Consider the following 56,130-nt stretch of genomic DNA (forward strand, 5'->3'; position numbering starts at 1 on the left):
GATCAATTCCATAGAGCTCTGAGCTATTTTGAATAGTCCAAGAGAGAGATTGATTAGTAATTTTCACAGCCATTTATGCGATAACAAAGTTGCCAAGTTTTGATCATTCACGATTAATACAATTAAATCTAAGAACAGTTTTATTAAGTGTCATGTTTTACTTGCCAAGAGGGCAGTTTTAGGAAGACTATGGCTTCATATTATTAAATATCGCAATGACTTTGGAAAGAACCTTTGTTGCTATCAAGCCAGATGGTGTGCAAAGAGGTTTAATCGCTGAAATACTTGGACGATTTGAAACTAAAGGATTCAAATTAGTTGGCTTAAAGCAACTAACACCAAGCAAAGAACTTGCTGAAAAACACTATGGTGTGCACAAAGATCGTCCTTTCTTTTCAGGTTTAGTTGATTTCATCACTAGTGGACCTGTTATAGCGATGGTTTGGGAAGGTGAAGGTGTTATTGCAAGTGCTAGAAAATTGATTGGCGCAACAAAGCCTCTTGAGGCAGAACCTGGAACTATTAGAGGTGATTTGGCTGTGAATATTGGTCGTAATGTCATTCATGGTTCTGATGGTTCTGATACGGCAGTTTTTGAAATTAACTTATGGTTCCAAGAAAATGAGCTTGTTGATTGGAATCCATCTGATCAAGCATGGAGAGTTGAATAATTTATTCAACTTCAAAACTTTTGGTGATCGGTTTTTAAAATCTGTCCCATCTGAAATGGGACAACAAACTATCTTCCTCATTACTTAATGGGGTTGAGCAAATTGATTTTCCAATTAATTCTGAAGTTATCGCTGACAATAGAACTCCATTGCGATGATGCCCAGTAGCAAGCCAGAGTCCATTAATTGATGACATTCCCAGTAAGGGGCCTTCGTCGGGTGTGCATGGACGAAAACCCCACCATCTCTCCATATGAGGTAGTTGATTAAGTTCAGGAATAAGAGATTGAATTCCTTTTTGAAGCTCGCTTTGCCCATTTGGAGTGAGTCCTGTCTGGAAGCCTGCCTCAGGTTCACTAGTTGCCCCTACGATTATTAGACCGTCATCTCTTGGCACTAAGTAAATGCCAGGTCCAAAAACAATTCTTTTAAGAATCTGTTTTGGACCCTGAATAGATAACATCTGGCCTTTAACAGGAAAAATAGGCAATGTTTTAAAAATTTGTTTGCTCCAGGCTCCGCAGCAGAGAACTGCTTCTTCACTTTTTAAATGATTGATATTTCCATTAATGTCTTTGATTTTGACCCCATTAAATTTGTTTAGATCTTTCATTATTTCAACCACTTCAACTCCTTCTTGAAAGTGAACACCTAATTCAAAGCAAGCTTTTTCAAGTGCTCTCATTAAAAGTCTTCGATTATCGATTTGGCCGTCTTGCTTAAAAAGTAAACCTAGTTTCCATTTTTCTGAGAGTCCAGGAACTTCTTGAAGGAGCTCATTTCTGTTTAGCTTTTTACCAAATTTATATGTTGGATAGGATTCACAGTCTTTGTGGCTTTCAAATGGGACAACAATCCCGCAAGTTTTGAGACCACATGACATTTTGCTATTTGTCTCAATGTTTTCTATCCATGTTGAGTGCCTTTGAAGACTACTTTGACCAAGATTTAGAAGATTGCCTTGAAGCCCTTCTGCGTGAGGGGCGAGCATTCCAGCAGCAACAAAGCCTGCTGCTTCACGTCTGCTTCTACTTAAAACTTCTACTTGTTTGCCTCTTTTAGCAAGTTCATGGGCTATCGCAAGACCCATTAATCCTCCTCCGAGGATTAACAATGGTTTTTCATTTACGACACCCATTGCTTAGATTTGGAAAATGTTATTTTCAATGTTTTAGATTACGCTAGCTTCCATGACTGAGCTTTTCTTGCATAAGATTCATATATCTAGGTCAAATTAATGTCAGAATCAAATGTTTCTTGGGAAGTTGTAATTGGATTAGAGACGCATGTGCAGTTGGGGACTAAGAGCAAAATATTTACTAGTGCATCAACAACCTTTGGTGACGATCCAAATACTCATATTGACCCAGTGGTTTGCGGATTGCCAGGCACCTTGCCAGTTCTAAATAAAAAGGTTCTGGAATATGCAGTAAAAGCAGCGATGGCTTTGAATTTAAATATTGCCTCTCACAGTAAATTTGATAGAAAGCAATATTTTTATCCCGACTTACCAAAAAATTATCAAATCTCTCAGTTTGATGAACCTATTGCAGAAGATGGTTGGATAGAAGTAGAAGTAGCTGAAAAAGGCAAAGAAACTTATGTCAAAAAAATAGGTATTGAAAGACTACATATGGAGGAGGATGCAGGAAAACTGGTGCACGCAGGTAGTGATCAATTGTCAGGTTCTACTCATTCTTTGGTTGATTACAACAGAGCAGGCGTAGCACTTGCAGAAATAGTAAGCAAACCTGATTTAAGAACAGGTAGAGAGGCTGCGGAGTATGCAGCTGAAGTTAGAAGAATTATGCGTTATTTGGGAGTATCTGATGGGAATATGCAGGAAGGTTCCTTGCGATGTGATGTGAATATTTCAGTCAGACCAACTATCAATGATCCATTTGGCACAAAAGTAGAAATAAAAAATATGAATTCATTTTCAGCTATTCAGAAAGCTTGTGAATATGAAATTAAGCGGCAAATTAAAGCTTATGAATCTGGAGAAGAAGTAAAACAAGAAACAAGGTTATGGGATGAAGGTAAGCAACTGACTAAAAGTATGAGATCCAAAGAAGGCAGTAGCGATTATCGTTATTTTCCCGATCCTGATCTAGGTCCGATAGAAGTAAGTAATGAGTTAAAAGAAAAATGGCGTTCAGAATTACCAGAATTGCCAGCTGCAAAAAGAAATAGATATTCAACAGAACTTGGCCTTTCTATTTATGATGCAAGAGTTTTGACTGATGAATCTTCAATGGCGACATATTTTGAAAAAGTTGTTAACGAAGGTGGAGCAGCTAAATCTTCAGCAAATTGGATAACTGGAGATCTAGCAGCCTATATTAAGTCAAATAGATTAACATTTGACCAATTACATTTTCAGCCGAGTGAATTAGCAGAAATGTTAAAAATGATTGATACTGGAGAAATAAGCGGCAAAATTGCCAAGGAAATTTTACCTGAACTATTAAGTAAAGGTGGTTCTCCAAAGCAATTAGTTCAAGAACGTGGTTTAGGTATGATTGGTGATCCTAAAGTTATTGAAGAAATTATCGATCAATTGATCCTTAAGCATCCAAATGAGGTTGAATCTTTTAGATCTGGGAAGAAGAAATTGTTAGGGTTTTTTGTTGGTCAATTAATGAAGGAAACAAAAGGAAAAGCAGATCCAAAACTCGCTAATCAAATATTAAATAAAAAATTACAAGCTTAGAATTTATATAATTTTTTTAATTGTAATTTCCATGTCTCATCATCATTAGAGTTATTAATGATGTGATCTGCAAATTGTTTTTTCAAAGAGTTTGCCCATTGAGCATCAATTCTTTGATTTGCTTCTTTAATACTTAAATTATCTCTTGACTGAAGTCGCTTTAATTGCATGCTTCTAGGGCAATCTATGTAACAAATTTCACTACATAACCCTGTATAATTTTTTTCAAATAGGAGTGGAATAATCAAAATTACAATTGAATTTGATTTCGATTTTTCTAATTCTTCTTCAATTCTTTTGTTGACGAATGGATGTATTATTCCCTCTAGCCATTTTTTTTCAAGTTCATTTTGAAAAACTATTTTGGCCAATGCTTTGCGATTAATAATTTGATCATTTTTACTTGAATTTTTAATTATTTTACTTCCATATCTCAACCAGACTTTTTTGACTATTTCACTTTCAGCACTTAATGCTTCATGAGCGTATAAGTCAGCGTCTAAAATAGGCCATTGCTTGGCTTGAAATAGAAAATCTCCAATGATTGTTTTTCCACTGGCGATACCCCCAGTGATTCCTATTCTTCTCTGCTTGCCTTTCCATCTAAGACAAAGATTGTTTGTTTGTTTTTGGTCAATCATTAATAATGATAGTAAGTGAAAAATGCTCTTCTGAATTTGAGTCTTTTGACATCTTCTGTATGGTCTCCAATATCTGGTGGTATTACTGCCCCTGATGGTTTTTTAGCAGCTGGCATTTCCGCAGGATTGAAGCCTTCTGGGAAGAAGGATCTTGCTTTGCTATATGCACCTGATGGTGCGTGTTGCAGTGGGACATTTACTCAATCAGTGACTCGTGCTTATTGCGTGGATCTTTGTATTGATCGAATCAAGGCATCTGAGGGAAAAATACGTGCTGTAGTTATCAACTCTGGACATGCAAATGCTTGTACAGGCAGTCGAGGCAAAATTGATAGTGAAATGATCACACATAAGCTTGCTCAACTCTTGAGACTATCTAGTGAAGAAGTTTTAATATGTTCTACCGGTGTAATTGGAGAAGCAATACCTGTTGAAAAGGTTAATAGTCATTTGGATCAACTTATAAATAGTTTAGATAAAGAGGCATATCTAGATGCAGCAAATGCAATTTTGACAACTGATCTTCAGGTAAAGCAAATTGCATATCAAGCAGTTTTAGGAGGAAGACGAATATCAATTGGAGGAATGGCTAAAGGTTCAGGTATGATTCATCCTTCAATGGCAACAATGTTGAGTTATCTCACCTGTGATGTAGGCGTAGATCATGTTTTGTGGTCAGATATGATAAAGCGTGTTGCAGAATCCTCTTTTAATTCCATTACAGTTGATGGAGATACGAGTACTAATGACACTTTTTTAGCTTTTGCTTCTGGAGCAGAATTAGATCCAAGATATTTATCAATTCTCGAAGAGGGACTTCATTTAACAGCTCAACACTTGGCTAAATCTATTGCAAGGGATGGAGAAGGGGCTAATTGTTTGCTTGAGATAAAGGTTGAAGGTGCTTCAAGTGATTTAGATGCTCGTGCAATAGCCCGTACAATTGCTTCATCTTCTCTGGTTAAAACTGCAGTCCATGGGTCCGATCCTAATTGGGGAAGAATTATTGCTGCACTTGGTCGTGCAGGCACTTCTTTTAATTTGAATGATGTTAAATTATGGATTGGACCTTATGAAATATTTTCTAATGGCACACCTTTGGACTTTGACAGACAAATAGTTAGTAACTTTATGAAAGCAAGATTAACAGGTAAATATTTGATCGATGATCTTATCAGTATCAGATTGAGGATAGGGATAGGAACAGGCTCGGCTACTGCTTGGGGATGTGATTTGTCTGATCAATATGTTCGTATAAATGCCGATTATACAACGTAACCTGAGATCAATTGCTATAAAAAGGATTTAGGGCTGCTTGATTTAGACGCTACCGCAATGCTACCACTTAATACGCACATAGATGGATCTATTTAGGGAGATAGATCTGCTTTCTCTCGAGATAGCTAAATTCAAGCGGCGTATGGGGGAAATGAGCGATGGTTCTATGACTAATGAGAGTGAAGAAATTTATGTTGGATATCTAAGTGGTTAACCAAAACCAGTCAGCTCAGTAAAGAGCGCTTTGTTCTCTGCTGATTCTGCAAACCCTAGGAGCGCTTCATAGCGCGTTTCAATTCCACTACTAAGGTTACCTACCCAGTAGTTAAGTCCTTCAGCATCAGCGTCTCTTCCAAGCACATTCTTATAGAGATTATTGACGTACGTCTCATCACTGACGTTGCTTCCATATTTTTCAGTGAACTCTGCAGAACCTAAAAATGATTGAGCAACTACACGTCTAGTATTTTTCCCCGAACTAAATTGATCAATCCAGTACTTCAATCCATCAGCGTCAGGGAAGCGTGCGAAGGCAGCGTTATAGAGACGGAACATCTCACCTGAGTCGGTGTTTAAACCTGTGACTTGATTGAATGTACCAATAACATCTTTATTGATATCGATCGACGTATCTGAAAACTTAACTGTGGAAAGACCAGTTAAAGAGTCTATTGTTGAAGACGAATCTAACTTGATTCCATATTTATTATTGCCTTGATTAATAAAAGTGTATTCATGAAAAGCCCCGCTATAGTCTTTCGTCGTTAATATGTCTGGTTGATAGCCTGAAAGACCTTGATTATTAATTTGAAACATCGATTCTAGTTTTTCACTAGATGGTTTTGTTAATACTTTACTTATGTAATCTTCATATAATTGATGGCCTAGAGGATTATCTTTTTTGATTGATTCAGGAGTTAAATGGGAGTCAGACCATTCAGGGTCCATACTCCCAGAGTATTTTGGATTAAATCCCCATTCTGCGAAAGTAAGTGCATATTGATATTCAACTGTGACCATTTTCCAGTAATCGAAACTATTTTTACCTACATGTTCATAATCAGTTGCATCAAATACACCTGTTTTAATAGCTTCTTGAGCAGCCTCATAAAGTAAACCACTCCATTGAAATTCATTATCTTCCTCATCAAAATTTTGATACGCAGTTCTATCTTCAATAAATATAAATTGATCAGGGTAAGCACCCGGTAAAGCAAATCTAACTAGTGTATGAAGAAGATGTTCTAGGACTTCGGTGATTTGTTCATTAGATGTTTTGATTGCATCCCCTGGAAGATTGTGTTGCCAGATAAAATCAGTCGCATTGTGTTTATCATTAGTACTATCCCAACCTGAGTAGTTTTTATTAATTAAAGGTGGACTATAAGAATCCATTTCTTCTACACCAATTCTTTGGAGAGTATTAATCTTTTTTAAATGCTCAATTGCTTGTTGCTGTTTTGTTGAATTTACATTGGCTCCATTAGGGTCTAGAAGCAGCTTGGTTGTTTGGGCTACTTTACGTATGAATTCATCTCCTACCGCAGCATTTCCCCCTGCTTCTTTTAGACCAGCAATTTTTATACCATAGACTTCTACAGATTTAGTAAATGGACCTAGTGCTGTGGTTGTAGTAAGTGCCCCACTGGAATATATAGCTTCAGTCAAAATATCACCAGAATATTTGTTATCCTAATAAATTTATTTTGTAAGTGCTGTAGTTTAAATTTTAGTAATGATTTGGCTTTTTAATTAAAACCAGTCAGCTCAGTAAAGAGCGCTTTGTTCTCTGCTGATTCTGCAAACCCTAGGAGCGCTTCATAGCGCGTTTCAATTCCACTACTAAGGTTACCTACCCAGTAGTTAAGTCCTTCAGCATCAGCGTCTCTTCCAAGCACATTCTTATAGAGATTATTGACGTACGTCTCATCACTGACGTTGCTTCCATATTTTTCAGTGAACTCTGCAGAACCTAAAAATGATTGAGCAACTACACGTCTAGTATTTTTCCCCGAACTAAATTGATCAATCCAGTACTTCAATCCATCAGCGTCAGGGAAGCGTGCGAAGGCAGCGTTATAGAGACGGAACATCTCACCTGAGTCGGTGTTTAAACCTGTGACTTGATTGAATGTACCAATAACATCTTTATTGATATCGATCGACGTATCTGAAAACTTAACTGTGGAAAGACCAGTTAAAGAGTCTATTGTTGAAGACGAATCTAACTTGATTCCATATTTATTATTGCCTTGATTGACAAAAGTATATTCATTAAAAGCCCCACTGTAAGATTTTGAATTATTAGATATCGGATATTTCAGGGAGGTTCTAGTATTTTCAAAGAAGTCCCAAATTATATTATTAGTATCTTTCCCTGAAATATTTAAATTAAACCAATTATGACCTCCATTAATAATTTTGTAATTTGCTACTGTCAAGATTTGATTGTCAGTGGTGTAACTAGAAATTATGACGTCTTCACTATTAGATGTCTCTGAAATTATGATCGGACTACTTTTGATAGCATTTATTTCTTTCCAATATGAAAGAGCTTCGTCTACGGCGAGTAGTGATCCATCTATTCCCTCATAAGGTCTAATTGAGTCACTAGTGCCGGTCATGTTTAATACAGACGTCGAATGAGAAGGTTGGTCTCCTGTGCTCATTAGTTCATACATTGAGCCAGAGACTGCTGCTATTGCGGAAATCTTTGAACTTAGATAAGTAGCTAATCCATATGCCATATCTGCTCCATTGGAATATCCAACCGCATAAACTTTTTGAGAATTAATATTTAGATTATTAGAAATCAGATCTATTAAATCATTTATAAAATTTATATCATCTGAATTACTTTTGTTTGTAGGGTCTTTTTTTAATGGGTTCCAATGTGGCTCTCCTGATGCTAATTCTGCTCCTTCAGGGTATACAAGTATAAATTCTTTATCTTCAGATAATTGCCTGAAATCTGATATTCCAAGTTGATATTCAGCACTTGTACCAAATGGGTGAAAGTTAAGAAGTAACGGAACCTCTTTTTTACCTTCATATGATTTTGGTATGTAGATTAAATATTTTCTGCTCAACTCTTTATGGACAAATGAATTAGTAGATAATTCCCCTATCTTGAATCCTTCCATATCTTTAGAAGAAAGTGATTAGAATACAATAATCTATCTAGGTTTCTACAAACCTTGAAAGATTCAAAGAATCCCAGAGACAACCAGCATCTGCCTAATAACTACGCCAACAACACAGAAAAAGATTACTCGGCTTAAGACGTAGAAAGGGAGGTTATTCATCTAATTTCTCAACAGATCAATCAATCACCAAAACGATAATGCTTACGGACTGCCTTATGAACATCCCATCTACAGTCTATTCCTGCGGGGAAGACAACTAAGTCACCTGCTCCAAACTTCACAGATTCTCCTCCATTAGGAGTAACTGTGACTTCACCCTCAAGCAATAAGCAAGTCTCCTTGTCGTCATATGTCCAATCAAAAGAGCTGGCATCACACGTCCAGATTGGCCAGTTTTTAATTCCTAATTCATCAAAGGTACTCTCAGGACAAGGAGAGGTGACTGATATAGACAAGAGATAAAAACATAGTGGACTTCAGTTTTAGCTCCTTATAGAAACAGTTGTCTAATAACTACTCAAATTTTTAAGGCATAGCCCTTACACATGAGAGATGATAAGTTTTTTTAATCTAAACTTGTAGTCCAATGACTTATTCGTTTTATTAGCATAGAACAATACATTAGTTAATGGATTCAGCTAATCAAATCCAAGCCCTCGTTGACGAAGTAGAAAAGAACCCAGAATACAAAATTAGCGAACAAGAAGCTAAGGGCTTCCTGTCAGAGATTAAGCGACTCACAAAAGAAGATAAAACTAATATGCCTCCCTTGGTTGTGATAATAATGGCTTATATCAACATGCTTTTTCCAGAACTAGATGAAGTGAAGGTCTGAGGAAAAAGTTAAAAAGTATTCGAGAACAATCTTCACCAGATTGCAGTTCAAGTTTTCAGGAATGGACTAAAAAAATTGAAGATGCAGATATATGCCAGTCTTGATAATTGGGTTGAAAATTTACGACAGACTACCAGAGGACGAGCAAAAAGAGTTTGCATTAGTAGAGCGATATAGAACTGATTATTTTTATGAGTGCTATGAGTATGAAAATGCGAAGGGAAACAAAAATTATGAGTGGAGTGATAGATGTTTTAAAAATCAGGAGGAATTATTGGAGTTCTTCGGTTATGAAATGATCGAAGACTTAAATTTAGATGCCGTGTATGCAAGAAGAGTCGAAATGTTTACTGATGAGGATGAAAAAGAGTTGATGAAATTCTGTGATGATGGTAATCAAATAAAAGTAATGGGCGCAAACTAATCACGCTTTCAAATTGTGCCAGTATTAATACGCATTGAAATTAAATAGATAAGTAAAGAAGTCTAGCCATATTTTTTAGAGGTAGTTTTAATATATAGAGTTATAGATTTTAAATGTCCCTTGGAATCACTGAGCTTGAGTTAACCGATGCTAGTACAATTTCAATTCCTACAGATGCAATATTGATACTTTTTCTATTAATTGTTTTTGCATTAATAGGTTATTACTTTCACAACATCCTCGACAATCAAACAAATCAATTTGTTGAAAAAGTAGACGATAGTTTACATCTTGAATTAGTCAAAGAAAAGCTAGAAGATCAATTAACTCTTGAGTCAGCAACAGTGAATCACGAAAAAACAGAAAAGCCAAATATTAAAAAACTAAATTTCATACCACCTTCAAAATTTTGGGGGATTGGTAGTTTGGCTGTTGTAGCCATAGGAGGATCAAGTCTTTTAAGGATCCAATCTATCCAAAATTCATATAAAGGAGTGAACACTAGTCAGGTCAATATCAAGACAGAGAATCAATCGACAAAATCTTTATTATCAATGGCTCAAATAAAATCATCAAATCAATCTCAAACTAAAATAAAAAAAATTAGTTATGTTGATCCTTTATTATCAACTAACAATAGTTCCAAAAATAATAATTTTTTACAGGTTCAGCGAAGACGCACAGAGGATTTTTTCTCTTTCTAAAACGTATAAGCCAGCACTATATTTACCCCTCATATCCCTGAGCAAGTGGGTACACAGGACCAAAGGATATGTCTTTTAGTACTGTTACCTTAGTGTTACCCTTCGTTTCAGCTTTCCGCAAATCCTTTCCTGTATTAGCATTTCTAGGCTACGTCGTATAATCAGCATTTATATTAACCTTTGGGTATGTTAGGAGTCTGCACTCTTAAGATTGACTGCTATAACTAGACTCTTGAAGAATAGGCAATATCACACAATTCTCACACTTTCATAGAGGGGATGAAAACATTTTCACCCCCTAATACAACACCAAAAATGCGTAATCAAATCACACTATTCTCACAGTTTTAAATTCTTATTACGCATATAAGAGATAATTCAGTCATGCCAATGGATCTGAATTATCACACTTTCAAGTTGTGTAATCGGCATTTATTCACTACATCCCCTGTTTTGATTCACTACATATGTCTACTACTTGGATTAGAAAGAAAAAAATAATCACATAATAATCACACTCACTCACAAAATAATCACACTCCTACTCTTAAAGTCTCAAAAACCATCTCTGAGGTGGTATCCCTAGCGACACCACCTACTCAATAAAAGATACCAATTAACTGCCACTCTAACTAGCAATACTAAGATTAAGGTTATTGCATATTTTTAATTCTAAAACTATTTGCAAGACTTTATTCATTATTAATATAATCCAGTCATTTCAGAGAAAAGACCTTTGTTTTCAGCAGATTCTGAGAATCCCAAAAGTGCTTCATGCCTCTCTTCTATTCCATTCGTAAGATTACCGACCCAGTAGTTTAAACCAGCAGTATCTGCTTCTCTACCAAGGACATTTTTATAGAGATTATTCACATAGTTCGCATGAGAAACATCTTCGCCATACAACTCTATAAATTCTGCAGATCCCAAAAATGATTGAGCAACAACTCTTTCACTATTAGCTCCAGAACTCCTTTGACGAATCCAATATTCAAGACCACTTGCATCAGGAAATCGAGCAAAAGCAGCATTGTAGAGACGAAATGTTTTACCAGTTACATCATCTTTCCCTGTGACTTGATCAAAGGTACCTTTCAGGTCATCTAAAACACTCAAATCCTTATCAGCAAAACTCAAACTAGAAACACCTGTTAACTCATCAATACCAGTTGCTGTTTTTATTCCATAGCGATCATCGCCTAAATCATAAAATGTGTAATCAGAAGATTTAAAGGCATAACTCTTATTCGTTGTAGGGACCTCAACAACATAGAAAAGTTTGTTATCAGCACTAACATCATTCCACTGACCAGCAGAACCATATTTCCCTGGATTTGAACGCGACCAATCTTCTAATCCCAATGCCAATCGATGTTGAAACCCCTGACTATCATCAGGCTCTGTACCACCCCAACCTGTTCCCCACTCTTCTCTACTTTTACTGATTTCAACATTTGAATTAGACCACTTCCAATTCCATTCACTTGAAGTTTGAGTAGATGTTGTATCTCCATCACTACCTCCTAACCAAATATATGCAGCACCACCTCCATCAGATCCACTCGTATTGGCAAACTCTGCTGTCGTAATTTGTCCACTGACCTTGCTAAATAATTGATCATTTTCTGCTTTTGTTTCTACCTCAACTAATTTTCCTCCTAATGATTCTGCTGCTGTCTGTGCCTCAGACCATGTTTTACTTGTTTTAAAAAGGTGATAACGACTACTTCCAAAATTCCATGTTAAATCAGCACCTATTGTTGGATTATTAATTATGCTTTTGGAAATAGGATTCAAATACCAATTGTCTTCATAGTATGTTGATACTCGGTATTGATTAAAATCTTCCATCTTATGAGTGGAAATTTCTGAATAAACTCCATTAGTAGTTTTTACATTGGCTACCAAATGCTCAATTGATCCTCCTGGATTCCCAATTAAACTTTGTGCAGTGAACCATCCTATCTCTGTGCCTGCATTCTCAATACTAATGGCGTTGTTTGAAAGATATCCATACATATCCTCTGATTCTTTAACTAATCCAGTTTGCTGATAAGTGGTTTTCTCCCAATCCCATGCTGACTTTGAAGATATTTTACCACTGTTAAAAAGACCATTTTGATCATATCCAAAAGTACCTAAAAATATTTGACGATTAGCATCCTGAATTGACTCATCACTAGAGATATACTCTGTATTCTGACTTTGTATAATTGAATTATTGCTAAGTTCGAACTTCACATCCGCAACTGTGTAAACCTTATCTGTATCCGAGGATTCAAAAACCTTATTACTTTGTGGAGTTCCTAATCCATAAACAATATCTTCCTCAAAAACAAGTCCGTCTATAATCCAAGATTTAACCACTTTTTGCACAATAAGACTATTGAATATCATAGTGCTAGTAAGTATAGAATGTCTAAGTTAATTCAATTATTAGTTTATTTATATCTTTTACCAAAATCACTAAATGAGGGAGTGTACTTTAGTAAACCCCTATTGTCGCCAAGGTTTCAATCAAACATTTTAGGTACGCTAACTAATATCAATAGTAAGAGTATTCCGTCTTGTATAAGAATCACATAATAGTCAAATATGCTAAAATAGTGAATAAATACATGATCAAATCAGTTGCAATAATTGAGTTTTTGGGGATCACACAATCTTTGTGGTATAGTCGATATTGATAAGTACATAAGGCTTAAAACCTGGTGATAGCAGTTGATTATAAGGATTAAGTTAGTGGTATTTTAGTGGTATATAACTAACTCATGTAGATAATATAAAAAATAAAATTTTACTTATTTTCATTTACTTTAAATAAATTTCGGTGCAAAAGGGTATATATCAATTTTATATAGATAATTTTCACCAATATATTAAAGAAATGAAAATGGTGATTAACTATTAAAAGTACTTATATTGTAGCGACTATCACTTGTCATGATATTCAAGAAAATTCATTATTAATATTATTAATTATTAGGCTTAAACAAATGTCTGATTCCTCTAGTGAAATGACTCCGCAGGAAAAAATTATTCAAGATAGAGTTAATCAATCTAGAAGTTTCCTCAGATTAAATGGTTTCAATCAATCATTAGGAGACCTTTGGAAAAAGATAAAGGAGGATTCAAAATATGATTTATTATAAAAATTTTTAGAAGTCTACTAAGATTTAAAATTATAGCCATAAAAATAAATGAACTCTATCGCACAAAAATAAAATTTTTATTGTTAATTTGCATACATTATTAATCATGCACTTTTGTAACTATTCTAACTGAAACAATCAAGATTTAATCGTATTAGTTAATTACCTATCTAATGAATATCTCTCGTTAGATATAGCTCTATTTACGTTATTAAATTTGTTTCTATGTCATTTCCTGAATCAACTCAATTATTATTAAAAGCAAAAAAAGAAAAAGGATTAACCTTTGCAGATATTGGAATTCTATTAGGACTAGATGAAGTCTGGGTTGCTAGTCTTTTTTATGGACAATCAACTGCCAGTGATGAAGAGGCTGATAAATTATTAACTACTTTAGGACTTGGTGCGGAACTTAAAGAGATATTGACAACTCCACCAGTAAAAGGATCACTAGATCCAGTAATTCCCACCGATCCATTGATATATCGTTTTTATGAAATCATGCAAGTTTATGGCATGCCAATGAAAGACGTGATTCAAGAAAAGTTTGGTGATGGGATCATGAGTGCAATAGATTTTACAATCAATGTAGATAAAGTCGAAGATCCGAAAGGTGACAGAGTGAAGGTTGCAATGTGTGGGAAGTTTTTACCCTACAAGAAATGGTAGAGATTAATTCTTTTCTTTATGTTCAAGTGGTATAAAAGTGGTATATTTGAAAAAGTAATTCTTCAAATTCGTTCCAGTGGAATAGATCTCAGGTTAAGTGGTATAGTCGGCATTGATACATATATAAACCCTAAAACCCAGTAATAGCAATCGTTCTAAGGATTTAGGTTGGTGGTATATTTGCAGTTTTTGATCTAAGAACCCAGTCATAACACTCTTGATTGGGTGGAGGAGCAACTAATGGAAGTAGAAACCATTTGATATGGGAATAGCAATCAAGCACTAACCTAAACCAAACTAAAAATAAAATATCTAGTCTTTAATATATTAGAAAATCGATTTTTTTATAGAGACAAAAGTCTATGCAAACATAGATTTCAGGAAAGGATCTCAAGAATATTTAGGAAGAAATGCTTCTGGAATGAGAATAGTGGGATTTTAGCACTTATCTGTCTAGCTAAAATAGCTTAACTAGTCTTCGATACTGTATATTAACGATTTCATATTGAATAGATGTCTAATTCGAGTATTGATTTTTTATTAAATAACTCTAATCAGAGAGATTATATAAAGACAATCATAGAAAATAAATTAATCAATTATTCTCTTTCCGCAAATCATAGTAATATTGAGTCTAATTGGTTTCAAAAAACTTTTAAACACATTACCAATCTTTCAGGCATAGAGTTTATATTAACAGATCAAACTTCATCAGATATTCATTATACTTTAGAGATAGTAAGTGAAAATGAATGGGACAAAACTGATGATTTATCAAAGAGAATTATTGGAACTGATAACAAGAAGTTCAACTACCAAACGACGCATAAAACTGATTCGTATGGCGGAGTTCGTGCTCAATGTGAAGTTACAAGAGTAATACTTAAATCTCTAGGTTTGTCATTTCCAAATGGTGATTCTTTGGATGAAAATTATACTTTTAATGATTCGATTATGTCAGGTAATTTAGTTGGTCAACTAAAAGCTGGAAGAGTGATTTCAACAACAGTTAATGATCAATTAGCTATTCAATCCATACTAGGTACAAATAAGGCAAGATTAGAAACTGAAAAATATCATAATACAAAATTAAATGAGGATTTATTAATAGGAGAAAATGGGAGAAAGGATTATTTTATTCTAAATAGAAAAGGTTGCTATACAGGAGCAGATGCGGCTCATACATTTGAGGAAAGTTCTGATGGGCAAGGAACTATTTTTAAGAATTTTGATTATTTAAATGCATCGGTTGCGAATTTTAATCCAGAGGAAGGAGATAAAATATTTTTGTCTAGAAAATTATTTAGCCCATATGGAGATGGGTACCCTACAAATGAAGAAATAGCTTTAACAAGTGCATGGGTAAACAATGATGGTAAAGATGTAGTGATCGATCTCATACAAGCGTCGGAGGATTTAGGTCCATTCGAGACTGAAGATGAATTGCATATGAATTCATCTTCTAATTTAATTTTCAATGAGGCAGGTAAACTTATATTGAATGTGAACGGTACAGAACAGTATGTTGGACCATGGGGAGGTGCTGTCCCTTCATACGTGAATGGACACCTTGCAGCATTTATAGATATTCAAGATACTCATTATAAAAAGCTACCACTTAATTGCTTTGAGATAGTTGATTACGATTGGAAAGCTATATCTAATAGTTATGATAATAATTTTTACAAGTTAGCTGATAATCGTTTTGGATTTGGTCCAACAAAAGATACTGTCGATGAAATCACTGGATTGAGCACGATTCAGTTTAATGACAAGAGTTTGCATGTAACTAATGATATCAAAGGAACCTTTGATCAAGTCACCGGATTAAACACTGACTCCGGTGAAATGTTCCGTCTCTACAACGCTGCATTCGCTCGCTTTCCTGATGCTGACGGACTTAAGTATTGGATAGATCAGTTTAGTTCTGGACGTAACACTAGACGAGTCGTTGCTCAATCATTCTTAGGATCTGCAGAATTCACTGAGAAGTATGGAAGCAATGTTAGTGATGAGACGTATGTCAATAATCTCTATAAGAATGTGCTTGGTAGAGACGCTGATGCTGAAGGACTTAACTACTGGGTTGGTAATCTCAGCAGTGGACTTGAAACGCGCTATGAAGCGCTCCTAGGGTTTGCAGAATCAGCTGAGAACAAAACCCTCTTTTCTGAAATGACCGGACTTGTTTAACCACTTAGATATCCATTACAAATTTCTTCACTCTCATTATTCATATAACCACCACTCATTTCCCCTCATACGCCGCTTTTATATAGCTATTAAAAGAGAAGAAACAAAACCCTACTACCAAAAAGAAATCAAGTCACAACACTCTTGATTGGGTAGAGAAAAAACTTAGTGCTTAGAAAGTTTTTCTTTTTTGAACTCTTGTTTTCCTAATAACTCTTTGCGGAGTCACTCATTTTAATTATCTGGCTATTGTGACAACCAGTATGCTCTTGCAATAGTTTTCATCAATTTGTGTCATTTTTCATGGACACCTCCTTTTGAGTTGCGAAGATGTATGTATGAAAAGCATTTCTAAACTTATAGCAATCATTATCGTTGCAATTTTCATCATTTCTGCTTTTGCAGGATTGTTTGGAACACTTTTATCGAGCTAATCAATGGTTTATGATTTATAAAATCATCAGGCAGGATAAAGAATCCGATGATATTACTGTTCAATCATTTAGTTGCTATGACGAGGCATACGATTTATTAGAAGAGATATACTCTGATGTTTGTTGTTCTGATGCTGATTATGGGGACCGTCCCTATTATGAAATTATTGAAGTAGAAGAATGAAACTTATAGAGAGTCAAAATCTGCGAATTACTAGGTATCTAAATAAGCTGGATTCTAGTTATTGTAGATTTCTTTGGCTTGTCTTTTGTAAAGTGCTCTTAGCTCAGCTGATACTTGCAAGACTAATTGAGTACTAAATGTATAAGCAACAGGCTCTGTTGGAATATTTAAGCTCACCTGAGGGAATTAATAAAATTATTGTTGGAATTATTTTAGTCGGGGCTATTAATGCAATTTTTATAACCTATAGCGTTAGGAGAACTTATGGGGCTGCCAAAAAAGAGAGAGAACAACAAAAAATTCAACAAGCTAAAATCGATAAATTATCCCCTAAAAAGGAATAGAAAATATGCTTATTTTTAAACTATGGACTAAGGCATCGAGGTGTATACCTTTTAATATAAAACGTCCCATTGTATTCCCAATAATCGTTTATGCATATTATATTTTGATGTTAAGCGCTTTGCCTTGGTTTATGGTTAGATATGTATTGAGTCGTCGTTTAACTGGACAGGGGGTCGGAGACTTTGGTGATGAATCAATTACATTAATAGGGTCGGCTTAGTGAAGTTCATTTTTTTGATAGTGATTGTTTGTGGTCTTACTTTCCCTAGTTTTCGTATAACTCTTGCAGCTTTATTAGAAGCTTCATCTGATTATCTTTATGAGTCAGCTAGGCGTGAGAAAAGTTTCATTCCTTATTGGTTAATGAAAGTTAGAAATGACTAATTATTTGTTCCATACTGACAATATTTTAATGTAAGGATTGGGAGCTTTAGCTCATTTGGTCCAATAATTATAGTTTTAAAGAGCGCAATTAAAGTTTTTATAAAGATAATGAATAACGCTAAGAAAACTCAAATAAGTATATTTTTGATAGATTGTTTCTTAGATTAAATCCATTTGTTTGTTGCTCTGGTTAGTTAATTTTCTTTTGTGGGAGATTGTGTTCCTAATAGCTTTTATTACCTAAAAGCTATTAGGATTATCGCTCTTGACGCACTTGTTATGAGTAATCAATCCAAGAGCATATCGAATTGAGAGGAATAAAATAACAGCCAAATGCTCTTGCTAAGCGTGTTCATATCAACTTGTGAATGCATTGATTTTCAAAACTCAGGTTAAAATAGTTAAATATTTCTCTGACTATAAGTGAGCAATATCTCGGATATTGAAGAATTAATAGCTGATTCCATGACAGGTCTCATGATCAGAGCTGAAAGACTCAATGAATTTGATCAATTAGCTATTAGTGAAGAATTTAGAGAGTGGTTAAACGAGGGCGTAAGGGTTGAGGATGTCTTGAAATTAGTGACTATCAAAGAATGACCATAAATTTTGAGGAGAAATTTATGCCGCAATCTTGTCAATATCTAATAATCTAGCGATATCAATATCCACATCATCTCCTTCTTCTTTACGTTTTAAGAACTTATCGAAGTCAATTACGTTATAACTGCTTCGCTTGAGTTCAGCACTTTTATTTAGGTAATCTAGCGAGACTAGAAATACAGGAATAACGCAGAATGGAATAACTAGGATGTAAAACTCTACAAGCATTTTAATTAATTCTGACAAACTCAGCTTTACTTAGGTAGTCAATGATTGCAATAGGGATGGTAGAAATTTGCTGCTTTCCTTATACGATATTAGCTGTAAGATATTAGATGATTTATGTAGATATTCATCTTTAGGTCAGTTTTTAAAATAGAAATCATACTGAGTGCTTAGTTGGTGATTGATTATATAGCCTTCTATGCAGCTTTATCTTCCAATCGACCATATCGGTATCTCATTATGTCTATTACTTGATCCTTTGTACTCCAGCTTTTAATTCTATCTTTAATGGTAAGTAGCTGTGATTCAGTGAGTTCAATACGTGAGCTATCAAGATTTTTCATTTAGTTAAATACTTGTGGCAGTGATGATAATGATTTGCAAGCAGAGCAGACAGAAAAGGGTAATCATGGAGCCTCAAGCATATGGTTGGATGAATAGATATTCACATGTCTCTAGAGCTTGTCAATTCCTTTCATGTACTTAATAACAACGCTCACGGAAGTAATAGATGATCCAAAACATGATCACTTCTCGCTCTGATTCTTAAGAGTAAATGTAATAGTTGGTTTGAATTTTTTCTTTAAAGCAAACTATATTATGCAACTTTAGAATCTTCTTTTTCATTTAACTCTCTCTTGATCTTGGAATATTTTCTGCCAATTTTATATTGCCTATGGAATAAATCTAGCTGGTTAGTATCATCATTTGTAGATTTAGTTTCTATCTCTGCTATTGGTTTAGTCATTTGACTCCATACAAAAAGCATCGCAATTGCAGACACAAGCAATGGAAGATACGCTTTAATCAAACTAACGACTACTAGAGTAGTTATAAAACAAAGAGAAAAAAGAGTCCATTTATGAATTCTAGTTTTTTCTAGTTTTTTATTTTTTATTTTTGAACTAGGAATAATTGGCAGATCAGGAGTCATTCGTAATTGAGTTGTAGGTGTATTGGATTAGAGGATGTAGTAATTGTTTTATCTGCTGTAATAATATCTGTTTTGAAATTAGCTTTATCTTATAAATACTTTTTTGTTCAACTTATATAGCTTAAAATCTTTGTACTGTTGAGATATCGGAGATACGGTTTTGGATAATGACACAGAAATTCTATTTTAACTAGATAATTTTTAACAAATTCAATCAAGCTTGTAAATGTTTCTGAATGAATCGCCATAGATTTGAGTCGTTTGCTTGTTTTACTTCACGCTTCATGAACTGCACTCTTTGTTTTTATCTATTCGTTGCGGAAAATGCCTTTGCTAGTTTTAATAAGCAATTTCTCATCTAAAGCACTAGATATTCTCATAAGGAAAATATTGTTTTGCCTAGGGTTAAGTTCGTTAATCAAATAAATTAAATTTTGTGCGTCAAGCTCGCATGATTTAGCAAGATTTTTAATGTCTACATGAAATGTAATCTCTGTGAAAAGATCTGAGTTAGCGTTATTGTTTATAGGATAATTGTAAAGATCAGACTATGATCTGATTTTTTAATTTTATGGTTGGATTAGGAGCAAGATAAATGATTAGTATATTCAATTGATTATTTAATTTCACATTTTAGTTCTGCTAGGGCTTCATTAGGTAGGCCAAGAAATATATCTAAGATCTTATTACCAGTTTTAGGGATGATGGAAATACCTACGAGCTTTATTGCTCCATTACCTTGAAGAACATGACCTTCTCCTTCATGAAATTTACCTTTTACTTTTCCTGATGTGAGCAAGGTCTTAACTATTAATTTAGGAAACATAAGAATAGTTCCAATGCTAAAAAGAAATTTGGATTCAAATTTCAATACCGTTTCTCCAGAATTCTTATCAATAGTTCCTTCTAGCTGTTCCATATACATTTCGATCTTGAAACCTGGAGGTAATGGAAGAGATAAAAATTTGGTTGTTTTTGAAGTAAGAGGAGGAATTGAAAATGTTTTAGATGAAAAGCTGATATGAAGGAGATTACTTTTTTTATTTGGAAGTAATATCGCTTCGCCTCCGCCCCCATAAGCGTTATAGCGAAATGATGGATATTTACCTATTGCTAATCGACATCCATCTAAACTCTTTAGTTGCATAGAGTAATCAAACACTCGTTTTTCATATCCTATTAGAAATCAATTATTTCAACAAATTTGTCGATAGCTAGTCTTATTTATGTCCTGTATTGCAATAAAAGCGAGATTTATTTGTAATTGATTTTTCTTATTAATATTCACTTTATAGACGCTGTAAACCTCTGCTTGGACTCATTAAGCTAAAATATTAATTAGATCATTATGTTCATTTGGTCATTCCTCTTATTATTATGCACTTCATAAATTACAATAAAGTATTATGAAGTGGTATTAGTGACTGACAGCTTAACCCCAGATTGGTCTTCAGAATTTGAACACTACAAGAAACTTTCAAGAGATGTAGTTACCAATGAGGATATAATTAATTTTTTTAATAAACATCAGAAAGCTTTTTATCTTGATAACTTCTCTTCAAGTTGGGCTAAAATGATGGAGGCATATGAAGTTGAAGAGAGTTTAAGTTCAGATCAATTAAATAAACTTGAAGAAATGCAATGGCAGGAAATGCCCGACTCATTGAAACTATTTGCTTATAATTTCTGTATAAAGAATGGATTTTGTTTTACTGGTACATCTAATTAATTTTATTAATTCATAGCTATAAAAATACCATCTATTATAAATACTTTATAAAATACTTATAGCATTATTTAGACTTAATTTATATTTAGAATAACTTTAGCTTAGTGATCAATATATTCTTTTCTTTTATCTTTTAATCGCTCTCGCTTAGAAAGCCAGGATTTAAAGTTTTTATCCTCTACTTTTTCTCTCCACTCTTGAGATGATATCGGTAGCTTTGTTTTTTTCTTTTGTCTTTTTTTATTAAACGTTAAATATAAATTCAGATAAGCAGCTATGACTAAAAGCAAAAGAAAAACTGTATTGATATTCATTTGTCTAGAGTTTTTCTTTTATTTTAGTGAAGAATAATCAACTTGATCTAATAAGCGTATAAATTAATAAGGTTTGGTGATTTTCATAGAAACAAAAGAGGTGTTCCTTTATTCATACTAAACCATTTATTTTAGAAAAAAGCTCTTTATTCTAAGATGATTCAGAGAAACCTAAAAGAACTTCATATCGTGTTTCTGATCCAGTGTTGAGTTGACATAGCCAATAGATCAAACTAGGTTCATCAGGGCCTCTACCTAAAACATTGATATAAAGAGTATTTACATAGCTTTCGTTGGAGACGTCTTCTCCATAACGCTCCTTGAATTCTGCAGAGGCTAAAAATGATGAGGCCACTGCTCTTTCATCATCTTTGCCAGAACTAAAATTACTGATCCAATATCGTAATCTATCTGGATCAGGTAGACGTTTAAATGATGCGTTGTATATCTTGGTTAGATAATGCATTATTTCCGTAAAGCTGAAACCAAGAATAGTAGAAGTCTTATGTGAACATGCTGACCCTAAATATCGATCACTATTCCATGTTACTGCACCATTCGATTCACTAAAATAAGCATTAATTATATTAATAACCTTAAAAGGTGGCGATTTATATGATTACCCCACAAAACGAATAGCTTGTTGATTTAAATTATTTGCATTCACGTTTTATATATAATATAATTGTAAGAAATCATTATTAATTAGCGATTAATGATTAGTAAATAATTTTTTAATTGCTAATCTTTGACTCTATAAAAGTAATTTGTAATTTTTTTATGAAAAAAATTCAAAAAGAACATTTTATAGTAATTATTTTAGGATTCTTAGTAATATTTCTCTTGCAGACACCTATTTTACAAGCATTGGAATTTGATTTAACAGCAGCACAAAATGCAGTTGGAAAGAGATTTGCAAGCAAGTTCTGCGAAGCAAAGGAAAAAGGATTTTCATCAGAATCTTCTAGTGAGTTTGCATTAAATAATACTTATTTAAAATTTGTAGCGTTTCCTGAAGACGAAAGATTTATAGAAGATCTTTGGGAGTTTACAAGAGCAATAATCCGAACAGATTGTGGTCAATATGTTAATGAGGAGGAGGAGATTATTTTAAGAGACTTCTTTAAAGAAGAAGGAGAAATAGCAAGTAATCGTGATTTATATTTGCCAAATTAATGACTAATATTTATGACTATATAGTCATAGGGGCAGGAATATCTGCTTGTACGTTTGCATCAACTCTAAATAAAAAATCTTCTGATATTTCTATATTACTAGTTGAACATGGAAGGAGAATTGGTGGGAGAGCTACAACGAGAAAATCAAGAAAAAATAATATTCTTGAATTTGATCATGGTTTACCATCTATTAACTTTAGCAAACATATTTCAGAAGACATATTGGAATTAATTTCGCCATTAATAAATTCAAAAAAATTGTTAGATATATCAAATGATACTTTATTAATTAATGAATTTGGCGTATTAAGTCATGGATTTACTAATGATGTAATTTATAGAAGTACACCTTTTATGGCTAACTTTTGTGAGGAAATAATTAATCAGTCTATGAACCCTAAAAAAATTAATTTTTTATTTCAAACACTAACTAAATCAATTAAACGTATACAAGATTTATGGGAGATTGAAGTTAATCATGGAAGATTAATTAAATCTAAGAATCTGATTTTATCGAGTTCTTTAATAGCACATCCAAGATGCTTGAATATTCTGAAGATTAATTCTTTACCACTCAGGGATGCTTTTATTCCTGGCAAAGATAAATTGGTCGATGTTTTAATAAGGGAAACAAAAAAATTAACATATATAAATAGAAAAATTTATATCTTTCATGTTTCTAATTTGTCTTTATCTCGAAAATTTAATCATCAATATTTACAAATAGTCTTTTCAAATGTAATTAAAGAGTATTCAAATTTTGAAAGAATTATTTTTCAAAGACAATCTGATGGATCCATTATTATAGCCTTACACTGCATTTTTATAAATCATCTATACGAGCTTAATAATATCACCAAATCTTTAATATCACTTTTTGCAAATTATCAAATCTTCTTGGACTTATTTTGCGAGGCAAGCCTTATTGATAAAATGGATTGGAGAGCTTCTCAACCTCTTAATAACTTATTGTCCAAAGAATTTCAGTGGTCTGATAGTAGTAAGATTGGTTTTTGTGGAGATTGGTTTGATCTGAATGGTTGTGTAGGTGTTGAGGCGGCAATGAATAGTTCTTTTAGATTGGTCAAATTATTGAACCGGAATTGATTTGTAAATAATATTCTTAAATAATTTCATTCTCTAAATATTAGAGAAAACCCAACATTTTTTAGATTTATCAAAATTCCAAAGAATATATGTTTTGCGGCTTGCTTTATTTATGTGGAGTAGATATATATGATTTGTATTTCTTATTACTATGATTACGGTTGTTTTTCTACTTGCTTTAGGCTTGGCTGGTTGGACTGTCTCTACATTAATGAGTAAAGGCAAGCATCAAGATGACATTACTAAAGAGCTAGGAAATATTTTTGAGAGCTTAAAGTTGCTAACTTCTTCAATTACTGCACTTGTAAAACTCTTGATGAAAGATTCTATTGCGTCTGCAAAAGATGAGGATTTTCAACCAATCAGTTCGAATGTTATTGATCTATTAAAGGTAGAAAAGAAAGATGATAAGGAAGTAGCTTGATTGATCGTCCAAAAAATATTTATATTTTATGGATAATAGCTACTTTTTAATATCTTTAAATTTTAGCTTCTTCTAATCCATGAAGGTGCTCCAGAAAACCATTCTCCCAGATCATCATGATCGGGATTGTATGTTACGTGGGGTTCATCTGTACTCAGATCAAGTCCTTCAAGCAATTCATCTATTTGATTTGTAATTTTCGTTTGTCTTTGAATGCGTGAGGCTTTTCTAAGCCAACTAGATACATTTTGATTATTCCTTGCATATTTATTGATATAAATTCTTTCCTCAAGGGTTACTTTTTTTCCCATTGACAGTCTCGTTAATATTTCTTGTATTCGAAGACGAGAGGTTGTAGTTAGCATAGTTAATTATCTATTCTGCTCTTTCTAGCTTGAAATACATGAAGTGCAAGTTGTGTTGATTCAACTTGAGAATTAATTTTAATTTTTAGAAATATTTTTCCAAAGTTAGTGATTATGCTCTTCAGCTTTAGCTGGCCACTTTCACCTTATTATATGTTATTCATATTACCCTTATGCAATTAGTGCAATAACTTTTGGTAGATGAATTTGCTGCAATTATTCTTTCGTAAAAGTTACTTCTTATCGATTCTTTATCGATTATGTGAAAATTTCTTTAATACATCCATATCAATAAGTTTCAAAGTACTCTCATCTGTTGCTTCAAGATCAATTAAAGGAGCCATGCCATCTTCAAATGCTTCTTTCCATCTGGGAGCACAGAGACACCAGTGATCGCCTTTTTTTAAGCCAGGAAATCCTATTTGAGGTGTAGATAGATCATTTCCTTGAGCTTTGCTGTAAGAAAGAAATTGTTCAGTGATAACAGCACAAACAGTATGCATTCCTTGATCTGATATGTCTGTTCTACATGATCCGTCTCTATACCATCCAGTCATTGGACTGCAACTACAAGATTTAAGTTCAGTACCTAAGACGTTTTTTGGCGACATGACTTGTTTTCTCCTTATGGCTATAGTATGACTTTATATAATTATTAATCAAATATTAAAGGTTAAAAAATATGACCGCTCCATTAATACAAGGTGCCTCTGGTATCGAGGGAGAAAAATTAACCTATGCTTCTACCAATGAAAATAATAAGGAAATTTATACTTTTACTGCTAACGAGCCCGTTACTTGGTCTATAAGTGGGGGAGAGAAAGGCCTTTTTTCTATTGAGCAAGATACTGGAAAATTAAGTTTTCAAGATGTTCCTGATTATGAAACAATCAAGAATTTAAATGGAACAACTTTAGAATTTCATACTAACTTTTCAAGTCAAAATGTCGGTGCAAAATTTTTTGTAGAGGTTTACAATGATCAAAATCAAACTAATCAGACTACACCTATTACTACTAATAACTTCATTGAATATATAATTGATGGCTCATATAAAAATACTTTAATTCATAGATTAGTTCCTGATTTTGTTATTCAGGGTGGTGGATATACCTGGCCAACTCTAGCATCTAATGAAAGTGGTGGCTATCCATTAAGAGTCAAATCGAAAGGTGAAATAATTAATGAACCTTTCAATTCAAATTTGATGGGTACTATCGCAATGGCAAAAGTTTCTGGGCAGCCAGATAGTGCGACATCTGAGTGGTTTATAAATTTGTCCGATAATAAAAGTCTTGATTCTCAAAATGAGGGATTTAGTGTATTTGGTCATCTATTAGGAGATAGTATTGAGAATCCTCTTTTATTAAATAGTCAATCAAAGTATAATGTAAATTATAATGAGGTTGGTCTAAATATACCTGAGCTGCCTTTAAATAATGTTGAGGGCAATGTGATAAACAATACGAATTATTTTGCTATTCATTCAATCTCTACGATTAGCCAACGTCCTAGTGAAATTAAGAATGTATTTAATGTAATCGTTACTGCTAATGATACAAATGGAAATCAATCAAATCAATATGTAATAGTTAATGTTAAAGATATCCAAGGAGAGGTTCTTAATGGGATAGATGGACAAGATGCTCTCAATGGAGGCTTGGGAAATGATACTTTTCAAGGGAATGGTGGAAACGATACAATTGATGGAGGCAATGACTTTGATATAGCTATTTATACTGGTAATTTTTCTGATTATACTTTCACGATCGCTAATAAAATCTTGACCATTAGCGATAACCGTTCATTGATAAATGATGGGATAGATACATTGACTAACATTGAGAAACTTACTTTTGCTGACAAAAATGCTTTAATCACAAGTAAAGAAATTAAACCAATTGATGCCCTAGGATTTCAAGCAGAGAGAGTTTATTCAGGTAAAAGTGATTCTTACAAATTTTATGATTTGGGAAGTGATAATTATGGTGTTGGGACTTCTACTGGTATTGATGAATTGACTGGTGAATCTATTCTCAAATTTGATGATAAAAAGATGAATCTAAAGAATGATATCAAAGCAACATTTGATCAAGTGACCGGTTTAGATACAGATTCTGGAAAAATGTTCCGACTATACAACGCCTCATTTAAACGTCTACCTGATCCAGATGGATTACGATATTGGATCAGTAATTTTAGTTCTGGCAAAGATGATGAAAGAGCAGTGGCCTCATCATTTTTAGCCTCTGCAGAATTCAAGGAGCGTTATGGAGAAGACGTCTCCAACGAAAGCTATGTAAATACTCTTTATATCAATGTTTTAGGTAGAGATTATGACCAGAGTGGATATGATTACTGGTTAAGTAATTTGAATAATGGTGTTGAAACCAAGTATGAATTGCTATTAGGGTTTTCTGAATCATTGGAAAATAAAGGACTATTTTCTGAAATGACTGGATTCTATTAAATCTATGATTTATTAAACTTGAAGTTCCATTTGTTGCTTGAATTAAAGATATATCTTCTCATTCTCTGCTCTAGCATCCAAAAGATTGCGAAGAGGTAAAGGTATAGTACACTAGTATTAGTTTCATTGTTCACATTGGAAATTCTCTCTACTCTTTTTATTTTGCAAAGCATACTAATGATCTCTTCAAGTGTTATGTCCTCGCGGTTTTCGAATTAATTTCTTGGTAAATCTTTTTAGATTTTAAGGATAGATTCATTCGTTCGGTATTCCGCTCTCGGTAGGCTGATCTTCGTGATTAGTATGTTTTTATTTATTGTTATGAATTCCGGTGCTGAGCGTTTCAATGGTTTAATGGCCATGTTAGGAGTAGTTGCAGGTATAGGAGCTTATGCTACTACCGGTCAATTTATACCTGGCATTTTCTAAATTTTCATACTCTAAAAAAAATAGTTAATAGACATAAATGGTCCATTAACTATTTAGTATTCAAGTTAAGATCCAGATCAAGAATGAGAATCAATTTGGATCTGCTTTCTTTGAATTATCTAAAGCTGGGGCATTCATCCCATCATAGTCAGGTCCAACCATGACTCCTACAATTGCAAATAAAACAATAAAAGCAATGCCAACAATAGGGGCTGTAGGAGCTGGTGTAGATAATAATCCGCCTAGAATCAAATGACTCATAGTAATAAGTGATAAGGAGTATATTTTTAGCGAAAAAATTTATTCAGCGTGTGACAAATACCAGTTTCTACTTTTTTTATTTATTTTTGTTGTTATGACTCATGAATAACGCATAAATCATTGGAATTTTTCTTATTGAAAGACCACTGTCATTTTCAAATCTTTATTTTTTCCAAATTTGTAACCTAATGTACTGATTTAGATTATTTTTTAGCTATTGTTCAGATATGTTTATCTAAGGAGGTGATCCATTGTCGCATCTACCAATCGGTCAAGAGTCAATGGTAATAAAAAACCTTGTTTATTCTGTTACTCCTGCCTTGAAAGGTTTTATTATTAATAGATTTATATAGTTAGATTTATCTATTAACTATTAAGCCAGCTACTAATAGCTGGCTTTTTTATTGCTTTATACTTCTTCCCCACATTTGTATTGGTATGTTGATTGTGTAAACACATTATTTTGAGCAGTGGCTTGAAATATATTTTAAACAGGTTAGGCTTAAACCATATAAGTCATTATCTTATTTCAATGTCTAATGAAGAAAGAATTGAAGTTGCAGAACAAAGGATAATTGAGTTGAAAACTTTAATCAATCATTGGAAGACAAGTAATATTTCATCAAGAAGAGCTACTGTAGATTTCGTCGATGCAATTCTTTCTGATAGAGATGGGACTCAAGCAGCTTAAGCTTAAGTCATGAATGCTATTAATCTTAAAATTTATTCTGTCTATTGACGCACAATTTCAACCTTTATGTATTGCAAATTACTCAATAAATAATTGATAATAAAATTCATAGTAAAACAATATGACTTAACTATACTATGAAATATTTTTAAATGATCAAGAAAATGAACATTAGCCGTAATCTAAACTTGAAAGAATATATTTGGAATAGTATACATAAATTAACTAATAGCTTTAGCATTCTAACAGTTAATAATCTTGGGAATGGATATATAAAATGCATTTGGGAAATTAGTAGGATTGATAATTTGCGGATTGAATTGAGTAATAGCTGTTTTTGTGCTATTAGATTATTTGATATAAGTAATAATAGAAATAAAAACAATTCAACTTGTATTATGAAAGAGATTGAAATCAGTAAATTTCAATCTTCTATTACATTTCCTATCCCTATAAATAAAGGTGTATATTATGTTGAGTTTGGTTATCGTAAGAAAGATGGTGAGTGGAGAAAACTTGCATATCAAAAGTTAAACTTGGGCTATAGGATAAAAAAATTACTTCAAAATTTTGATAATGATAGTTGGTTTGATTCTAAAATAACAATAAGACGAAATGAAGTTAGTTTGCATGAAGAGGCCTATCAACTTTCATTAAACTCTTTAATAGGTGGCTCTGAGAATATTTCTTAGTAATGATAAAAACAAAATTATTAAATTATATCAAGTTAAATTTGCTTTAAAACTTTTATAATAATTTATTTTTTTAGCTTCATAGATTTAAAATATAAAGTATTTATATATGGTAAATATAAATCAGGAATTAGTTATTCTAAAACTTAGAAAAAGCAATATTTCAGTAATATTGATATTCATCAAATTATTAATTTCTTTGTAACTTTTGAATATCATATACAAAACCTAAATATATTGGTCAAATTCTTTAAAAAATGAAAGGCTAGTAAAATATTTGTTACGAGACAAATTAATATTAATGCTTCTAATGAACTTCTACATTATTGAGACCTAACATCAATATATTGACTGTAGTTAGTTTTGGCAATTACTTGTGATTAAGTCTTTTTGTTGTATGCAACTATATGGAGATTTAATGAGTAAAGCAAGAGTTACTTTTTTTCGGATCCAAATATTCTCTCAGGACCTTTTTCAGATCTATCTATGAGGATACAGAAGATTGTTGATACTTACTCTATTTAATAATTATTTTTAGGTTCAGATTCTTATTATGTATCAATTCGAATTATTTTTCTTAGTTTGATTTATTTGTTTTAGGCTTGTGGAAGCTAGATGTTTGTTTTGACTACTTATTTAATTACTGGATCCAACAGAGGTATAGGTTTAGAACTTGTTCGTCAATTGAAGGATAGAGGAGACGACGTTATAGCCACTTGTAGATCGGCTTCGCCAGAATTAAATTCTTTGTCAGTAAGAGTTGAGACAAATATTGATATCACTTCAGGGGACTCTGTTGTTAAGCTCAGAGATAATTTAAAAGATAATAGCGTAGATGTTTTGATTCAAAATGCTGGAATTGCTGAATTTAACTCTCTTTCTAACTTAGATCCGCAAAGTATCGTTCATCAATTTGAGGTAAATGCATTAAGTCCTTTGTGTTGTGTACATACTTTGCTTAGTAAACTCAGTAAATCTGCAAAAATAGCTTTAATAAGTAGTCGTATGGGTTCAATAGAGGATAATAATTCTGGCGGTTCCTATGGATATAGGATGTCAAAAGTTGCTTTATGTATGGCTGGCAAATCTTTATCAGTTGATTTAATGCCTAGAGGTATTTCGGTTGGAATTTTACATCCAGGTTTAGTCAGTACTCGAATGACAGGATTTACCTCCAATGGCATTCAACCTAAAGAATCAGTTAAAGGACTGATTCAAAGAATTGATGAACTTACACTTGAAAATACAGGTAACTTCTGGCATTCAAATGGTGAGATCTTGCCATGGTAAAAGATTCTTTCTATAATTTTGATGGAATTTTAAATTGAAACACTGAATAGATTACAAATTTATTTATCGCTTTAAGTTATATCCTTCCTAGTGTTTTTCTTAACTTTTTAACAAAGCTAATACCAACTCCTGGTATGGTTAAAAGTTCTTCATCAGAAGCAGAAATAATTGATTCAGGTGTCATATATCCTGCTTCATAAAAATTATTACAGTTTTTTGCTCCAATGCCAGGTATAGATGTGAGGTTTTCACACCTATCTGACAATTCTCCTTTTTGTTTATTAAAAATACTTAAAACATTGAAAAGATTTCTTTTTGTATTTAATAAGATTTTGTTAATCAACATTTTTTTTGAAATCATATTATTAATATGCATTAGAAAAAACTTCTTGCAAGTATAAATATTTTCCTTTGATGATTGAATTACCAATTATGATATAAAATTGTATTTAAAAATACAAAATTAGCTAACATACATAGATTTTTCTTATAGCTTTGTCTTATTATTATTAGTATTGCTTGGTTACCCAGTTAATTGCTACTTGACTTTTTAATTAGATCTTGCATGTTATTTTTAGATGTTAATCCCTTCCTTTGTTCATAACTGTATGTGGCCAGAAAGGTGGAGTAGCTAAAACTTGTACCTCAATTCATCTTGCAAGTGTATGGTCTTCTGAAGGGAAAAATGTGTGTTTAGTTGATGCTGATAGAAACCGATCTGCTCTTGCCTATGGTTTAAGAGGTAATCTTAAATTTAATATTGTCCCTGTAGAGGCAGCCGCTAAAGCAACAAGATTCTCAGAAATTGTTATTACTGATGGACAAGCAAGTACTGACGAAGAAGAATTGAAACATCTGGCAGCTGGATCTGACCTTGTCCTTTTGCCTACAGCGCCAAAAGCAAGATCGGTCGAATTAACTGTCGAATTAGCCTCTTTATTAAAACAGTTAAATATTCCTCATGCAGTTTTATTAGTTAAGGTTGACTTCCGCCAAAGGCGAATTGCAAATGAAGCAAGAGAAGCTTTAGAAAAATTTGACTTAACTGTATTAGAAGGTGATATCCCTTTACTATCTGCTTTTGATAAAGCAGAAAACCAAGGATCAGCTGTAATTGATGCAGTAGACGATAAAGGTCGATCCGATCCCAGGCGAATGTCAGGTTGGTCGGCCTATTGTTCCATTGCTCAACAAATTCAATGCCAGATTTCGAAGCACTTGTCAGACATCAACAAACGAGTCGAAGACCTGCCACTGAGCGCTTAAAAGTAGTTGAAAAACTTTCTATATCTACTCCAACGCCTACTACCGATGGGAAAAATCTAAGTACATTATTTTTTGGTTTGATCGGAGGCTTGTTTGGATCAATTATTGGAACAGCGATCATTATTTATCTATCAGCGAAAGAATTGATAGATTTTAAAATGCTTTTTTAAAGTTTGATTTTATTTAAACTTTTTTGATTTATAGATTAGATCCGTATGTTCTTTTTGCTATTTCTACCATATTAAAAAAAGTTTTAGATTGCTTTAGTAATTGTTGGTAATTTCCAAAGGAAACTATTTTTCCATCTTTAAATTCATATATACAATCTGATCTTTCGATTGTTGATAATCTGTGAGCAATCGTGACTATTGTGCAACGTCTACCTATTATTTCTATTGCATTCATTACCTCAGCTTCTGTTCGGTTATCTAAGGCACTAGTTGCTTCATCTAAAACTAATAATTTTGATTGCCTATAAAAAGCTCTTGCTATGGCAAGTCGCTGTCTTTGTCCACCAGATAATCTGATGCCATTATCACCCACTGAGGAATGTAAACCCATTGGCATTTCTGATACCAAATCCGCTAATTGAGCTGCTCTAAGCGCATCCCAGACTCTTCCATGATCAATTATGTTTTCATCTAAACCATATGCAATATTTTGAATAATATTGCTATTTAATAAGGTGATTGATTGGGGAACGTAAGAGCAACAATCTTGCCAAGCAGGCACTTCGGTATCAGTAACTGCAACTCCATCCAATAGTAAATGTCCGTCTGTTGGTCTAAGAAGACATAGTAATTGATTCGCGGTAGTGGTTTTACCACTTCCAGTTTCTCCTACAAAAGCTATTCTTGATCCGATAGGAATAGTAAGGTTGATACCCTTTAAGGTGTATTCGTTGCTGTTGGGATACTTATAACTCAATTTCTCAAGTTTTATGTTGTTTCTAGGCTCAATTCCTTCTTTTGTCGGAACGCCTACAGATCTTTTAGTTAGCCTAGTAGAAGGAAGTTCTATCAACTTTAGTATCTCCTCTAAATCAGGTATTGATGCTCGCATTGAAGTTAATGCTCTAAATGAATCTTGTAATGGCGGAGTTAGTTTTAATGCAGCTACTGCAATTGTTGCTAAGAATGGAACTATCTCAATAAGTATTGAATCGTTTTCCCCAGTGATGTACGGGAAAAGACCAATAGCAAAAATCAAAGTGATACCAAATGGCTCTATTAATGACCTAGGTAATTCAGGTAAAACCTCAGCTTTCCACATGAAAGGGAAAGAGCTTTTGCTTGCTAATTTATATCGTTTTTCAAAGTATGGTTCTGAGCTAGTAAGGTGAACATCTATAATGGTGCGCATTGATTCTGTGAGTATATTATTTGTTTCTTTTTCTAATTTGATTCTTTTACGAGAAGAATATCTTATAAAAGGGGTTACAAATGATGAAATAAATATATAAAATATTAAGAGACTTATTATTAAATAAAGAGCTATCGATTTAGCTATAAAAAGAACAGCAATACATATAAAAGTAATCACACATAACCCACTAGAAATCTGAAGGATTGGTTTGACGAGGAATTCTGAGACTCTAGAAATGTTGATTAAAACTTTTGATGATAAATCAGATTTTTTTTTGTTTAAGAAGAATTCATATGATTGAGATAATAATTTTTTCTGAGCTAGTTCTGATAAGTCCTTCCAAACTGCTACTCGAAGTCTTTCTTGTGCTGCTTTAAGAAATAATTTCGAAAATGATGCTAGCCAATTCATGGCTATGTATATGACGACTAGACTGATAACTTTTGTTTTTGGGTCTTCAGGTATGAAATGTTGAAATGGCAAGGGAGGTTGATTTGGTTGACCTATAAAAACAGTAAATAATCTAGAAACAATTCCAACTACAATCACATCGACTAAACCAGTGAAGGCTGCTAAAGGTATTAATTTCAACAGAGAACTTCTTCTTCTAACTGGGAGTGCCTTCAACAGGCGCATTAATAGATGATATGTTTTGCTAGTGCCGATCATGTTATAAAATTACTTACTTTTGAGAAATTATTTATGCTTACTCAGCCAGTTTCTTGGGTGTTTGGTTATGAGTTGTTTACGCCAATGCTATAAAAGTCATAAAGAAAATTATGAAACAGTATTCTTCAGAGATTATTAAATTTATTTTAATTTGAATATTATTTAAGCTTGATTGATATTGAAATGTGGATTAATATCTTTTTGTTGATAGAAAATATCCTAATAAGATTAATATAATTAATGGCATTAAATAAATAATAATCATAAAACCAGACAAAAAGATAAATAGAGTTAAAAAGATAAAAAATCCTATTAATATAATTCTCAGAAGTCTTTTGATTCGATTGAGCCAAAAGATGCCCTTAAGTTTTTCTAGTTTGATTTCTAACTCTCTACGCCTAAAATATAACTCTTTAAGTTGTTTTTGGTGCCAATTAATTGAGTCCTCTACTTTTGTTTTGTATACATTCTTCCCAATTTGTTCTAAAAAATTATTCGACTTTGAGAATGTAGAACGTAATTTTACAATCTGTGCTTGAACTAGACTTTTGCTAATTTCTAATATTTTTTGATCTATCTCTATAATGTTTGTTTTGATTTGATCTTGTATGGAAAAATTTTTATTTGAATTATATTGCACAATTTCATGATTACTATTTTTTTTATATTTAAAAAATTTAAAAAAGTTGGCTCTCAACATTTGACTGACTATTATCTAAGATAGATTTCTATGCGAATATTATAACCATGACTTCTATAGTTTTTAATGGGAGCTACATAACAAAAAAAAATACAGGTGTTGGAGTTGTTTCTAAGGATTTACTATATTCTTTATCAGCCAACAAAATAACTACACTTATCCCAAAAGATCTAGATATAAAAGGTGATATTTATATTCCTAATAACTTATCTCCAGGTACAGGCTTGAAAAGCCATTTCAGACGATTGTATTGGCTACAAAATTCTGTGCCAAAATTAATGAATAATTTAAATGCTGAATATTTTCTATCACCATTATTGGAAGCGCCATTATTTTCTAATATTAAATCGATTGTCTTGGCGCATGATTTAATACCAATCAGGTATCCTTCGGTATCATTTTTAACCTTATATTATTTAATATATATTCCTTTAATTTTAAAACAATCAAAATTAATTTTATGTAATTCTGTTTCTACTGCTAATGATTTGCATAGGTTTTACAAGGTTCCTATGCATAAATTATTTCCAATAAAGTTAGGATTTAATAATAAAAAGTATTATCCAATAAAAAAAATTCGAAAAAAATTTTTTCTTATTATTGGTAGACATAATCCACATAAAAATTTACGAAGGGTTATCAAAGCGTTTGCATATTCCAAAATAAATGATTATAAGCTTATTTTTGTAGGTCCTTTTGATAAAAGGCATACACCAAGTCTTCTAAAACTAATTGACAAACATAATATTAGACATTTGTGTGTATGGAAAGGTTGGATTGATGATGATGAAAAATTATCATTATTAAACGAATGTCACGCACTTATTATTGCGAGTCTTTGGGAAGGATTTGGCCTTCCAGCGCTTGAGGCAATGGCCTGTGGAACCCCCGTCATCGCTTCTGATAGAGGAGCGCTTCGCGAAGTTATGGGCAATTATGGTTATTTTATTAATCCATTCAATATTCAATCAATAGCTTGTGCAATGAATGCTGTCATAAACGATAAAAAATGCTTTGAAAATGCTCTTCAAGAAGGCCCATCTAGAGCTGAGTCTTTTAATTGGTTGGATACTGCTAGAACAATAGAAAAAATTATTCAAGAAATCGATTAAATTCTATTACCAAGCTATAAATTTATAATCTAATTGACGTTATAAAATTATTAATCAACTAAATACATTAGATTCTTTCATTTGCGTATTATTTAGATTCCAAAAATCTTTTTCGTGATTCATTGGAATTATTTTTTCTAATATAGTTTCACTCTTAATTTATTATTGCTATCATATTTGTCTAATTCTATTTTCAATATGCCTAGACAAAAATCTAAAAAAAAGTTAACTTCTAAAACAATTCAAGCAAATGAGGAGAAAAAGACAACACCTAGAACTGCAAAAATTGTCCTCTTTGTATTTGGTGTAGGACCTTTGATTCTTATGTGTTTATTTTTAAGCTCAAATGGATTTTTCAACTCTCCTTGATAAGTTGATAAATCTTGAGATGATTCAGCATCATTATTCTTTGATTTGAAAGTTATTTCTTAAAGCTTTTTTTGTCTTCTATTTATAACATCATTTGTTGAATGATCGATATATCAACAATTTATTTTGTGTTTCCAGCTAAAATTTAATTTTATTGTACGACTAATGCAACTCTATTTGGTTGATTGCCAGTTCACTGATACTGATAATCAAATTGCTGCTTATAAGCAGTTTGTAGAATTTTGGGAAAATGGAGAGATGTCTAAACAAGACAAATTTGATGGATTTGAAATGCTTTTCCGTGTTCATGCTCCTGGAGAGGGACGTGTTGTGATTCTCTGTAATGCAAATGGTGATAAAGAACTTTTTCAACATTTCGCCCCATGGAGAGCGCAGTTTGGTTTGGATATGGAAATTACTCCCGTTATAAGCTGTCAAAATGTTGTTGACTATCACAAGGACTTATTTGCAAAAATGTCTTAAATTTATGCAAAACTCTAATTGCGGTTTAATATATAGTTTTAATTTACACATAGACGATAAAGTTTTAAATACTTTATTTATCTCTTTGAGAGAGCGTTTCCACTTGTCCAAATATTTTTGAAGCCGACTTTATCCTTTAGTAACTGAATAGGAAGGCTAATTAATACACCTAATCCGATCAAAGCAAAAGAGTCGGTTGTGAATCGAGAAATGCCCCATTCTGACGAAGCTAAAGCAAAAATAGATAGATGCATGGAATTAATTATTTATAAAAAATATTATCAGTCTGTGCATTATAAATTTAATTACTTATTAAAAATTATTGTATTAGAGAAGTACAAGATAAACTTGTAAATATGAATTGATTTAATAGCTTATAAAAGCTATGTCCTCTCCGCTTTTTCATAAACTCTAAAAGTTAATTTGAATTTCTTGATTTATGAATAGATAGCTTGTATTCTTTGTCCATTTCATTTTTTCTTGTTTTATTGTTGTGAATCGAAGTGTTGAAAAAATTGATTGTTGAGCTTATGCAAGAGCAATTAAAAAGGAGCCCTTCCAGGCTCCATGGATCAATTGGGTAATAAGGATGACCTGACCCCATCTCCTAAAAGATCAAGCAGCAACAGGGGCTGTTTGACGGGAGAAACTAACGATGTTGTTAGCAGTTATGGTTTTGCTCTGACCGAGCAGGCTTCAGTCACTCTCCTGATACCCCGTCGAAACCATTGCAGCCCCATTTATGGAGCTGAGCGGAATCGAACCGCTGTCCGAGATACTGGTGTGAATCACCTAGTCCATTAGAAAATAGACATACATATTCTGACAGATCTTTGGGAATTAATCGATTAGTGTTTGAAGAACTGCTTTATGCTTTTTTAATAACTTAAAAGTAATGAAAATTGTTGCATCTATTTCACAAGGTCTTGAAAAAGAGGGTGCAAAAGAGTTGATAGAACTTGGAGCTAAATCAGTTAAAGCTTCAAGGAGGCATATATCATTTGAAGCTGATATGGCTTGTTTATACAGAATACATTTAAGAGCTCGCTTGTCCTTTCGATTTTTAAGAGAGATTGTCACATTCACTTGTCATGGTCCTAATGAACTTTATGACGGTGTTCAAAGGTTAATTGATTGGGAAAATTGGCTGCAGCCTAGACAAAGTTTTCGAGTAGATGTAACTGGATTTGGAGAAAGGTTATCACATACTCATTTCACTGCTTTGCAGGTGAAAAACGCAATTATTGATTTACAAAGAGAACGATGGGGTTCTCGTTCAAGCATTGATTTGAACAATCCAGATATTTGTTTTCATTTGCATTTGTCAAATTACCAAGCTGTTTTGAGCGTTGCTGGTAGTAACTCGAGTCTTCATAAAAGAGGGTACAGACCAGCAGTTGGTATGGCTCCGATTAAGGAAACTTTGGCCGCAGGTTTAATGAGAATGACTGAGTGGGATGGAACGAAAAATTTGGTAGATCCATTATGCGGTTCCGGAACCTTTTTGATTGAAGCTGTGAGCATGTTGCTTGGAATTGCATCTGGTATAGATAGACAATTTCTGTTTAAAAATTGGCCAGATTTTGATATCTCTTTTTGGGATAAAGAATTAAAAATGGCAAAGAAGATAAAACCTTTAAATAAGAAGTTATCTAAAATAATTGGATGTGAAGTTGATGAAATGATTGCTCACTCTGCTAGTGAGAACGTTAGAAAAGCGGGCTTAAAAGATTATATAGAAATAATTAACTGTCCATTTCAAGAATTTCAACTACCTCCTGGTTTAGGATTTTTAATTTGTAACCCTCCTTATGGAAAAAGAATAGGAGATGAAAATGAATTACCTAATCTATATAAACAATTAGGCGGATACTGTAAGACACAAGCTTCTGGATGGGATCTTTGGTTACTTAATGGGAATCCAAAGCTAAGCAAATATTTAGGGATGAAAGCAAGTCGACGTTTTCAAGTAAATAATGGTTCAATTGATTGCCGATGGTTGAATTATAAAATTAAATAATTTAATTTTTTCCTAAAACAGCTTTTGTAGTTTTTGCGATTCCCTCCAATGTTTCTGGAAGGTAAGGACCTTTTGCCAGATATCCTCCAATTCTTAGACTCATTCCAGCTAGTACAAGATTTAAAAATACTAAAATTAAAATTGTTGATTTGTTATCTATCTCAAGCAAGTCTCTAAGCCAATATCCGAGAATTAATTCAGATCCAACTAGTGCAAATAACATCAATACCCCTCCAGTAGCTAAGAAAATCACACCACTTATCAGGCGGCGTTTTTCTCTGTCCATTTCTTGCAGCGCAATGCGGACATGAAGATCCATTACTGAACTTGCCAAAGCAGTAACTCTTGCTGCAGCTCCAATTCCTTTTTTCCGTTCTGAGTTCGCCATTAATTTCTTCTGCCTCCACCAAGCAGTATGCCAAATAAAACTCCAATTCCAGCAGCAATGCCTATGGCTAAGAGGGGCCTCTTTCTTACTGGCTTCTCAATTCGTGGTCTTAGCGTACTGTTTAATTCATCGAGAATGTCTTCAAGCTGTTTTTCGAGAGGCTCCAAAGACTCTGCAAGCCCTCTAGTCGTGTCAGTTGCTGAATGAAAAATTTCTTCTAGTTGCTCTTGCACGCCAAAACTGTTTTTTCCTGAATGCAAAGAGATGACATTGATTAAATCTTCGAGACTTCCTTTAGTCGCTTCTAATGTTTGTTTAGCTAAATCTGGCCAACGCTCTTGAATTTTTGGTAATAAATTATCAAAGTGATCATTAAACCACTGCTCTGGAGACTTTTCAGCAATAGCTTCTTCAGCTTCTACTGTATTTGATGGTGAAGTGGGAGAGGAATTCACTGATTCCATAAACCTAAAGGTTTATTAAAGAATAGAGAGATATTGCTCTAATCGAAACCCCTTAATTGAATTCAATTTTGAAAGTCGCCTAATTAAGAATTCTTTTTTTGGTGTTTTAAATGTTTGAAGTCCAAAATTTCACAAGGATATTTCGTCGTCTTTGCTTACAAATATTGCTATTCGAATACTTATAGTGCTAAACGTCATTGGTATCTCCTTATAAACCCATGGGCGTCGGAATTTCATCAATGGTTTTTGCTTCTAATACAATTCCTACTGATTTTGGCCTAGTCTTAGCTGCAATAGCAGGTGCTGGAAGCCTTCTTTTAATTGCTTTAAGGTTTGTACCCGAGGCTAAAAGCTGAAAAACTTATCGTTGAGCAATTCTAATTGAGGAGATTTATCTCCTGAGTAGTTTTTTATGCAAATTTCTTGATCAGGTTTTTAATATTGTTAAAGTGAGCAATCTTGGTGAAAAAAAAGTTTATAGGTGGGTTTTGTTAAAACACATTGGATCACCAGATGACATTAAGGGTATCCATTTTGATTTGCTTTTAGAAGATAAAGAGCTTTGTAGAACTTGGCGCTTGACTGATATTCCTTTATTGGATGGACCTTATGTCGATTTCGTTTTTATAGCACCTCATAATTTTTACTGGCTTGATATGGAAGAAAAGGTTGTTTCAGGCAATAGAGGAGTTGCAACTAGAATTAAAAAAGGAATCTTTTTAGAATCTCTACCACCTATTGAAAATGGTTTTTTAAATTTATCTTTAGAGTGGGAGGGTGTTGAAAGTCATTTGGTAATGGATGAATATGGCTGTAGGATTTTTCGCAAAAGATATTAATTATTTCTTGTGAATTAGAAGGGCTTGAGTTTTTCTTATATTTCGCTAACCTCATTCTTATTGTGGATTGGTTCTGTTGGTCCATATCAACCACGTAGATTTGTCTCATTTCAAGTCCTTCGGTGGATCGATGTCGATTCCACTTGAAGACGGCTTTACTGTTGTAACAGGTCCAAATGGTTCAGGTAAAAGTAATATTCTTGATGGGGTTTTATTTTGTTTAGGGCTTGCAAATAGTCGAGGCATGAGAGCAGACAGATTGCCTGACTTAGTCAATAGTGGCGTATTAAAAGCTGGAAAATCTTCGGAAACCAAAGTAACTGTAAAATTTGATTTAACTGATTGGAAGCCCGATGAAGCCGAAGAAGGTATAGAACCTACTGAGGAAGGGCCTTGGATTAAGCATGATCAAAAAGAATGGACAGTATCAAGAAGATTAAAAGTTATGCCAGGTGGGTCATATGCTTCCACTTACAGCGCAGATGGTGAGACTTGTAATTTACAGCAATTACAAACCCAATTAAGGCGACTAAGAATCGACCCTGAAGGGAGCAATGTTGTTATGCAGGGAGATGTTACTCGAATTGTTTCTATGAGTAATAAAGATCGTAGAGGTCTAATAGACGAACTTGCTGGTGTTGCACTATTTGATACACGTATTGATCAAACTCGTGCAAAGTTGGATGATGTTTATGAAAGGCAGGAACGTTGTCGGATTGTTGAACAAGAACTCATTCTTTCCAAACAGCGTTTGCAAAAAGACTGTGAGAAAGCAAGTTTATATAAAGATCTAAAAAATCAATTATTAATTGGCAGACAGCAAGAATTAGTTTTATCTTATGAAAAGGCAAAAAAGGGACTGGAAAAACTAGATATAGATCACCAAGAATTGCTTAAAAAAGAAAAAATAGATTCAGAAAAGTTACTTAATCATGAAAACGATTTAAGTAAATGCATAGAAAAATTAAATATCTTACAAAAAAATGTTAAAGAACTCGGTGAAGATCAATTGCTTGAGGTTCAAGGTAAATTAGCAGGGATTGAATCCCAACATAGAGAGCTAGAAAGACAAGGACTTAATCATAAAAATGAAGGTGAGAAATTACAGGAATCTAGAAATAATCTTCTACAGAAAAAGAAAGATTATCAAACTGACTTGCAAAGTAAATTGAATGAGATTAATCCTGAAGAATTAGAAGAAGCTGACTTAAGATGTAAAGAGGCTGAGGCTTGGGTTGAATCTTCTAGAAGGAAGCTTTCCGATGTAGCAGGTCGTTCTGGTGCATGGATAGAAAAACATCAGAAAGCCAGAGATGAACTTAATAAAATCCGATTGGAATTAGATCCTAAAAGACTAGAGAAACAAAATATTGAAGAAAGTTTATTGCAATTAAATGTTATTTTAAAAGAATTAGAGACTGATCAAAAAGCTGATCAATCTTCCAATGAAAAAGTACATATAGAAATTAGTAATTTGAATAAAAAATGGGATAGTATTTTAGATTTACTGTCTGTTAAGAAAGAAGAATTTCAAGTATTAGTATCTGAGAAGGATATACAAGAACGCACTAAATATAGATTAGAGAAAGAACAAGTCAAGCTTCAAAATGATATTGCTCGTTTAGAAAGTAGGAAAGAAATGATATCCGAAAGTCGAGGCACTAATGCAATAACTTTGTTACTAGAGTCTGGTTTAGAAGGTATACATGGTCCTGTAGCTAATTTAGGTGAAGTGGAAGATCGTTATAGGATTGCTCTTGAAGTAGCGGCTGGAGCCAGGCTTGGGCAGGTTGTTGTAGATAGCGATCAAATTGCTGCAAAATCAATTGATCTTTTAAAACGAAAAAGAGCTGGAAGATTGACTTTTTTACCTCTTAATAAGATTTTAAAAAACTCTCAAAGTAGGTCTGATGTATTCCAGAGATCTGTTCACACTAATTTCAATAAAAGTACTGGATTAATTGGCAAAGCTATTGATTTGATTCAATATGATTCAATATATAAAAATGTTTTTTTGTATGTATTTGGTGAAACAATTGTTTTTAGTGACTTGTCATCAGCACGTGATCAAATTGGTATAAAAAGAGCTGTTACTTTAGAAGGTGAACTACTTGAGAAGAGTGGAGCGATGACTGGTGGAAGTTTAAATAACAGAGCCTTGGGTTTAAGTTTTGGAAGAGTAAAAGATAATGATGATTGTGATCTTTTGAAGAATCGATTATTAGAAATTGGTGAGACTCTCACTAATTGTCAAAAGAACGAAAATCAACTCATAAATAAGCTAGACAATCTTAGATCTCAGCTAAGTAAATTAGAACAAGAGAAAGCTGCACTTGATGCTGAAAGAGTAACTTCTAAAAGATCAAATTCACCGTTATTAGAACGCCAAAGCCATCGCTCAAAAAGAATTAGCGATCTTCAAAAATCTAAAAAAGAAAAACTATGTCAATTAGAATCTATTAATTTGATTATTAAACCTTTAGAGGTCATTTTATTAGAAATTGAGAAGGAAGAGAAAACAATAGATAAATCAAGTGACTCATCTGTTTGGTCTAAATTGCAAAATGATTTAGAAGAGGCTGATAAAAATCTTCTTTCTTTTAGGAATAAAAGAGATGAGATTTCAAATAAGCAATCTCAAAATAAGCTTGCAATTGATCGATTAAATGATCAAGAAACTGCTTTAATAAGCGAAGAAAAACGATTAAAGGATTCCATAGATACGCTTGCTTCTTCTCATATCGCTTGGCGTGAGCAAAGCAAACTACTTAATACAAATCGGCAAGATTTGATCAATCAACAAAAAGATTTAGAAACTCGCTTTGGGGAACAACGAAGAGAAAGAGATTGTGTGGAAGCAGATGTAGCTAAAAAAAGATTGAATTTACAAGAAATGCAATGGAGTCTCCAACGTTTAATGGAAGATCAAAAAAACATGAAGGAAGAGATACGAATGGAAACTATTCGATGTACTGAATTAGAGAGGAAGCTTCCTAATCCTAGGCCTTTGATTTCAGATGAAATAAGAGATAATGGTTTGGATGATTTACTTTCTAAATTGGAAGATTTACAGAAAAGAATGGAGGAATTGGAACCTGTCAATATGCTTGCATTGGAAGAGTTGGCTAAATTAGAAGAGAGACTGAATGAACTTGAAAATAGACTTCAGGTTCTAACTGATGAAAGATCGGAGTTATTACTTCGAATAGAGACAGTTGCAACGTTAAGAGAGGAGGCCTTTATGGAGGCTTTTAAGGCGGTTGATGTACATTTTCGTGAAATCTTTGCAAGTCTTTCTGAAGGAGATGGACATTTGCAGCTTGAAAATCCTGAGGAGCCTTTGGAGGGTGGCTTGACTTTGGTTGCTCATCCAAAAGGTAAGCCTGTAAGACGGCTTGCGGCTATGTCAGGTGGAGAAAAATCTTTAACAGCTTTGAGTTTTCTTTTTGCCTTGCAACGTTTTAGACCCTCTCCTTTTTATGCCCTTGATGAAGTAGATAGTTTCTTGGATGGAGTAAATGTTGAAAGGTTAGCGGCCTTAATTGCTCAACAAGCTGAACAGGCACAATTTCTTGTCGTAAGTCATAGAAGACCTATGATTGGAGCATCAATGAGGACTATTGGGGTTACACAAGCAAGGGGAAATCATACTCAAGTTGTTGGGTTGCCAATCGCAGCTTGATTGAATTTACTAAGATGATTCAATATGGTTCTACAAATCTCATTTCTGCATATTTGAGTTGACCAACACGCAAGCCCCTCAAGAATCAACATCTGCTGTCCCCAGTGACAGATTATGGCTTCGTTCTGAGTTGATGGGGACTCAGGTTATTACACGTGATACTGGACGCAGGTTGGGGCTTGTAGGAGAAGTTGTTGTTGATATTGATCGCAGAGAGGTTGTTGCTTTGGGACTACGAGATAATCCCTTAACACGTTTTTTACCTGGCTTGCCAAGATGGCTTCCTCTTGATCAGATCCGTCAAGTAGGTGATGTGATTTTAGTTGATACGATTGATTCTTTAAGCGAAAACTTTGTTCCTGAAAGATTCAATAAAGTTATCAATTGCCAAGTTATTACTGAATCTGGAGATCAGTTGGGGAGAGTACTTGGATTTTCTTTTGATATTGAAACTGGAGAATTACTTACTTTAGTTATGGGAGCATTAGGCGTACCTTTATTAGGCGAAGGGGTTTTAAGTACTTGGGAGATGCCTGTTGATGAAATTGTTAGCAGTGGACCAGATCGAATAATTGTTTATGAGGGAGCTGAGGAGAAATTAAAACAATTAAACAGTGGTTTCCTTGAAAAGCTTGGTGTAGGTAATTCGGGTTGGGAAGAAAGCGAACGAGAACGTTATAGAGTTAATCTTGTCCCAGTTGAAAATCAATTAACCTCTGGCGAGAGTGTCAATGATGATCAAAGACTTCTAGAACAATCCCAAGAAATATTTGAAGAAGAAGAGATGGAATACGTAGAATTGCAAGATTCAGAAGAACAACAATATAATAAAGAATTAAGATATTTAGATGAACCTAATCAGTCATCAATTTATTCTGAAATTGATGAAGATGTAGTAAACTATAGTGAATCAAACTTTAAAAAAAGAACTGACGATTTTCAAGCTAAATTTTCATCTAAAAATACAAAGAATAAATCAAAAATTATAAGAGATGAAGAACCTATGGATGTCGAACCTTTAGAAGATTTAACGATAAATAATTCTCAAGATATGATATCTAATGATAACCAATTAATAGATATTGAAGATCCATGGTAATTAATTTAAAAGCTTTTTTTCTTCAAGAAGATTAATAATTTGATAGCAAAATTTTTTTACAGCACCTTTACTACCCCTTAGTAATTGTAAATCTTCTCTTTGGCCAGATAGTCTTGTAGGTGAATTTAGCCAATCAATAGTTTCTTCAGCTATTTGTGCAGGGGTTATATGTCCAACTCTTTCTGGGACAATCATCTTTTTTGCATATATATTTGGCCAAGCCATATATCCTCTTTTTTTCAGTTTTATAAAGCTAATTAATAGTCCTATGCACCATTTTAATATTGGCAATCTAGCTATTAAACCTATAAATCCATCCCATGCTTCCATGACTGAAATGTGTTGTGTAGGAAGAACAACTATCATTGGAATATTTAATGATCCAAGCTCAGCAGTATTAGCTCCTACTGTTGTTAGTGCGATATCACACTGGCTTAGATCACTATATGCTGGATGCTTTTCTTGTATTAAAATAACTGTAGAATTATTAGTTATCAATACTCCTCTTCCTTCTTTTTTATTGGCTTTTGTAATTGATTTGATTCCAGATTTATATTGTTTTGAAATTGGATTTTTGCTACTACTAAAGTGTTTAAGTTCATTTATATTTGTGGTAGGAGCAAGAGGTATTAGAAACTGACAATCTGGCATTGATTTTGATATTTTATCTGCTACTTCAAGAAAGAATGGAATTCCAATTTTTAGTTTCGCACTTTTTGAACCTGGTAGTAGTGCAATCCACTTTCCAGAGGGGAGTGGATTATCAATTTTTGCAGTTTCAGTTAAGTCAGCGGTTAGGTCTCCTATGACTGAACAACGAGGTTGAATTCGTTTTGGTAATTTATCAACAATCCTTTCGGACATTGCAACAATTCTATTATTCCAAAAAGGCCATCTAGCGATCCACTCGGCATATGTCATATGTAAATATCCCAATCTTGCTGAAAGTAGAACGCTCCAAAATTGATCTCCACCTAAAAAAATTACTAACCCGTTGGATGGCCATGAACCAAATTTTTTAGGGTTTAAAAGAAGTTTCCAGAAATTTTTTGCTTTTATTATTTTTTCAAATTGGAACCATTTTTTTGCAGCAATAATTTCATTACCAGTTGCATTAGGGCATGGAACAAGTACCAAATTTAAAGATTTTGAAGAATTATGTACTCTTGGTTTTAGCTTTATTTGCTTATGAAGCTCTTTAGCAAGTGGATTCACCCAAGTGGCTAGTTCACCCGGTCCATTTGAGACAAAAATAATTGCTAAATGATTATGACTCATTTATTGATGAGCATCAGTATTGAATAATGCGGATGGCGAGACTTGAACTCGCAAGGCCGAAGCCACATGTTCCTTAGACATGCGCGTATACCAATTCCGCCACATCCGCAAGTTAACTCAGTTAAGCACCAAGTAACCCTGATCATAATGCTTAACCTATTAAGCTTCTACTTAATGGGTTTCAATCTTGGGCACCAATCCTGATACGATCCCGCTGAGGACTTAATAATTTTGAATGCCCATAGGCAAACTGCTCATAGCTAATCGTGGCGAAATAGCTTTAAGAATTCTCCGAAGCTGTCGTGAGATGGGGATAGCTACGGTTGCTGTTTACAGTACTATTGATAAAAATGCATTACATGTTCAATTAGCTGATGAAGCTGTATGCGTTGGAGATTCACCTAGCAGTAAAAGTTATCTAAATGTCCCAAATATACTTGCTGCAGCAACATCAAGAGGAGTAGATGCTATTCATCCTGGTTATGGATTTTTAGCTGAGAATGATCGATTTGCAGAGATTTGCGGTGACCACGGTCTTATTTTTGTAGGCCCATCTCCTCATGCAATTCGTTCCATGGGTGATAAGTCGACAGCTAAATCGACTATGCAAAAGGTTGGAGTGCCTACTGTCCCAGGAAGTGAAGGTTTGCTAGATAGTGTTTCAGATGCATCCAAGCTTGCCTCTGAAATGGGTTATCCAGTAATGATTAAAGCAACTGCAGGAGGCGGTGGAAGAGGCATGCGTTTAGTTAATCATTCTGATGAATTGGAGAATCTTTTTAAAGCTGCGCAGGGGGAAGCAGAGGCTGCATTTGGCAACCCTGGCCTATATATGGAGAAATTTATTGATCGCCCAAGGCATGTAGAGGTTCAGATTCTTGCGGATCGATTTGGTAACGTTGTTCACCTCGGAGAACGAGATTGCTCGATTCAAAGACGGCATCAGAAATTGTTAGAGGAATCGCCAAGTCCAGCTTTAGATGATCACCTAAGAATAAGAATGGGAGAAGCGGCAGTTGCAGCAGCAAAAAGCATCAACTATGAAGGCGCTGGAACGGTGGAATTTCTTCTTGATAGGAACGGAAGTTTTTATTTTATGGAAATGAATACTCGAATACAGGTTGAACATCCTGTTACTGAGTTAGTTACCGGTATGGATTTAATTTCAGAACAATTACGTATTGCGGGAGGAGAAAAATTACAATATACACAAGCAGAGATCAAGCTTGAGGGACATGCAATTGAATGTAGAATTAACGCAGAAGATCCAAGTCACAACTTTCGACCTTCCCCAGGAAAAATCACAGGTTGGTTGCCTCCTGGTGGACCGGGCGTAAGGGTAGATAGCCATGTTTACACTGGATACGATATTCCTCCTTTTTATGATTCCTTAATAGGTAAATTAATTGTTTGGGGGAAAGATCGAGAAGCTGCACTAAAAAGGATGGAAAGAGCTTTAAGTGAATGTGCAGTCACAGGAATTACTACTACTATTGATTTTCATTTGAAATTACTTAAAAGAAAAGAATTTATAGAAGGCGATGTTCACACAAAATTTGTTGAACAAGAAATGTTGTAAATAGCTATGAAGATCAGAATATAATTTGAGTTAATAATCCTTGTTGTCCAAGAAATAATTCGCGAAAGAGACTTAAGAGACCTACCCAAATAATTGGAGTAACATCTACTCCACCTATCGGAGCAACAATTTTTCGAGTAAGCACCAATATGGGCTCAGTTGGCAAGAAGATAATTGGCCAAAAACCAGTTCTTAAATCTATTTTTGGATACCATGTCAAAATAATTCGTAGAAGGAATGCCAAGGTAAGCGCACCTATTGAAAAACTCATAAAAAAATGTAGGGTTGGAAGACTTTTAACTAACAGAGGCATCACAAAGCTCAAAGCATTATTGAATAGATGGTCTAAATCATCTTTTATTGCGTAAGATTACTCGGTCTTGCATAAGAATTAGCTGAAATGGCTTTTCATTTATTAAATTTGTTCCTAAGTGCTGGAACTTCTAGTGAAGCTGCTACAAGTTCTGCTGTTGGAATGATTGGGAGTTTTCTTGCGGCTGGAGCTTTGATAGTTGCACCTGCTGCTGCTGCGTTGATCTGGGTTAGCCAAAAAGATGCATTGAGTAGATAGCCCTAGCAAACACCTATTTATGCCATAGACTAATCACAATAGGGTTGGTTTCAGCCTGAAAATGTTTATTTAAGAGGGCAAACTTGGTCAATGCCAGTCTAAATTGGGCCAGCATTGTTGGCATAGTTCTTGCTGTATGCGGAGCTGGCTTATATTTCCTTAGATCTTTTAAGCCAGCATTGGCAAGGGATTATGACGTATTTTTTGCCGCTATAGGTTTACTGTGCGGCGGAATTTTGTTTTTTCAAGGGTGGCGTTTAGATCCAATTCTTCAGTTTGGACAGTTTTTGCTTGCTGGAACCACTGTCTTTTTCGCTTATGAAAGTGTTCGGCTTAGAGGTATTGCAACAGATCAAGCACGAAGATCTTCCTATTTTGATGATGAACCAGAATTGCCCAGATCTTCCAGACGAGGTTTGTCGGATGCAGACTCTGATAGGAATTATGATCGATTTGAGGAATCTCAACCTATCAATAGAAGATTTGCAGGTAGAGAAGATTATCAAGAAGAATATTCAGATGATGAAAATTATGGAAGACGACCATCTAGGGCGGCAATACCTGAGCAGGCTGTAAGTAGAAGGCCAAGAAATATTAGTTCTTCAGAAATCAATTCTCGAGGAACTGAGAGGGACAGGAGAATGGAACGATTTAATTCCGAATCTTCCTCAGATAGAGCATCAAGCTTTGGAGATAGGCGAACTAGTCGACAAGAAACTAGGCAAGGGACTCGTCCTTCAGCAAGTGGTCAAACATCAAGTCGAAGAAGAAATGGAGCGCCTCCTACTCAATCATCATCTTCAAGGCTAAATTCTGATAATTCAACTAGGGCTTCGACTGGATCTAAAAGGCCTTCCAAAACTAACAACAATATTGAAGATGCTGCTTTTTCTAGTTCTGAAAAAGGTGTCAGACGAGCTAGTAGAAGAAGTCCAAAAAATCCTGGTGCAAACCCTGCTAATCAAAGACCATCTTCTAAAAGTTCTTATTCATCATCGACAAGAAAGTCCAGACCAAGAGATAACAGTTCAAGATTTGATGATTAATACAACAATTATTATTGACTAATTATTCCAGCCCATTCCAGAAAAGAGATTTTGCTAAGTGCTTCAACAAGTAGAACTGCCAAAAGACCTATCATTGCAAATCTTCCATTTATTCTCTCTGCATAGCCACTCCAGCCAAATTCAGGAATATCATTTGTGGTTGCGCTAGGTGAAAGATTTTTAATTTCTGAATCAGTTGTTTCTGGCTCAGTTGACTCACTTTCTTGGGCTTTTTCAGTATTTGAGTTCATAGAAATAAACTAGTTCTCAGTAAATTGGTAACTTGCAGCAGGCAATAATCGCCAACCTTTGTTCTCAGTTATTTCAAGCACATTTTCATGATAGTTCTTCAAGGTTGGCCTATGACCAACGCTAATGCAAGCCATCTCGCGTTTGTTAAGAAGTTCATAAAGATGTTTTTCTGTATTTACATCTAATGCACTTGTTGCTTCATCTAAAACAACATATTTAGGGGAATTCAGCAAAAGTCTTGCAAAAGCAAGCCTTTGTTGCTCTCCCAGAGATAATAGTCTTTGCCAATCTTGTTTGATATCTAGATCAGGATACCTTTGGATAATTTGAGGTAACTTGACTTCTTCTAAAACGGCTTTTAGGTGATCATCACTGAATCTGTTTTTATCTAATGGGTAGCAAAGCTGTTCTCTCAATGAGCCAAGAGTCATGTATGGTTTTTGTGGAATAAAAAGTAACTCACCATTTGATGGGGTTTCTATCTCACCAGATTGAATTGCCCATAGACCGCTAATAGCTCTAAGTAAAGACGTTTTACCGCAACCAGAAGGCCCTACTACAAGTAAACTTTGACCTGTCTCCAGACTTAGATTTAAGTTATTAATTAGATAATTATCTTTTCCAGGGGTTTTAATACTTACATTTTTGAGAATAATAGAATCATTGTTTTTAATTTCTACTTTAAAATCCTCAAATTGGTTGTTTCTGATCTCATTCATGTTTGATTGAAATCCTTCAAGTCTTCCTATCGAAGCTGAAAATCTAGCTAAAGCCTCTATTTTGTAAATAATAAAAAATAATGATCCTTCAAGAAGGTTGTAGTTCAAATTGGCTTGTTGAAAACTTCCATAGTCCATTTGGCCGCTAAGAATTGGTCCTGCGAGAATAATGAAAGGAATAAAGACACTTCCATAAATTCCTGAGCGTTGGAGCACTCTTAATAATGCTTCCCATATTATTAAAAGATTAAAGTTATCAACTACAGATTTTAGCCTTCTACTTACTTCTTTTTCTTCTTGATTTTCACCAGAGTAAAAAGCAATTGATTCTGCATTGTTTCTTACATGTACAAGACCGTAACGAAAATCAGCTTCAAATCTTAATTGATCATAATTTAATTTAAATAGCTTTCTACTCGCAAAAAGTAGTAAAGATGAAACTAATGTGGCATAAACAATTAGGGCAAGTGTTAGTTCTTTACTTATACTTAGTAAAATAAAAATGTTTAGTGAAAATACTAATAAAGAATCAAAAATATTTAACGATAGATCAATTGTTTGCGCAGTAAAGTCTCTTGCATCTTCTGTAATTCTTTGATCCGGATTATCGACATTCGTTTCAGATTCATCGTTGGGATTTAATATATAATATGTCCTGTCATCTAAATAGTCTGTTATTAGGCTTTTGGATAACCACTCTCTCCATAAGAGCTGTAGTTTTGCTGAAAAATAAAATTGGAAGCTTCTTATTGGAAGTGCTGCAATAAAACAAATTCCAAGAATCCACAAATTTTTATAACTTTCACTTTCATCTTTTTGTATTAATGCATTAGTGATATCTCTAACAAGAAATGTAATTCCAGCATTAATTCCATTGACAGACAATAGCATCAATATAATTACTCCTAGTAAAAGCCAAGGAAGCCATCTCCTTTGCCTTAACTGACCACGAACTGTGATAAATGAAAAAATTCCTAAGGCAAACAAGCTTGAAATTATTATTCCCGACGGACCATTCCAAATCACTTTTAAGGAATTTTGAACTCCTCCTAAAAATTGGTTGGTTACATCTGGAGCTAAATTGGTTAACAGGCTCATTAAACCTGTGAGTAAAAACAGAACTGTTCCGCCTACGCAAAATAATAAAGCTATTAATAAATAGACAAATAGCCAACCATTGTTTTTTGTATAAGGTAGAAAATATGGCTGAGTAAGCTTTCGTAATTTAATTAGTTGGCTTACCAGTCCTTTTTGAGCTTTCGAAATTGATGATGTCATATTATTTTTGATTATTTCAAATTCAATAAATGCTTGATTAGCTATAGGATTAGCTTATTTTTTAAAGTTAAATCTGACACTTTTTGAGAGCAAAACTCATCAAAGTCATTTATTTCTATATCTTAGCTAAAGCCCAAATATGTTTTTATTATTGTTGGTATTGGTAGTGAGGAAATAAGCTGCATATCAAAAGTATGAACTGCAGGAATAGTTTGATCTAATGCCCAAATGACCAAAAAAGGGGCATTAAGGATTATCTGCCATTGCCATTTGTAAGTTAAAATTGACCATATTTTTTTGAGAATAGATTGCTGTTTCTCACTAAGATTTGACCATAAATCTTGTAAATTTATGTTTGCTTTAGAAATAATGCCGTTTTTATCTTTAGCAGTTTGGGAATCCATCGAACATGATTATTTAACTATCTTATAGCGCATCAATGGGTGGAAATGAGTCAGCAACTAAGCCAGTAAGGCAATCGTGCTGATTGATCAAGAGAAATGAATTATTTATCCAGGTGGCCAACTTAACTTCCTTCCGCCAATGATATGAATATGTAAGTGAAAGACTGTTTGACCTGCTTCTTCTCCTGTATTAATTATGGTTCTCCAACTTTCTAAACCAGCAGCATTTGCAATTTCGGTCCCTTTTAGCAGTAAGTGCCCAAGTAATTCTTGATCTTCTTTTTTTATATCTTGCAGACTTGGAATAGGTTTTCTAGGAATTATTAAAATGTGAGTAGGTGCTTGAGGGGTAATATCTTTGAAAGCTAGGCATTTGTTATCACTAAAAACCTCATCACATGGAATTTCACCGCTAAGAATTTTATCGAAGATTGTTGTCATTGAATTTGTGTAGAGAGCAATAAGAAGAATCTAATGCGATTTTTTATAGCTTGAATTGACAAGATTTTTTCAATTCGTTTCTTTTATTACATCGCTTCGCTTGAAATTATTCTCATTTAATTGTTTTTTCAGCTCTTCTTCATCAGTTACTTTATCTACAAAACAGACACCATTTAAGTGGTCTATTTCGTGCTGAATGCATCTTGCCATGAGACCGTCCGCATTCATTTTTTTTGGTCTACCCATTTCATCTCTATAGCTTAATTTGATTGAGGAGGGTCGTAAAACATTAAGGTAAACTCCAGGGATACTTAGACAACCTTCTTCATATGTATCTAAGGTTGCACTAGATGAAATTATCTCAGGATTTATAAATACCATCGGTGGAGAATTTGGATCTTCAAACTTTAAATCAATAACTAACAATCTCTTTTGTATTCCTACTTGAGGTGCTGCTAAACCAATCCCTTTTGATGAATACATAGTTATCAGCATATCTTTCGCTAACTTTCTAATTGCATCATCAACTTTGACGATACGATTAGCTGGAGTTCTTAAAGCCTCGTCTCCCAGCTGATACACCTTCAAAGGGGGATTCTCGACAGGTTCTTTAGAAACTGAAATTGAGGGCTTCTTTTTTTCTGCATTTTTTGCAAGTTGAGCAAAACTGCCAGCCAAAGGAGTCTTAAGACAACAACTTTTATACTTTACTTTGTTTTAAGTTCAATGAGTGCATTAATCATTGACTCTCAACATCAATGAAGAACAAAACAATGAGAATCTTGGATGCTGAAAAAGTTTATGGAGAAGCCCCCATATTTAAAGAGCCTCGCATAATAGGTGATTGGATTTTATGGTTAGAACAAAGACCAAACGAAAAGGGAAGAACTACAGCTTTAATCAGACCTTGGGGACAAAAAGACGTATTACCTCAGGAGTTAACACCTTATCCAAGTGATTTAAGGACAAAAATTCATGGATATGGCGGTGCTCCGCTAACAGCTACTCTCGATGGATCTGATCTTATATTGACTTGGGTTGACAATAAAGACAACCGCTTATGGATGAGAACTTGGTTTTACGAGGAAGAAAAAGAAAAATCTTTTTCTTTTAAATTTATACCTAAAATAGAATCAATTTGTCTTACAAAAAAACATAACTATTTTCTTGCAGGTGGCGTGATTGATCTTGAAAAAAATATTTGGATTGGTTTGATGGAGGATGAAGAAGGGGATCATATAGTTTCTTACTCTCTAAAAAAATCTGAACAATATCCAAGAATTATTTATTCATCTCAGGGATTATTAGGTTATCTTGCTCTAAATTCTAAAGATAGAAAATTAGCATGGGTCGAGTGGAAAAATACTTCAATGCCTTGGGATTTAAATGAATTAAAATTAGCTAAATTAGGTGAGCAAGAAAATATAATTAATATAGTAACTTTGAATAATGAATATTTAAAATGCACAGAAAAAATATCATTTTTTAATCCTATTTGGTCCGATACAGGTGACCTTTTTGTCGCTGAAGATAGTAGTGGCTGGTGGAATATAACGCAGATAAAAACTGACTTAAATAATAATTCAATTACTATTTTCCAGAATCAATGGTCTATTAAGGCTGAAATTGCTTTCCCACAATGGGTCCTCGGGATGTCGAGCTTTTCATGTGTGGGGGATAATGTCGTTGGCGCTTTTGCTCAGGAAGGAATTTGGACTTTAGCTCTATTTCAAAAAGATGGATCTATCAAGACTTTTGATCAGACTTTTATTGAATTCTCAGGTATTCATTCGCATCAAAATCGACTGGTTGCAATTGCCAGTAGTGCAGAAATTACTGAAGGGATTTTTGAAATAGATTTATTGAATCAAAGTTGGGAACATACTCCTGCCTCTTCATTTAGCTTGGATTCAAAGGAAATAAGTATTGGCGAATCTTTTTGGTTTATTGGATCGAATGAAGAGAAAGTACATGCTTGGTATTACCCTCCTCTGAATAAACAAATATTGTTACCTCCTTTGTTGGTCAAAAGTCATAGCGGACCTACTGGTATGGCTCGTTGTGGATTGGATCTTGAGGTGCAATTTTGGACATCAAGAGGTTGGGCGGTCGTAGACGTTAATTATGGAGGCTCTTCTGGTTTTGGTAGGGAATATAGAGATCGATTAAGAGGTAATTGGGGAGTAATCGATGTTATGGATTGCACTAAGGCAGCTCAGTCATTGATTGCATCTGGTAAGGCTGACAAGGACCGGATAGCAATTATGGGGAGCAGCGCATCGGGTTTTACAGCTTTAGGTTGTTTGATATCTGCTGACATTTTTAATATTGGTGCATGTAAATATGCTGTTACTGATTTGATTGGTATGGCTAATTCAACGCATAGGTTTGAAGAATTTTATTTAGATTATTTAATAGGAAACATAGAAACTGATTATGAGAAATATCTGAAAAGATCGCCAATTGAAAATGTCAATTGTATGAATATGCCATTGATTTTGTTTCATGGTTTAAAAGATAAAGTTATACCCTCTGATCAATCTATTGCGATTAAAGAAGAATTGTTAAAGCGTGAAATTCCTGTGCAAATCAATTTGTTTGAGAACGAAGGCCATGGATTTAAGGACGGTAAAATCAAAGTTGATGTATTAAACAAAACAGAGGCTTTTTTTAGACAATATCTAAATATTTAAGAATTTTTCTTTAAAAAAGAAATTACTGATTTTAGTTCTTCAGCAAGAGAATCAATTTCAGATGGAGTAGATGTAAAGCTCAAGCTTGCTCTGGCTGTGCTTTTTATGCCATAGAAGCGATGAAGTGGTTGGCAGCAATGATGACCACTTCTTATGTAAATATTGCTGTTATCAAGTAACTCAGCAACATCATTTGAGTGAATACCTTTAATATAAAATGTTGCTAAAGGCCCTCTATCAGGCTGAATTAAAGGGCTAGGACCAAGAATTTTTAAATCATCTATTTCCTCTAATTTTTCGAAAAGATATTTTGTTAATTCTTTTTCGTAATTATGGATTTCGTTTAATCCAATTGACTGTAAATACTGAAGTGCAGTTCCCATACCGATGGCTTCCCCAATAGCTGGAGTACCCGCTTCGAATTTATGCGGTAACTCTGCCCATGTGCTGTTGTCCTTAAAAACTTCATTAATCATCTCTCCTCCACCAAGGAAAGGAGGAATTTTTTTTAAAATTTCTTCTCTACCCCATAAAAAACCTATTCCAGTAGGACCGCAAAGTTTATGAGAAGATCCTGCCAGAAAATCAATACCAAGTTTTTTAATATCTACCTGCTTATGAGCAAGACTTTGGCAAGCATCTAAAAGAACTAAGCTACCTTTTTGGTGTGCAAGGGATGAAATTTCCTCGATAGGATTACAACAACCTAGTGTATTACTTACGTGAACAAGGCTGACTATTTTAGTTTTATCACTCAATTTTTTTTTAAAATCATCAAAATCTAATTCTCCGTTTTTATCAATATTGATATAAATTAGCTTGCACTTTTTTGCCTTGGCTATTAATTGCCAAGGGACTATATTACTGTGATGCTCCATTAAACTTATTAAGATTTCGTCGTTTTCCTGAAGTTCATAATTGCCCCATG

Annotated in this window: 67 protein-coding genes and 1 tRNA gene (2 of these 68 running past the window's edge); 37 read left to right on the forward strand and 31 right to left on the reverse strand. The window is 33.8% G+C overall.

All coding sequences use genetic code 11. From position 1 onward, the window contains the following. A protein-coding gene (gene speA / locus PMN2A_RS00265; protein WP_011294010.1) for a biosynthetic arginine decarboxylase crosses the window boundary here: on the reverse strand, positions 1-73 show its start. It extends 1,871 nt beyond the left edge of the window; only the first 73 of its 1,944 coding nucleotides appear in the window; it begins with the start codon at positions 71-73; its stop codon lies off the left edge, out of view. Between the two features lie 142 nt (positions 74-215). Between speA and ndk the strand changes: the two genes are divergently transcribed. Beyond that, positions 216-671 (forward strand): nucleoside-diphosphate kinase, encoded by a 456-nt coding sequence (ndk, locus tag PMN2A_RS00270; protein ID WP_011294011.1) that lies wholly within the window; start codon positions 216-218, stop codon positions 669-671. 34 nt (positions 672-705) lie between these two features. Here the strand turns inward: ndk and thiO are convergent, their stop codons facing one another. Next, positions 706-1,809: a glycine oxidase ThiO gene (thiO, locus tag PMN2A_RS00275; protein ID WP_011294012.1), complete on the reverse strand. Its 1,104-nt coding sequence runs from the start codon at positions 1,807-1,809 to the stop codon at positions 706-708. Between the two features lie 99 nt (positions 1,810-1,908). Here thiO and gatB point away from each other — a divergent pair, with 99 nt between their 5' ends. Beyond that, a complete protein-coding gene (gene gatB / locus PMN2A_RS00280; protein WP_011294013.1) occupies positions 1,909-3,384 on the forward strand; it encodes an Asp-tRNA(Asn)/Glu-tRNA(Gln) amidotransferase subunit GatB in 1,476 nt (491 codons plus the stop codon). Here the strand turns inward: gatB and coaE are convergent. Further along, on the reverse strand, positions 3,381-4,025 hold the full coding sequence (gene coaE, locus PMN2A_RS00285) for a dephospho-CoA kinase (protein WP_011294014.1): 645 nt from the start codon (positions 4,023-4,025) through the stop codon (positions 3,381-3,383). The genes gatB and coaE overlap by 4 nt on opposite strands. A gap of 15 nt (positions 4,026-4,040) precedes the next feature. On the opposite strand from coaE, the gene argJ reads away from it, so the two are divergent. After that, positions 4,041-5,303, forward strand: a complete 1,263-nt coding sequence (argJ, locus tag PMN2A_RS00290; RefSeq protein ID WP_011294015.1) for a bifunctional glutamate N-acetyltransferase/amino-acid acetyltransferase ArgJ — start codon at positions 4,041-4,043, stop codon at positions 5,301-5,303. An 82-nt stretch (positions 5,304-5,385) separates the two neighbouring features. Then, on the forward strand, positions 5,386-5,517 hold the full coding sequence (locus PMN2A_RS10960; RefSeq protein ID WP_263892591.1) for a hypothetical protein: 132 nt from the start codon (positions 5,386-5,388) through the stop codon (positions 5,515-5,517). On the opposite strand, the gene PMN2A_RS00295 is transcribed toward PMN2A_RS10960, so the two are convergent. The 3 genes from PMN2A_RS00295 to PMN2A_RS00305 all read right to left on the reverse strand — a co-directional run bounded on the left by PMN2A_RS00295 (position 5,514) and on the right by PMN2A_RS00305 (position 8,904). Then, the gene (locus PMN2A_RS00295) at positions 5,514-6,971 is read right to left on the reverse strand and encodes a DUF4214 domain-containing protein (RefSeq protein WP_011294016.1); all 1,458 of its coding nucleotides are present in this window, start codon (positions 6,969-6,971) and stop codon (positions 5,514-5,516) included. The two genes, PMN2A_RS10960 and PMN2A_RS00295, sit on opposite strands and share 4 nt — an antisense overlap. An 80-nt stretch (positions 6,972-7,051) precedes the next feature. Further along, positions 7,052-8,446, reverse strand: a complete 1,395-nt coding sequence (locus tag PMN2A_RS10215; protein ID WP_011294017.1) for a DUF4214 domain-containing protein — start codon at positions 8,444-8,446, stop codon at positions 7,052-7,054. A 182-nt stretch (positions 8,447-8,628) separates the two neighbouring features. Beyond that, positions 8,629-8,904, reverse strand: a complete 276-nt coding sequence (locus PMN2A_RS00305; RefSeq protein WP_011294018.1) for a cupin domain-containing protein — start codon at positions 8,902-8,904, stop codon at positions 8,629-8,631. A gap of 173 nt (positions 8,905-9,077) precedes the next feature. Between PMN2A_RS00305 and PMN2A_RS00310 the strand changes: the two genes are divergently transcribed. The 3 genes from PMN2A_RS00310 (at position 9,078) to PMN2A_RS00320 (ending at position 10,412) form a co-directional block, all read left to right on the forward strand. Then, positions 9,078-9,284 carry a hypothetical protein gene (locus tag PMN2A_RS00310; RefSeq protein WP_011295066.1) on the forward strand — a complete coding sequence of 69 codons (207 nt, stop codon included), beginning with the start codon at positions 9,078-9,080 and terminating at the stop codon, positions 9,282-9,284. A 91-nt stretch (positions 9,285-9,375) separates the two neighbouring features. Then, positions 9,376-9,708, forward strand: coding sequence for a hypothetical protein (locus PMN2A_RS00315; RefSeq protein ID WP_011294019.1), 333 nt, complete (start codon positions 9,376-9,378; stop codon positions 9,706-9,708). 113 nt (positions 9,709-9,821) lie between these two features. Next, positions 9,822-10,412 carry a hypothetical protein gene (locus PMN2A_RS00320; protein WP_011294020.1) on the forward strand — a complete coding sequence of 197 codons (591 nt, stop codon included), beginning with the start codon at positions 9,822-9,824 and terminating at the stop codon, positions 10,410-10,412. Positions 10,413-11,114: 702 nt separating this feature from the next. Here PMN2A_RS00320 and PMN2A_RS09960 read toward each other — a convergent pair. Beyond that, on the reverse strand, positions 11,115-12,779 hold the full coding sequence (locus PMN2A_RS09960) for a DUF4214 domain-containing protein (protein ID WP_225866308.1): 1,665 nt from the start codon (positions 12,777-12,779) through the stop codon (positions 11,115-11,117). Positions 12,780-13,408: 629 nt separating this feature from the next. Between PMN2A_RS09960 and PMN2A_RS10350 the strand changes: the two genes are divergently transcribed. The 7 genes from PMN2A_RS10350 to PMN2A_RS10365 all read left to right on the forward strand — a co-directional run bounded on the left by PMN2A_RS10350 (position 13,409) and on the right by PMN2A_RS10365 (position 18,373). Next, positions 13,409-13,564, forward strand: a complete 156-nt coding sequence (locus tag PMN2A_RS10350) for a hypothetical protein (protein ID WP_011295127.1) — start codon at positions 13,409-13,411, stop codon at positions 13,562-13,564. 225 nt (positions 13,565-13,789) lie between these two features. Beyond that, entirely contained in the window at positions 13,790-14,233 is a 444-nt protein-coding gene (gene cynS, locus PMN2A_RS00330; RefSeq protein ID WP_011294022.1) for a cyanase, read from the forward strand. A gap of 513 nt (positions 14,234-14,746) precedes the next feature. After that, positions 14,747-16,426, forward strand: a complete 1,680-nt coding sequence (locus PMN2A_RS10920; protein WP_011294023.1) for a DUF4214 domain-containing protein — start codon at positions 14,747-14,749, stop codon at positions 16,424-16,426. 444 nt (positions 16,427-16,870) lie between these two features. Then, positions 16,871-17,044, forward strand: a complete 174-nt coding sequence (locus tag PMN2A_RS10355) for a hypothetical protein (RefSeq protein WP_011294024.1) — start codon at positions 16,871-16,873, stop codon at positions 17,042-17,044. A gap of 137 nt (positions 17,045-17,181) precedes the next feature. Next, positions 17,182-17,388 (forward strand): hypothetical protein, encoded by a 207-nt coding sequence (locus PMN2A_RS00340; protein WP_041710887.1) that lies wholly within the window; start codon positions 17,182-17,184, stop codon positions 17,386-17,388. A 220-nt stretch (positions 17,389-17,608) separates the two neighbouring features. Then, positions 17,609-17,773 (forward strand): hypothetical protein, encoded by a 165-nt coding sequence (locus PMN2A_RS10360; protein WP_011295213.1) that lies wholly within the window; start codon positions 17,609-17,611, stop codon positions 17,771-17,773. A 423-nt stretch (positions 17,774-18,196) separates the two neighbouring features. Then, entirely contained in the window at positions 18,197-18,373 is a 177-nt protein-coding gene (locus PMN2A_RS10365; RefSeq protein WP_011295220.1) for a hypothetical protein, read from the forward strand. A 21-nt stretch (positions 18,374-18,394) separates the two neighbouring features. Here PMN2A_RS10365 and PMN2A_RS00350 read toward each other — a convergent pair whose 3' ends face one another. The 4 genes from PMN2A_RS00350 to PMN2A_RS00360 all read right to left on the reverse strand — a co-directional run bounded on the left by PMN2A_RS00350 (position 18,395) and on the right by PMN2A_RS00360 (position 20,682). Then, complete coding sequence (locus PMN2A_RS00350; protein WP_041710890.1) at positions 18,395-18,604, reverse strand: hypothetical protein; 210 nt, start codon at positions 18,602-18,604, stop codon at positions 18,395-18,397. 194 nt (positions 18,605-18,798) lie between these two features. Beyond that, positions 18,799-18,945, reverse strand: a complete 147-nt coding sequence (locus tag PMN2A_RS10370) for a hypothetical protein (RefSeq protein ID WP_011295087.1) — start codon at positions 18,943-18,945, stop codon at positions 18,799-18,801. 254 nt (positions 18,946-19,199) lie between these two features. Then, a complete protein-coding gene (locus PMN2A_RS00355) occupies positions 19,200-19,535 on the reverse strand; it encodes a hypothetical protein (RefSeq protein ID WP_011294026.1) in 336 nt (111 codons plus the stop codon). A gap of 616 nt (positions 19,536-20,151) precedes the next feature. Next, a complete protein-coding gene (locus PMN2A_RS00360; RefSeq protein WP_041710892.1) occupies positions 20,152-20,682 on the reverse strand; it encodes a hypothetical protein in 531 nt (176 codons plus the stop codon). A 273-nt stretch (positions 20,683-20,955) separates the two neighbouring features. Here PMN2A_RS00360 and PMN2A_RS00365 point away from each other — a divergent pair, with 273 nt between their 5' ends. Further along, the gene (locus PMN2A_RS00365) at positions 20,956-21,264 is read left to right on the forward strand and encodes a hypothetical protein (protein ID WP_041710893.1); all 309 of its coding nucleotides are present in this window, start codon (positions 20,956-20,958) and stop codon (positions 21,262-21,264) included. 101 nt (positions 21,265-21,365) lie between these two features. Here the strand turns inward: PMN2A_RS00365 and PMN2A_RS00370 are convergent, their stop codons facing one another. Together PMN2A_RS00370 and PMN2A_RS00375 are read right to left on the reverse strand one after the other, a co-directional pair. After that, on the reverse strand, positions 21,366-21,578 hold the full coding sequence (locus PMN2A_RS00370) for a hypothetical protein (protein ID WP_011295157.1): 213 nt from the start codon (positions 21,576-21,578) through the stop codon (positions 21,366-21,368). A 151-nt stretch (positions 21,579-21,729) separates the two neighbouring features. Further along, positions 21,730-22,044, reverse strand: coding sequence for a DUF4214 domain-containing protein (locus tag PMN2A_RS00375; protein ID WP_011294029.1), 315 nt, complete (start codon positions 22,042-22,044; stop codon positions 21,730-21,732). A 314-nt stretch (positions 22,045-22,358) separates the two neighbouring features. On the opposite strand from PMN2A_RS00375, the gene PMN2A_RS00380 reads away from it, so the two are divergent. The 3 genes from PMN2A_RS00380 (at position 22,359) to PMN2A_RS00390 (ending at position 24,287) form a co-directional block, all read left to right on the forward strand. Then, complete coding sequence (locus PMN2A_RS00380) at positions 22,359-22,754, forward strand: hypothetical protein (protein ID WP_011294030.1); 396 nt, start codon at positions 22,359-22,361, stop codon at positions 22,752-22,754. Then, entirely contained in the window at positions 22,754-23,863 is a 1,110-nt protein-coding gene (locus PMN2A_RS00385) for an NAD(P)/FAD-dependent oxidoreductase (RefSeq protein ID WP_011294031.1), read from the forward strand. The genes PMN2A_RS00380 and PMN2A_RS00385 overlap by 1 nt, the downstream gene beginning before the upstream one ends. Before the next feature lie 151 nt (positions 23,864-24,014). Continuing rightward, a complete protein-coding gene (locus tag PMN2A_RS00390; RefSeq protein WP_011294032.1) occupies positions 24,015-24,287 on the forward strand; it encodes a hypothetical protein in 273 nt (90 codons plus the stop codon). A gap of 62 nt (positions 24,288-24,349) precedes the next feature. Here the strand turns inward: PMN2A_RS00390 and PMN2A_RS00395 are convergent, their stop codons facing one another. After that, positions 24,350-24,652 carry a hypothetical protein gene (locus tag PMN2A_RS00395; protein ID WP_011294033.1) on the reverse strand — a complete coding sequence of 101 codons (303 nt, stop codon included), beginning with the start codon at positions 24,650-24,652 and terminating at the stop codon, positions 24,350-24,352. A gap of 251 nt (positions 24,653-24,903) precedes the next feature. Further along, on the reverse strand, positions 24,904-25,263 hold the full coding sequence (locus tag PMN2A_RS00400) for a DUF2237 family protein (RefSeq protein ID WP_011294034.1): 360 nt from the start codon (positions 25,261-25,263) through the stop codon (positions 24,904-24,906). 71 nt (positions 25,264-25,334) lie between these two features. Here PMN2A_RS00400 and PMN2A_RS00405 point away from each other — a divergent pair, with 71 nt between their 5' ends. Together PMN2A_RS00405 and PMN2A_RS00410 are read left to right on the forward strand one after the other, a co-directional pair. Beyond that, on the forward strand, positions 25,335-27,122 hold the full coding sequence (locus PMN2A_RS00405) for a DUF4214 domain-containing protein (RefSeq protein ID WP_011294035.1): 1,788 nt from the start codon (positions 25,335-25,337) through the stop codon (positions 27,120-27,122). A 321-nt stretch (positions 27,123-27,443) separates the two neighbouring features. Next, positions 27,444-27,551: a high light inducible protein gene (locus PMN2A_RS00410; RefSeq protein ID WP_049752684.1), complete on the forward strand. Its 108-nt coding sequence runs from the start codon at positions 27,444-27,446 to the stop codon at positions 27,549-27,551. Positions 27,552-27,641: 90 nt separating this feature from the next. Here PMN2A_RS00410 and PMN2A_RS10375 read toward each other — a convergent pair whose 3' ends face one another. Continuing rightward, entirely contained in the window at positions 27,642-27,812 is a 171-nt protein-coding gene (locus PMN2A_RS10375) for a hypothetical protein (protein ID WP_011294037.1), read from the reverse strand. Positions 27,813-28,344: 532 nt separating this feature from the next. On the opposite strand from PMN2A_RS10375, the gene PMN2A_RS10380 reads away from it, so the two are divergent. The 3 genes from PMN2A_RS10380 (at position 28,345) to PMN2A_RS00425 (ending at position 30,485) form a co-directional block, all read left to right on the forward strand. Next, positions 28,345-28,503 carry a hypothetical protein gene (locus tag PMN2A_RS10380; RefSeq protein WP_187146452.1) on the forward strand — a complete coding sequence of 53 codons (159 nt, stop codon included), beginning with the start codon at positions 28,345-28,347 and terminating at the stop codon, positions 28,501-28,503. Positions 28,504-28,691: 188 nt separating this feature from the next. Further along, positions 28,692-29,195: a DUF4912 domain-containing protein gene (locus PMN2A_RS00420; protein ID WP_225866309.1), complete on the forward strand. Its 504-nt coding sequence runs from the start codon at positions 28,692-28,694 to the stop codon at positions 29,193-29,195. A 624-nt stretch (positions 29,196-29,819) separates the two neighbouring features. Continuing rightward, a complete protein-coding gene (locus tag PMN2A_RS00425; protein ID WP_011822909.1) occupies positions 29,820-30,485 on the forward strand; it encodes an SDR family oxidoreductase in 666 nt (221 codons plus the stop codon). Positions 30,486-30,561: 76 nt separating this feature from the next. Here the strand turns inward: PMN2A_RS00425 and PMN2A_RS00430 are convergent, their stop codons facing one another. Next, on the reverse strand, positions 30,562-30,846 hold the full coding sequence (locus PMN2A_RS00430; protein ID WP_225866310.1) for a helix-hairpin-helix domain-containing protein: 285 nt from the start codon (positions 30,844-30,846) through the stop codon (positions 30,562-30,564). 233 nt (positions 30,847-31,079) lie between these two features. On the opposite strand from PMN2A_RS00430, the gene PMN2A_RS00435 reads away from it, so the two are divergent. Next, on the forward strand, positions 31,080-31,751 hold the full coding sequence (locus PMN2A_RS00435; protein ID WP_011294042.1) for an AAA family ATPase: 672 nt from the start codon (positions 31,080-31,082) through the stop codon (positions 31,749-31,751). Next, positions 31,685-31,921 (forward strand): hypothetical protein, encoded by a 237-nt coding sequence (locus PMN2A_RS10235; protein ID WP_144043244.1) that lies wholly within the window; start codon positions 31,685-31,687, stop codon positions 31,919-31,921. Before PMN2A_RS00435 ends, PMN2A_RS10235 begins: the two co-directional genes overlap by 67 nt. 28 nt (positions 31,922-31,949) lie before the next feature. Here PMN2A_RS10235 and PMN2A_RS00440 read toward each other — a convergent pair whose 3' ends face one another. Next, on the reverse strand, positions 31,950-33,785 hold the full coding sequence (locus PMN2A_RS00440) for an ABC transporter ATP-binding protein (protein WP_011294043.1): 1,836 nt from the start codon (positions 33,783-33,785) through the stop codon (positions 31,950-31,952). Positions 33,786-33,975: 190 nt separating this feature from the next. Then, a complete protein-coding gene (locus PMN2A_RS00445; RefSeq protein WP_011294044.1) occupies positions 33,976-34,485 on the reverse strand; it encodes a hypothetical protein in 510 nt (169 codons plus the stop codon). 47 nt (positions 34,486-34,532) lie between these two features. On the opposite strand from PMN2A_RS00445, the gene PMN2A_RS00450 reads away from it, so the two are divergent. The 3 genes from PMN2A_RS00450 to PMN2A_RS00455 all read left to right on the forward strand — a co-directional run bounded on the left by PMN2A_RS00450 (position 34,533) and on the right by PMN2A_RS00455 (position 36,449). After that, on the forward strand, positions 34,533-35,597 hold the full coding sequence (locus PMN2A_RS00450; protein ID WP_011294045.1) for a glycosyltransferase family 4 protein: 1,065 nt from the start codon (positions 34,533-34,535) through the stop codon (positions 35,595-35,597). A gap of 198 nt (positions 35,598-35,795) precedes the next feature. Continuing rightward, positions 35,796-35,966, forward strand: a complete 171-nt coding sequence (locus tag PMN2A_RS10240; protein ID WP_187146453.1) for a hypothetical protein — start codon at positions 35,796-35,798, stop codon at positions 35,964-35,966. A gap of 165 nt (positions 35,967-36,131) precedes the next feature. Next, the gene (locus PMN2A_RS00455; protein ID WP_011294046.1) at positions 36,132-36,449 is read left to right on the forward strand and encodes a DUF3303 domain-containing protein; all 318 of its coding nucleotides are present in this window, start codon (positions 36,132-36,134) and stop codon (positions 36,447-36,449) included. Positions 36,450-36,526: 77 nt separating this feature from the next. Here the strand turns inward: PMN2A_RS00455 and PMN2A_RS10385 are convergent, their stop codons facing one another. Continuing rightward, positions 36,527-36,703: a hypothetical protein gene (locus tag PMN2A_RS10385; protein ID WP_011295217.1), complete on the reverse strand. Its 177-nt coding sequence runs from the start codon at positions 36,701-36,703 to the stop codon at positions 36,527-36,529. Positions 36,704-37,344: 641 nt separating this feature from the next. On the opposite strand from PMN2A_RS10385, the gene PMN2A_RS00465 reads away from it, so the two are divergent. Beyond that, positions 37,345-38,469 carry a THUMP domain-containing class I SAM-dependent RNA methyltransferase gene (locus PMN2A_RS00465; protein WP_011294047.1) on the forward strand — a complete coding sequence of 375 codons (1,125 nt, stop codon included), beginning with the start codon at positions 37,345-37,347 and terminating at the stop codon, positions 38,467-38,469. Between the two features lies 1 nt (position 38,470). Here PMN2A_RS00465 and PMN2A_RS00470 read toward each other — a convergent pair whose 3' ends face one another. Together PMN2A_RS00470 and PMN2A_RS00475 are read right to left on the reverse strand one after the other, a co-directional pair. Next, complete coding sequence (locus tag PMN2A_RS00470; RefSeq protein WP_011294048.1) at positions 38,471-38,857, reverse strand: phage holin family protein; 387 nt, start codon at positions 38,855-38,857, stop codon at positions 38,471-38,473. After that, positions 38,857-39,321, reverse strand: a complete 465-nt coding sequence (locus tag PMN2A_RS00475; protein ID WP_036904850.1) for a DUF883 family protein — start codon at positions 39,319-39,321, stop codon at positions 38,857-38,859. Before PMN2A_RS00475 ends, PMN2A_RS00470 begins: the two co-directional genes overlap by 1 nt. A gap of 218 nt (positions 39,322-39,539) precedes the next feature. On the opposite strand from PMN2A_RS00475, the gene PMN2A_RS10245 reads away from it, so the two are divergent. The 4 genes from PMN2A_RS10245 (at position 39,540) to PMN2A_RS00490 (ending at position 44,941) form a co-directional block, all read left to right on the forward strand. Continuing rightward, positions 39,540-39,677, forward strand: a complete 138-nt coding sequence (locus tag PMN2A_RS10245; protein WP_011294050.1) for a hypothetical protein — start codon at positions 39,540-39,542, stop codon at positions 39,675-39,677. Between the two features lie 93 nt (positions 39,678-39,770). Next, complete coding sequence (locus PMN2A_RS00480; protein ID WP_011294051.1) at positions 39,771-40,160, forward strand: hypothetical protein; 390 nt, start codon at positions 39,771-39,773, stop codon at positions 40,158-40,160. Positions 40,161-40,236: 76 nt separating this feature from the next. After that, positions 40,237-43,842, forward strand: a complete 3,606-nt coding sequence (gene smc, locus PMN2A_RS00485; RefSeq protein WP_041710897.1) for a chromosome segregation protein SMC — start codon at positions 40,237-40,239, stop codon at positions 43,840-43,842. A gap of 58 nt (positions 43,843-43,900) precedes the next feature. Then, complete coding sequence (locus tag PMN2A_RS00490; protein ID WP_011294053.1) at positions 43,901-44,941, forward strand: PRC-barrel domain-containing protein; 1,041 nt, start codon at positions 43,901-43,903, stop codon at positions 44,939-44,941. Here the strand turns inward: PMN2A_RS00490 and PMN2A_RS00495 are convergent, their stop codons facing one another. Together PMN2A_RS00495 and PMN2A_RS00500 are read right to left on the reverse strand one after the other, a co-directional pair. Next, the gene (locus tag PMN2A_RS00495) at positions 44,942-46,219 is read right to left on the reverse strand and encodes a hypothetical protein (RefSeq protein ID WP_011294054.1); all 1,278 of its coding nucleotides are present in this window, start codon (positions 46,217-46,219) and stop codon (positions 44,942-44,944) included. Between the two features lie 27 nt (positions 46,220-46,246). Next, positions 46,247-46,328 (reverse strand) — tRNA-Leu (locus tag PMN2A_RS00500). A 126-nt stretch (positions 46,329-46,454) separates the two neighbouring features. Here PMN2A_RS00500 and accC point away from each other — a divergent pair. Next, entirely contained in the window at positions 46,455-47,798 is a 1,344-nt protein-coding gene (gene accC / locus PMN2A_RS00505) for an acetyl-CoA carboxylase biotin carboxylase subunit (RefSeq protein WP_011294055.1), read from the forward strand. A 13-nt stretch (positions 47,799-47,811) separates the two neighbouring features. Here accC and PMN2A_RS00510 read toward each other — a convergent pair whose 3' ends face one another. Then, positions 47,812-48,111, reverse strand: coding sequence for a YggT family protein (locus PMN2A_RS00510; RefSeq protein WP_011294056.1), 300 nt, complete (start codon positions 48,109-48,111; stop codon positions 47,812-47,814). Between the two features lie 87 nt (positions 48,112-48,198). Here PMN2A_RS00510 and psbX point away from each other — a divergent pair, with 87 nt between their 5' ends. Together psbX and PMN2A_RS00520 are read left to right on the forward strand one after the other, a co-directional pair. Beyond that, positions 48,199-48,369, forward strand: a complete 171-nt coding sequence (psbX, locus tag PMN2A_RS00515; RefSeq protein WP_011294057.1) for a photosystem II reaction center protein PsbX — start codon at positions 48,199-48,201, stop codon at positions 48,367-48,369. Between the two features lie 83 nt (positions 48,370-48,452). Beyond that, on the forward strand, positions 48,453-49,415 hold the full coding sequence (locus PMN2A_RS00520; RefSeq protein ID WP_011294058.1) for a Ycf66 family protein: 963 nt from the start codon (positions 48,453-48,455) through the stop codon (positions 49,413-49,415). Between the two features lie 11 nt (positions 49,416-49,426). Here the strand turns inward: PMN2A_RS00520 and PMN2A_RS00525 are convergent, their stop codons facing one another. The 5 genes from PMN2A_RS00525 to def form a co-directional block, all read right to left on the reverse strand. Then, positions 49,427-49,666, reverse strand: a complete 240-nt coding sequence (locus PMN2A_RS00525; protein ID WP_011294059.1) for a chlorophyll a/b-binding protein — start codon at positions 49,664-49,666, stop codon at positions 49,427-49,429. A 9-nt stretch (positions 49,667-49,675) separates the two neighbouring features. Beyond that, positions 49,676-51,664, reverse strand: coding sequence for an ABC transporter ATP-binding protein/permease (locus tag PMN2A_RS00530; RefSeq protein ID WP_011294060.1), 1,989 nt, complete (start codon positions 51,662-51,664; stop codon positions 49,676-49,678). A gap of 122 nt (positions 51,665-51,786) precedes the next feature. Then, positions 51,787-52,068: a hypothetical protein gene (locus tag PMN2A_RS00535; protein ID WP_011294061.1), complete on the reverse strand. Its 282-nt coding sequence runs from the start codon at positions 52,066-52,068 to the stop codon at positions 51,787-51,789. A gap of 105 nt (positions 52,069-52,173) precedes the next feature. Next, complete coding sequence (locus PMN2A_RS00540) at positions 52,174-52,509, reverse strand: histidine triad nucleotide-binding protein (RefSeq protein ID WP_011294062.1); 336 nt, start codon at positions 52,507-52,509, stop codon at positions 52,174-52,176. A gap of 69 nt (positions 52,510-52,578) precedes the next feature. Beyond that, a complete protein-coding gene (gene def / locus PMN2A_RS00545; RefSeq protein WP_011294063.1) occupies positions 52,579-53,187 on the reverse strand; it encodes a peptide deformylase in 609 nt (202 codons plus the stop codon). Between the two features lie 80 nt (positions 53,188-53,267). Here def and PMN2A_RS00550 point away from each other — a divergent pair, with 80 nt between their 5' ends. Next, the gene (locus tag PMN2A_RS00550; protein WP_011294064.1) at positions 53,268-55,202 is read left to right on the forward strand and encodes an alpha/beta hydrolase family protein; all 1,935 of its coding nucleotides are present in this window, start codon (positions 53,268-53,270) and stop codon (positions 55,200-55,202) included. Here the strand turns inward: PMN2A_RS00550 and PMN2A_RS00555 are convergent. Beyond that, on the reverse strand, positions 55,199-56,130 hold the 3' portion of the coding sequence (locus tag PMN2A_RS00555) for an aminotransferase class V-fold PLP-dependent enzyme (RefSeq protein ID WP_011294065.1). Its footprint extends 319 nt past the window's final position; the window shows 932 of its 1,251 coding nt (coding positions 320-1,251); its start codon lies off the right edge, out of view; the stop codon is at positions 55,199-55,201. The two genes, PMN2A_RS00550 and PMN2A_RS00555, sit on opposite strands and share 4 nt — an antisense overlap.

This window comes from Prochlorococcus marinus str. NATL2A, assembly GCF_000012465.1.
GTDB lineage: Bacteria > Cyanobacteriota > Cyanobacteriia > PCC-6307 > Cyanobiaceae > Prochlorococcus_B > Prochlorococcus_B marinus_B.

Coding starts and splice junctions, on each gene's coding strand:
- PMN2A_RS00475 (WP_036904850.1), bottom strand. CDS start 39,321: ATGGAATCAGTGAATTCCTCTCCCACTTCACCATCAAATACAGTAGAA.
- gatB (WP_011294013.1), top strand. CDS start 1,909: ATGTCAGAATCAAATGTTTCTTGGGAAGTTGTAATTGGATTAGAGACG.
- PMN2A_RS00380 (WP_011294030.1), top strand. CDS start 22,359: ATGAAAAAAATTCAAAAAGAACATTTTATAGTAATTATTTTAGGATTC.
- accC (WP_011294055.1), top strand. CDS start 46,455: ATGCCCATAGGCAAACTGCTCATAGCTAATCGTGGCGAAATAGCTTTA.
- PMN2A_RS00540 (WP_011294062.1), bottom strand. CDS start 52,509: ATGACAACAATCTTCGATAAAATTCTTAGCGGTGAAATTCCATGTGAT.
- PMN2A_RS10370 (WP_011295087.1), bottom strand. CDS start 18,945: ATGAAAAATCTTGATAGCTCACGTATTGAACTCACTGAATCACAGCTA.
- PMN2A_RS00550 (WP_011294064.1), top strand. CDS start 53,268: ATGAAGAACAAAACAATGAGAATCTTGGATGCTGAAAAAGTTTATGGA.
- PMN2A_RS00510 (WP_011294056.1), bottom strand. CDS start 48,111: ATGCCTCTGTTAGTTAAAAGTCTTCCAACCCTACATTTTTTTATGAGT.
- PMN2A_RS10375 (WP_011294037.1), bottom strand. CDS start 27,812: ATGAGTCATTTGATTCTAGGCGGATTATTATCTACACCAGCTCCTACA.
- PMN2A_RS00355 (WP_011294026.1), bottom strand. CDS start 19,535: ATGACTCCTGATCTGCCAATTATTCCTAGTTCAAAAATAAAAAATAAA.
- PMN2A_RS10240 (WP_187146453.1), top strand. CDS start 35,796: ATGCCTAGACAAAAATCTAAAAAAAAGTTAACTTCTAAAACAATTCAA.
- PMN2A_RS00470 (WP_011294048.1), bottom strand. CDS start 38,857: ATGGCGAACTCAGAACGGAAAAAAGGAATTGGAGCTGCAGCAAGAGTT.
- PMN2A_RS10920 (WP_011294023.1), top strand. CDS start 14,747: ATGTCTAATTCGAGTATTGATTTTTTATTAAATAACTCTAATCAGAGA.
- PMN2A_RS00375 (WP_011294029.1), bottom strand. CDS start 22,044: ATGCATTATCTAACCAAGATATACAACGCATCATTTAAACGTCTACCT.
- PMN2A_RS00320 (WP_011294020.1), top strand. CDS start 9,822: ATGTCCCTTGGAATCACTGAGCTTGAGTTAACCGATGCTAGTACAATT.
- PMN2A_RS00535 (WP_011294061.1), bottom strand. CDS start 52,068: ATGGATTCCCAAACTGCTAAAGATAAAAACGGCATTATTTCTAAAGCA.
- PMN2A_RS00465 (WP_011294047.1), top strand. CDS start 37,345: ATGAAAATTGTTGCATCTATTTCACAAGGTCTTGAAAAAGAGGGTGCA.
- PMN2A_RS00340 (WP_041710887.1), top strand. CDS start 17,182: ATGTATAAGCAACAGGCTCTGTTGGAATATTTAAGCTCACCTGAGGGA.
- cynS (WP_011294022.1), top strand. CDS start 13,790: ATGTCATTTCCTGAATCAACTCAATTATTATTAAAAGCAAAAAAAGAA.
- PMN2A_RS00400 (WP_011294034.1), bottom strand. CDS start 25,263: ATGTCGCCAAAAAACGTCTTAGGTACTGAACTTAAATCTTGTAGTTGC.
- psbX (WP_011294057.1), top strand. CDS start 48,199: ATGGCTTTTCATTTATTAAATTTGTTCCTAAGTGCTGGAACTTCTAGT.
- PMN2A_RS00440 (WP_011294043.1), bottom strand. CDS start 33,785: ATGATCGGCACTAGCAAAACATATCATCTATTAATGCGCCTGTTGAAG.
- PMN2A_RS00405 (WP_011294035.1), top strand. CDS start 25,335: ATGACCGCTCCATTAATACAAGGTGCCTCTGGTATCGAGGGAGAAAAA.
- PMN2A_RS00310 (WP_011295066.1), top strand. CDS start 9,078: ATGGATTCAGCTAATCAAATCCAAGCCCTCGTTGACGAAGTAGAAAAG.
- PMN2A_RS00525 (WP_011294059.1), bottom strand. CDS start 49,666: ATGAACTCAAATACTGAAAAAGCCCAAGAAAGTGAGTCAACTGAGCCA.
- PMN2A_RS00445 (WP_011294044.1), bottom strand. CDS start 34,485: ATGTTGAGAGCCAACTTTTTTAAATTTTTTAAATATAAAAAAAATAGT.
- PMN2A_RS10350 (WP_011295127.1), top strand. CDS start 13,409: ATGTCTGATTCCTCTAGTGAAATGACTCCGCAGGAAAAAATTATTCAA.
- PMN2A_RS00495 (WP_011294054.1), bottom strand. CDS start 46,219: ATGAGTCATAATCATTTAGCAATTATTTTTGTCTCAAATGGACCGGGT.
- ndk (WP_011294011.1), top strand. CDS start 216: ATGACTTTGGAAAGAACCTTTGTTGCTATCAAGCCAGATGGTGTGCAA.
- PMN2A_RS10380 (WP_187146452.1), top strand. CDS start 28,345: ATGTCTAATGAAGAAAGAATTGAAGTTGCAGAACAAAGGATAATTGAG.
- PMN2A_RS00360 (WP_041710892.1), bottom strand. CDS start 20,682: ATGCAACTAAAGAGTTTAGATGGATGTCGATTAGCAATAGGTAAATAT.
- PMN2A_RS10385 (WP_011295217.1), bottom strand. CDS start 36,703: ATGCATCTATCTATTTTTGCTTTAGCTTCGTCAGAATGGGGCATTTCT.
- PMN2A_RS10235 (WP_144043244.1), top strand. CDS start 31,685: ATGCCAGATTTCGAAGCACTTGTCAGACATCAACAAACGAGTCGAAGA.
- PMN2A_RS10245 (WP_011294050.1), top strand. CDS start 39,540: ATGGGCGTCGGAATTTCATCAATGGTTTTTGCTTCTAATACAATTCCT.
- PMN2A_RS10960 (WP_263892591.1), top strand. CDS start 5,386: ATGGATCTATTTAGGGAGATAGATCTGCTTTCTCTCGAGATAGCTAAA.
- PMN2A_RS00350 (WP_041710890.1), bottom strand. CDS start 18,604: ATGCTTGTAGAGTTTTACATCCTAGTTATTCCATTCTGCGTTATTCCT.
- PMN2A_RS10215 (WP_011294017.1), bottom strand. CDS start 8,446: ATGGAAGGATTCAAGATAGGGGAATTATCTACTAATTCATTTGTCCAT.
- PMN2A_RS00410 (WP_049752684.1), top strand. CDS start 27,444: ATGAATTCCGGTGCTGAGCGTTTCAATGGTTTAATGGCCATGTTAGGA.
- PMN2A_RS00370 (WP_011295157.1), bottom strand. CDS start 21,578: ATGAATATCAATACAGTTTTTCTTTTGCTTTTAGTCATAGCTGCTTAT.
- thiO (WP_011294012.1), bottom strand. CDS start 1,809: ATGGGTGTCGTAAATGAAAAACCATTGTTAATCCTCGGAGGAGGATTA.
- PMN2A_RS00455 (WP_011294046.1), top strand. CDS start 36,132: ATGCAACTCTATTTGGTTGATTGCCAGTTCACTGATACTGATAATCAA.
- PMN2A_RS00395 (WP_011294033.1), bottom strand. CDS start 24,652: ATGCTAACTACAACCTCTCGTCTTCGAATACAAGAAATATTAACGAGA.
- PMN2A_RS00430 (WP_225866310.1), bottom strand. CDS start 30,846: ATGATTTCAAAAAAAATGTTGATTAACAAAATCTTATTAAATACAAAA.
- PMN2A_RS00390 (WP_011294032.1), top strand. CDS start 24,015: ATGATTACGGTTGTTTTTCTACTTGCTTTAGGCTTGGCTGGTTGGACT.
- PMN2A_RS10355 (WP_011294024.1), top strand. CDS start 16,871: ATGATTTATAAAATCATCAGGCAGGATAAAGAATCCGATGATATTACT.
- PMN2A_RS00450 (WP_011294045.1), top strand. CDS start 34,533: ATGACTTCTATAGTTTTTAATGGGAGCTACATAACAAAAAAAAATACA.
- PMN2A_RS00530 (WP_011294060.1), bottom strand. CDS start 51,664: ATGACATCATCAATTTCGAAAGCTCAAAAAGGACTGGTAAGCCAACTA.
- PMN2A_RS00315 (WP_011294019.1), top strand. CDS start 9,376: ATGCCAGTCTTGATAATTGGGTTGAAAATTTACGACAGACTACCAGAG.
- PMN2A_RS00385 (WP_011294031.1), top strand. CDS start 22,754: ATGACTAATATTTATGACTATATAGTCATAGGGGCAGGAATATCTGCT.
- coaE (WP_011294014.1), bottom strand. CDS start 4,025: ATGATTGACCAAAAACAAACAAACAATCTTTGTCTTAGATGGAAAGGC.